The sequence below is a fragment of the Providencia sp. PROV150 genome, from assembly GCF_028481025.1.
GTDB classification, from domain to species: Bacteria; Pseudomonadota; Gammaproteobacteria; order Enterobacterales; family Enterobacteriaceae; genus Providencia; species Providencia hangzhouensis.
The window spans coordinates 1-57,671 of record NZ_JAMPPJ010000003.1; the positions used below are offsets into that span (position 1 = coordinate 1).

A 57,671-nucleotide genomic window follows, 5' to 3' on the forward strand; every position below is an offset into this window, starting at 1 on the left:
CGAATCATAACAAAACAATCATCGAGCAAAAAATAGACCAAACTGCGATAAGCCCAGTAAGTTCTAATGTACATAGAAATAAACTATGTAACCAAATATTTCAGCTTAAGAGGTTATCGTAACCACATGATTTAAAATAAATAAAATAGAGAATTTAAGCTACCCTCTACTAGCAGTGAAATTATCGGTCTAATTCATCAGTGTATTTAACTATTTATCATGCAATTACTAGTTATTAATATTGATAAATATGCTAACCAACTGTAAGTTTTACGTTTTTCCTGTGTGGTACAGGAGCAATATAATGATTTCGTAAAAAAGCAAATACAACAGAAATCACCATGTCGTTCAAAAAACACAAAGATCAACAGCGCTAGCGCATTCAAATTTATGTCTTAGGCTCAATTCTTAACTATTTTTAATATTGAGGTTGCGTATGAGCGCCTATTTAGCGTTAACTAGTGGGCTAGAATCGATTCAACTTTTTATGTTATGTGAATTGCAAAATTAAAGGGGTAGATGTGAAATTAAAGGCAAAAGGGTTTCTATTTGATTTAGACGGTACGTTAGCGGATTCACTCGCAGTCGTTGAACGTTGCTGGTGCAAATTTGGTGAGCGTATTGGTAAAAGTGCGGACGAAGTTATTAGCTATATTCATGGTAAACCCGCAATGACCAGTTTGCGCCATTTTTTACCCGAGGCGAGTGATGAAGAAATTATGGAATACTTCCATTGGCTAGAAAAAATGGAAAGCGAAGATGTGGAGGGCGTTGTTGCTCTACCCGGCGCTATTGCTTTGCTGACGCGTTTAAATGAAATTGGTGCACCGTGGGCAATTGTCACCTCTGGTACTGTACCAATTGCTCATGGGCGTCAACAAGCGGCAGGGTTACCAGAGCCTAAACATTGGGTAACATTTGAAAAAGTGTCCAAAGGTAAGCCTGACCCAGAGCCGTTTTTACTTGGTGCCCAAGCACTTTCTTTTCCTGCAAAATCCTGTATTGCCTTTGAAGATGCACAAGCAGGCATCCATTCAGCATTAACAGCCGGTTGCCAAGTGGTGGCAGTCCATGCACCAGAAGGGATGCCTCGTCGTGATGAAATTCAAGTAATTGTGAGTTCATTGGAACAAATTTCCGTTATGGGACCTGACAATAATGGTGATTATGAACTTTTCGTGTCTAATTTGACTTAATGGTGATTTAATCAAAGAAATTCTCCGTAAAACATGCTTAACTAAATAAAATTCTTAGCAATGTTTTTTTTCGTCGAAAGGGGATATTTTGAACGGAGAATTGCTGTGGGTCTTAACCCTTCTATTGATTGCGATAGTTCTATTTACCACAAATAAAATTCGCATGGATGTGGTCGCGTTACTTGTCATTGTCGCGTTTGTGCTGAGCGATACCTTAACGCTAGAACAAGCTACCGCAGGTTTTGCTGACCCCAACGTCCTGCTAATTGCAGCATTGTTTGTTATTGGTGATGGACTTGTTCGCACAGGGATAGCCTATCAAATGGGAGACTGGCTTGTTCGCGTTGCAGGAAGCAGCGAAAGCAAAATGCTGGTTTTCTTAATGCTCACCGTCGCTGGGTTAGGGGCTTTTATGAGTTCCACAGGAGTGGTGGCTATCTTTATCCCCGTCGTATTAAGCGTTGCATCACGCATGAAAACGTCCCCTAGCCGGTTGATGATGCCATTAGGCTTCGCAGGGCTTATCAGTGGAATGATGACACTGGTGGCCACGCCACCGAATATGGTAGTGAATAGTGAGTTAGTACGAGAGGGGATCAAAGGCTTTCAATTTTTCTCTATTACCCCTATAGGCATTCTCATTTTATTAGCCGGTATTGCCTACATGTGGCTAACAAGGCGTTGGCTAGGCAGTAATGAACCCGACAAACTCCCTGAGCGTTATCGACGTACTTTCCGTGATTTAATTCGTGATTACAAATTGACGGGTAGAGCTCGCCGCCTTGCTATCCGAAAAGGTTCGCCACTCATAGGCCATACGCTTGATGAACTGCATCTTCGCTCCCGTTATGAAGCTAACGTGGTTGGGATAGAGCGTTGGCGTAAATTCCGTCGCGTGATGGTGAGTGCAACGGGGGGAACCGAGCTACGCGAGCGGGATGTTTTATTAGTCGATATATCCGTGAGTGATGACGATTTGCGCCAATTTTGTAGCGAGCAACTTCTTGAACCGATGATTTTACGGGGAGATTATTTTTCAGACCAATCACGTGATGTGGGAATGGCTGAAGTGTCGATGAACCCTGATTCCGAACTATTGGGGAAATCGTTGAGGGACATTAAATTTCGTACTCGTTATGGTTTGAACGTTGTTGGTATTCGTCGAGATGGCAAGGCACTGGATGGAAAGCTAGTTGATGAACCGCTTAGGTTAGGTGATATTTTATTAGTTATTGGTGATTGGAAATTGATCCGAATTTTATCGACTAAGCCGCGTAATTTTATTGTATTGAACCTAGCTGCTGAAGTCGAGGCTGTTGCACCCGCTGCGTCTCAGGCTCCTCATGCCTTGTTTTGTTTGGCGCTAATGGTCGCGATGATGGTGACCAATGAAATTCCTAATTTTATTGCAGCACTTATTGCCTGTTTGCTAATGGGGAAATTTCGTTGTATCGATATGGAAAGTGCCTATAAGTCAATTCACTGGCCTAGTATTATCTTAATTGTTGGGATGATGCCTTTTGCGCTAGCATTACAAGAAACAGGGGGGATTGCGCTTGCTGTCGATGCGTTAATGAAAGTGGCTGGTGGGTTAGGGCCGCACGTGATGTTATTGTGCCTGTTTATTTTGTGCGCCACTATTGGCTTATTTATTTCCAATACCGCAACTGCGGTGTTAATGGCGCCGATTGCCATTGCGGCGGCGCGTCAAATGGAGGTTTCACCACTTCCTTTTGCCATGATTGTTGGGATAGCCGCATCCGCTGCCTTTATGACCCCAGTTTCATCACCAGTGAATACCTTAGTTTTAGGGCCTGGTGGGTATAAATTTGCTGATTTCCTAAAAATTGGTGTGCCGTTTACTATTATCGTAATGCTAATTAGTATTTTGGTTGTACCGGTATTATTTCCCTTTAATTAATCTTTGTTATTTATAATTTCAAAATTACCATCAATGACGAATGAAAAGCAAATCGTTATTGATGGTTTTCTATTAAAAAAACGTAAGCGTTAATATTTATTCGTTTTTTCATTTGATAAATGAAATGCTAGCTTATTTCTGACAAATCAATGTGAGGAATATATAATATGAATAAAGAAACTGCTACACCGGAAAGGTATTATTTGGGCTTGGCAACATTTGAAAACTTTTGGGGGGAAGACTTAAGTTCTGTTGTCATTGAGCACTATGTTAATAACCTTAGTAATAGCAGAACGAAAAAATATCCCAGTTCACAAACTTTGTCTAATATTGCAAATAAAGCAGTTATGAAAGATATTTTTGCATTTAAATATGAGCTCGGTATTAATGATTCATATGATTACTGGGTAGTTGAAATAACAACTAAAAGTGGCAAAAAATATCGTACAAAATCGAGTTTTTATTGTTCTATTACCTTTGAAGATAAAGGAAAAGTGGTTTTGGGGGTTAATGGGGACTTTAAGCGGCTGTATGTGCATTTTCCGTCATCGTCTGACTGTTCTACGGCATTTAACGAAGTATAATTAATAACTGCTTATGCAGAGTAGGAATATTTATTATTCCTACTAAAAAAATTAATTACTGATTTCATCAAGGGAAAGTTTAAAACCTGGGACAAATTTTTCCATAAAATAGTCCATTTCAGGGCTTTTCCTTTCTTCTAATATTTTCTCTAGGCGTTTTTTTGCAAGTTTAAATTCACTATTACCCGCGGAAAGCTCTTCTAAACATTTTAAATAAGCGCACAATGAGTCAGCTTGTTTAACCAATGAATGTTCTTCATCAGTTTGTAAATCTTCAATAATTAGTTCACGGAAGTCATCTTGCAGTTCTTCTGGTAGCATTTCGAGTAATTTTTGTTGGGCGAACTTCTCTATTTTTTTGTATTCATGAGCAATTTGCTGATTATGATATTTAATCGGAGTTGGTAAATCTCCAGTGATAACTTCGCTCGCATCATGGTACATGGCTAACATGGCTATTCGTTCTGCATTAACCTGACCGCCGAATCGACGATTTTTGATGATAGCAAGAGCATGGGCAACCATAGCCACTTGTAAGCTATGTTCCGAAACGTTTTCAGTTCGTACATTGCGCATTAAAGGCCAGCGGTGAATGAGTTTCATTCTAGCAAGGTGGGCGAAAAAGTAGCTCATAAGTCCTCTTCTGTGGTGTCTGCAAACAACTAAAATTATAACGGAAATAATGTGGTAGTGATATATTTTTATTGTTTTTTAATAAGTTACTAGTTCGTAATTATTTATTAATATTTATTTTCATATTAAGATGATCATAATAATATAATCAGGATTTGACTTTAATTTAACTGTTATTTTAATTGTGTTGAATTATAGAATCAAAAAAATATAATGAATGTTCAATTCAAAAATAAAGAGGCAATATGAAATATTTTCCATTTATATTATTGGGCTTTTTCCTGGTGGCAATTTATTTTATTTCTATTATTTGATTATCAGAATAATACAGTCTATTAATGATGACTCGATTTAGAATAAAAAAGCCTCCGGAGTAGGAGGCTTTTACTTTATGTTTGATAAAATTCTTATTGGCGATAACCTTCAAGGAAACGGCCGAATTTATTAATCGCCATTTCAAGGTCATCTGCATAAGGTAATGTGACAATTCTAAAGTGATCGGGTTCAGGCCAGTTAAATGCGGTACCTTGAACTAATAACACTTTCTCTTGTAACAATAGGTCTAAAATCATTTTCTGGTCGTCATAGATATTAAATCGTTTAATATCTATTTTTGGGAACATATACAGAGCACCTTGTGGTTTGACGCATGAAACGCCCGGTATTTGGTTGATCAACTCCCATGCACGATTACGTTGCTCATATAAACGCCCACCTGGTTGAATAAATTCACTGATACTTTGGTAGCCTCCGAGTGCAGTTTGAATAGCATGCTGCATTGGAACGTTAGCACACAGGCGCATCGAGGCCAGCATTTCTAAACCTTCAATATAGCTTTTAGCATGCTTTTTCGGGCCGTTTAATACCATCCAACCTTGGCGAAAACCAGCGACGCGATAAGTTTTAGATAAACCATTAAATGTGATGGTTAATAAATCTGGAGCGAGGGCGGCAATAGAGTGATGTACAGCATCATCATAAAGAATTTTATCGTAGATCTCATCAGCATAAATAATAAGATTGTGCTGGCGAGCCAATTCGACAATTTCCATTAACAGATCTTTACTGTAGACCGCACCGGTTGGGTTATTTGGGTTTATGACCACAATACCACGCGTTCTTGGGGTGATTTTTTTGCGAATGTCTTCAATATCAGGCATCCAACCTTGTTGCTCATCACACATATAATGAACGGCTTTCCCACCTGAAAGGGAAACCGCAGCGGTCCATAATGGGTAATCAGGCGCAGGCACTAACATTTCATCACCATTATTAAGCAGCGCTTGCATGGCTTGTACGATTAATTCAGAAACGCCATTACCAATGTAGACATCTTCCACGGTCATTTCATGAATACCGCGAGCTTGGTAATGCTGCACAATCGCTTTACGGGCAGAATATAAGCCTTTTGAATCACAATAACCCTGAGAACTAGGCAGATTACGCAAGACATCAACTAGGATTTCATCTGGGGCTTCAAAACCAAATGGGGCCGGGTTACCAATATTGAGCTTGAGGACTTTGTTGCCTTCTTCTTCTAGGCGTTTAGCTTCTTTTAAGACGGGCCCACGAATGTCATAGCAAACATTATCGAGCTTACTGGATTTAGTTAGATTATTCATAGTTTTCTCATTACCCTAAGGGTTATATTGGTCGAGCCGGCGTTATTCCTTTACTCTACTCCTCCCTCAGAAGCTTTTGAAGATGCAAGGTTATTTTTGGTGTAAAAGGTTGGTTTACGCTTAAATGTAATGTTTGGTATCTTATTATATGGTTTAAGTTAGCTGTATGTTCCTAAAATATAGCATTGTGTGGATTATAATTTTAACATTTATTGATGTTTTGGAGTATAAAAAGTAAAAAAGCAGAAAAACAGAGGAAAAAGGAAAATTTGTATCAAAATGTAATATTAAGCATTGAATCATTAAAATAGACATGATTTTTTTGCTGTAATAGCCTTTTTTTATAATAATTAGTGTGATTTTGTTAGTAATATTGATTGTTTCGAGTCATTTTTATTAACAAAAAGTGTTACTTAAAATTGTAACTAATTGATATATATAACTATAGGTAAATAGTGAAACGAATTTTATAATGTGCTTACATTAAAATAATTGTGATTACATTAAATATGTTACTATTTAAGCGTGTTCTAGAAAGCGCTTTGTTAGTTTGTTTTTTAGGAAAACATCCCCTTTTTATTAAAATTATTTGATTTTTGGAAGTATGCTATTTGCACACGTGCTCTATCAATTATAAATGATGAGCAGGGTGGAAAAGTAAAATAATTAGAAGTTATTGCAGATCTATGGATTAGAAATGCACTCGCTTAGTAGTCGCTATAAACTCGCTGATTCTCATGGAGGAGAGCAGAAACACCAGGTAACATAAAATTATATAAGAGAATGAACGATGATAAATTCCAATCGTCCCATCATGAACCTAGATCTTGATTTGCTACGTACTTTCGTTGCTGTCGCAGATCTTAATACATTTGCAGCTGCAGCTGCAGCCGTTTGTCGAACACAATCTGCTGTGAGCCAGCAAATGCAACGTTTAGAACAATTAGTCGGTCGTGAGCTTTTTGCTCGTCATGGACGAAATAAACTGCTTACCGCACATGGATTGCAATTACTTGGCTACGCAAGGCAAATATTGCGCGCCAATGACGATGCAACGGCATCATTAACTTATAATGACGCTGATGGTGAATTGCGCATCGGTGCATCTGATGACACCGTCGATATCCTATTACCTTTCTTGCTTAATCGTATCGCGTCTGTCTATCCAAGAATTGCAATTGAAGTACGCATTAAACGAGCTCAGTTTATTGAGTCAATGCTTGATAACCATGAGATAGATCTTGCATTAACAACGGCAAGAATTAGCCACCATCCTAAAACGGCTTTAAGAACCGTGCCTGTTTTGTGGCATAGCGCACCCGATTTTCAATTGCGTCCGAATGAGCCGATCCCATTAGTTGTTATGGATGAAACTAACCCATATCGTAAACTTTGTACTAGTGCCCTTGATGATGCAGGTTTGTCATGGCATGTTGCTTATGAAGCGGCTTCTCTGCCTGCTGTTCGTGCAGCAGTTAATGCGGAAGTAGGGGTAACTGCAAGGCCAATGGAAATGCAAAATGCAGATTTACGTATTTTGAATGAAGCTGATGGGTTACCACGTTTACCTGATATTCAGTATTGGTTATATAAAAACGCAGACGAACAAAAAGATTTTGTTCTGACGGTATTCGGTGCGATTGAAAACAAAAAAATTCCTTATGTGGCAGCCTCAGCAAGTGAGTTGATGGATAGCAACGAGGAAAGTAATTAAGTTAATCGATTCATCTGGTTGCTTTAATCGCAATATCTAATCGATTTATTGTACTGGCGGTAATTCCAATTATCTTGGGATTGCCGTTTTTTTATATCATTTTTGTTAGTTTATTACTGAATCACTTGTTTGTGATCAATGTGTTATTGGCTGTGTACAAATAAAATCAATGTGTTAATCGCAATCTAAAGAAGGCTCGTGTGGCGACTGAGATAGCTATTTTTGGTTAAATGGTTAACGCACGGGTAGGTTAAGTTGTTAGATAACAGTTTAACGGATTCGTTGGTAATAACTGAAACGATTATTTCATGCAGTGGAACTCAATTTTCAATATTGGGAAATGGTATCGAGAAATTTGTTTTTATGCATGTTTAAATAATGTCCAGTGATATCCTTAGTAGGATATCGAGTTCAAATTTATCGATTTTTTATTAATTTCCGCTCATAAAAAAAACAAATAACCACTTAATAAGTATGGTTAAATAAGAAAGACCATGAAATAATTGTGATGTAGCTGGCATAACCTGAATTTCATTGTTTGGTTAACAATTTGTTATGTTATTAACAATGTTTTTTTATTGAATAGATAAAATAGCGCTGTAATGTCAGTTAGTTACTTGAAGTAATGCGTTAAAAAGAGTTACAAAGACTTAAAGTTAAATTGAATGCTATGTAAACAAATTGAGTACTTTTTCAATAAAAGTGTGCGTTAGATCAAATAAAAAGAGCAATTTTTCATCTGTTAAGACAGGTTTTTCCTGAGATAATGGTGTAGTAAAAACGAATAATCAGTTAAACTAGTTTGCGTGTTTACTTGAGTATCATTACACTGACACGTTTTAGCAGATTATGAGTACTTTTTGTTGTTCTGTTGTTTTCTGAGTGTGAAGTTTTTGTAACAAATACGGGTTATTTTACTTAGTTTAAGTGAAATAAATTGTAATGAGAGAGGACAAACCAAACGCAGTCAACAGGCTGATTTAAGTTTGGTGATATTTTAGTTTGTGATCAATTTTGGTCTTTCTTCTCGATTAACTGGGCAATTGTGGTGCAATACTGCCGTGATGTAAAAAAGAGCAGCTAACACACCATAAGTAATGAGTAAGCAACGAGTATGTCTACATCAATCCTAGCGTTAGCCCATAACTGGGCGTTTGCGATATTCCTTATCGGCACTATCGGTCTTTGTGCTTTCATGTTGGTCGCAGGTCACTTTCTAGGTAGCCGCGCCAAAGCCAGAACAAAACATGTTCCTTATGAGTCAGGTATCGACTCGGTCGGTAGTGCACGTCTCCGCATGTCTGCTAAGTTTTACTTAGTTGCCATGTTTTTCGTTATCTTCGATGTTGAAGCCATGTTCTTATTTGCATGGTCAGTCGCCATCCGCGAAGCCGGTTGGGTAGGTTTCATCGAAGCCGCGATCTTTATTTTGGTATTGTTGGCGGGACTGTTTTACCTCGTCCGCGTTGGGGCATTGGATTGGACTCCAGTCCGTTCCCGCGGAAAAGTAAAGCATCCTAGTGAAGTTATTAAAATCAGCAATCGTCATCCGCAGTAAAAAGCGAGGCATTATACAATGGATTATACGCTCACCCGCATAGATCCGAACGGTGAGAACGACCGTTACCCACTGCAAACTCAGGAAATCGTTACCGATCCACTGGAGCAGCAAGTTGAAAACAGTGTTTACATGGGAAAACTTTCTCATGCACTTCACGATGTGGTTAATTGGGGGCGCAAAAACTCTCTATGGCCATATAACTTTGGTCTTTCATGTTGCTATGTAGAAATGGTGACTTCGTTCACGGCTGTTCATGACGTTGCCCGCTTTGGTGCAGAAGTACTGCGTGCTTCACCTCGTCAAGCCGATTTCATGGTAGTAGCAGGTACTTGTTTCACAAAAATGGCACCTGTTATTCAACGTCTGTATGACCAAATGCTTGAACCAAAATGGGTAATTTCCATGGGTTCATGTGCCAACTCTGGTGGTATGTATGACATTTACTCTGTTGTACAAGGCGTCGATAAATTTATTCCTGTGGATGTGTATATCCCAGGTTGCCCACCGCGTCCAGAAGCCTATATGCAGGCTCTGCTTCTGTTGCAAGAATCTATCGGTAAAGAGCGTCGACCGCTGTCTTGGGTTGTTGGAGACCAAGGGGTTTACCGTGCCAATATGCAATCAGAAAGAGAAAGAAAGCACGGTGAACGTATTGCAGTGACAAACCTGCGTACACCAGACGAAATTTAAGGCTTAAAGCCATACAGCGTAACAGAGCAATGTTGTTGCGAAATAATAAACCTGATCAAGCGTTATGGTGAAGAATGATGACAGATCAGATAGCGCAAGCGAGTAGTAACCAGCCAGGATGGCAGACACAGGATCACTTAAACGACCCTGTGCTTCTGGAACTGCGCAATCAATTTGGGCCGGATGCCTTTTCTGTTCAAGCAACTCGCACTGGTATGCCAGTGCTTTGGGTGCGTCGTGAACAGTTACTGGAAGTGGTCGATTTCCTAAAGAAATTACCAAAACCGTATGTCATGTTATTTGACTTACATGGGGTAGATGAACGTCAACGAATTCACCGTCAAGGTCTGCCAGAAGCAGACTTTAGTGTTTTCTACCACCTCATCTCTATCGATCGTAACCGCGATATCATGTTAAAAGTCGCTCTTAATGAGAAAGACTTAAACGTGCCTTCTATTGTTTCCCTGTTCCCGAATGCGAATTGGCATGAGCGTGAAGTGTGGGATATGTTCGGTATAACGTTCCAAGGTCACCCAAATTTACGCCGCCTTTTAATGTCACCAAGTTGGGAAGGTCACCCACTGCGTAAGGATTATCCTGCGCGTGCGACTGAGTTTGACCCTTTTGTTCTGACTAAGCAGAAACAAGATCTGGAAATGGAAGCCTTGACTTTCAAACCAGAAGAGTGGGGCATGGCACGTGGAAATGAAAACGAAGATTTCATGTTCCTAAACTTGGGGCCAAACCACCCATCCTCACACGGTGCGTTTCGTATCGTATTACAACTGGATGGTGAAGAAATTATTGACTGCGTACCTGACATTGGCTACCACCACCGTGGTGCTGAAAAAATGGGTGAACGCCAGTCATGGCACAGCTACATTCCTTACACTGACCGTATCGAGTATCTCGGTGGTTGTGTGAATGAAATGCCATATGTGTTAGCCGTTGAAAAACTGGCTGGCATTGAAGTGCCGGATCGCGTGAAAACGATTCGTGTCATGCTGTCTGAGTTATTTCGGATTAACAGCCACTTACTGTACATCAGTACCTATATCCAAGACGTTGGTGCGATGACCCCGGTCTTCTTTGCGTTTACCGACCGTCAAAAAGTCTACAACGTGATTGAAGCAATTACTGGTTTCCGTATGCACCCCGCATGGTTCCGTATCGGTGGTGTTGCGCACGACTTACCGCGTGGCTGGGAAAAACTGCTGCGTGAGTTATTAGACTGGTTGCCAAAACGTTTAGAGTCTTATGTGACTTCTGCACTGAAAAACTCCATCTTAAAAGGTCGTTCTATTGGGACAGCCATGTACTCAAAAGAAGAGGCGCTGGCATGGGGTGTAACAGGGGCTGGGTTACGTGCAACAGGCGTTGATTTTGACGTGCGTAAATGGCGTCCATATTCAGGCTATGAAAACTTTGAGTTTGATATCCCTATCGCTCACAACGGTGACTGTTATGATCGCGTGATGATCAAAGTAGAAGAGATGCGCCAGAGTATTCGTATTCTTGAGCAATGCTATAAGAATATGCCAGAAGGTCCTTTCAAAGCTGACCATCCATTGACAACTCCGCCACCAAAAGAGCGCACGTTGCAGCATATCGAAACCCTGATCAACCACTTCTTACAAGTGTCTTGGGGGCCGGTGATGCCAGCAAATGAGTCATTCCAGATGGTTGAAGCGACGAAAGGTATCAACAGCTACTACTTAACCAGTGATGGCAGCACAATGAGCTACCGTACGCGTATTCGTACGCCAAGCTACGCTCACTTGCAGCAAATTCCTGCCGTGATCAGAGGTAGTTTAGTTTCAGACTTAATCGTCTATCTGGGTAGTATCGATTTTGTAATGTCGGATGTGGATCGCTAACCATGCATAATGAACATAACGAAAATGAGAAGCACAACGAGCTCAATGTCGTGAATGTGTTTGAACCGCAAGTCAATCATGGCTTTGTCTTAACAGAGAAAGAGCGTGAAGAGATTGAAGGTGAGAAACACCATTACGAAGACGCACGTGCTGCCTCAATTGAAGCACTGAAAATTGTGCAAAAAAACCGCGGTTGGGTTGAAGATGGTGCGATCCATGCTATCGCTGACGTCTTAGGTATCCCAGCCAGTGATGTTGAAGGGGTGGCGACATTCTATAGCCAAATCTTCCGCCAACCAGTGGGTCGCCACATTATTCGCTATTGCGACAGTGTTGTTTGCCATATTACAGGTTATCAGGGCTTAGAAGCTGAAATAATTAAACAGCTTAATATTCGCCCTGGTCAAACAACAGCTGATGGCCGCTTTACATTGCTGCCGACCTGTTGCCTAGGTAACTGTGACAAGGGTCCAACGATGATGATCGATGATGACACTCACAGCTACGTGCAGCCTGAAAATATTCAAAAATTACTGGAGCAGTATCCATGACAAATTCTGTTAATCCAGTGATCCGTACTGCTGAAACTCATCCTCTAACATGGCGTTTGCGTGATGACAATCAGCCTGTTTGGTTAGATGAGTATCGCAGTAAAAACGGATACAAAGGTCTTGAGCGCGCGCTCAAAGGCATGGCACCCGATGAAGTTGTGAACCTCGTAAAAGACGCTGGCCTGAAAGGGCGAGGCGGTGCGGGCTTCTCAACAGGTCTGAAATGGAGCCTGATGCCAAAAGACGAAAACATGAAACTGCGTTACTTTTTATGTAATGCGGATGAAATGGAACCGGGCACCTATAAAGACCGTTTATTGATGGAGCAACTCCCTCACTTGTTAGTTGAAGGGATGATCACGGGCGCTTATGCACTTAAGGCCTACCGTGGTTATATCTTCTTACGGGGTGAGTATGTTGAAGCCGCGCAAAACCTACGCCGTGCCATCGAAGAAGCGAAAGCGGCGGGTTTATTAGGAAAAAATATCCTCGGTTCTGGTTTCGATTTTGAACTGTTTGTCCACACCGGCGCTGGGCGTTATATCTGCGGTGAAGAAACCGCACTGATTAACTCTTTAGAAGGCCGCCGTGCTAACCCACGTTCTAAACCACCATTTCCTGCAACATCAGGTGCTTGGGGTAAGCCAACTTGCGTTAATAACGTCGAAACCATTTGTAACGTGCCTGCTATTTTAGAGCACGGAGACCAATGGTATATCGATTTAAGCGCCGGTAAGAGTAAAGACGCGGGTACTAAATTAATGGGCTTCTCTGGCCGTGTGAAAAACCCGGGTCTGTGGGAATTGCCATTTGGTACAACGGCACGTGAAGTGTTGGAAGATTACGCAGGTGGTATGCGTGATGGACTGAAATTAAAAGCATGGCAGCCGGGTGGGGCAGGGACAGACTTCCTAACCAACGACCACCTCGACTTACCAATGGATTTCGAAAATATTGCCAAAGCAGGAAGCCGTCTTGGTACTGCATTGGCGATGGCGGTTGATCATGAAATCAACATGGTTTCTTTAGTGCGTAACTTAGAAACCTTCTTTGCTCGTGAATCCTGTGGTTGGTGTACGCCGTGCCGTGATGGTCTGCCATGGAGTGTGAAAATTTTACAAGCGCTGGAAAAAGGAGAAGGGCAGCCGGGGGATATTGAAACCCTAGAGCAGCTGTGCCGTTTCTTAGGACCGGGTAAAACTTTCTGCGCTCACGCACCGGGTGCGGTCGAACCGCTACAAAGTGCCATCAAATATTTCCGTGATGAATTCGAAGCGGGTATTTCGCAAAAAGATCTGCGTAACATCGTGCAGATTGCAGGTATCCAACCCAACTTGCTTAAGCAGCGTTGGTAATTATTTAGCGATTGAGCAACCGCTAAAGAGATTTTTCACGAAGAACGTATTTTTGATTAACGCCTGCTTTATGCGGGCCTTTGGGAAGCATGCTGACTATGGCTACAATATATGTAGACGGCAAAGAATATGACGTAAACGGGTCTGAAAACCTGTTACAAGCCTGTCTTTCTCTCGGGCTAGATATTCCTTATTTTTGCTGGCATCCGGCGCTGGGAAGCGTTGGCGCTTGCCGCCAGTGTGCGGTTAAGCAGTATCAGAACGCAGATGACACACGCGGTCGCCTAGTAATGTCTTGTATGACACCCGCAACGGAAGGTACCTACATCTCAATTGATGATGAAGAAGCCAAACAATTCCGTGAAAGTGTCGTGGAATGGCTGATGACCAACCACCCTCATGACTGCCCAGTCTGTGAGGAAGGGGGGAACTGTCACCTACAAGATATGACGGTAATGACCGGTCATAACATGCGTAAATATCGTTTTACGAAACGGACTCACATTAACCAAGACCTCGGTCCATTTATTAGTCATGAAATGAACCGTTGTATTGCGTGTTATCGCTGTGTTCGTTACTACAAAGATTATGCAGATGGCACGGATTTAGGGGTTTATGGGGCACATAACTATGTGTATTTCGGTCGTACTGAAGACGGTACACTGGAAAGTGAGTTCTCCGGTAACTTAGTTGAAGTTTGTCCTACCGGGGTATTCACCGATAAAACCCACTCTGAGCGCTATAACCGTAAATGGGATATGCAGTTTGCCCCCGGTATCTGCCAGCAGTGCAGTATCGGTTGTAATACTAGCCCCGGTGAGCGTTATGGTGAAATCCGCCGCATCGAAAACCGTTATAACGGCTCGGTAAACCACTATTTCCTGTGTGACCGTGGTCGCTTTGGTTATGGTTACGTCAACCGTAAAGACCGTCCTCGCCAAGCTGTACTCAATAAAAATGGCGTTAAGCAGGTCATCTCGGCTATCGAAGCGATGCAAAGTGGTGCGCAAATTATCAATCAAGCGAAAAAAGTGATTGGTATCGGCTCGCCGCGTGCTAGCGTTGAAAGCAACTATGCATTACGCGCATTAGTTGGAGCAGAAAACTTCTATTCCGGTATTTCTGCGGGAGAGCAGCGTCGTTTAGCATTAATGCAAAATATTCTGCAAAACGGCGGTATCTATACGCCAACACTGCGTGAAGTGGAAGGCTATGATGCGGTACTGGTACTGGGTGAAGATTTAACTCAGACAGGTGCACGCATGGCGTTATCTGTACGCCAAGCGGTGAAAGGTAAAGCTCGTGAGATGGCGGCAGCACAAAAAGTGGCTGACTGGCAAATCGCGGCAATCATGAATATTGGTCAACACGCAAAATATCCGCTGTTTATCACCAATGTTGATGACACGCGTTTAGACGATGTGGCTGCCTTCAATTACCGTGCTCCAGTGGTTGACCAAGCGCGCTTCGGTTTTGCTATCGCCAATATGATTAATGGCGAAGCCCCTGCGGTGAATGATTTACCCGCAGACTTAAAAGCCAAAGTTGAAACCATTGCTCAAGCATTAGCCAGTGCGAAAAAACCATTAATTATCAGTGGTAGCCATAGTGCCAGCGAGGCAATGATCCAAGCGGCCGCTAACGTGGCATTCGCACTGAAAGCGAAAGGCGCGAACGTTGGGTTATCTTACTTAGCGTCTCATGCAAATAGTTTCGGTCTGGCAATGATGAATGCACAGCCATTAGACAGCGCTTTAGCTCGCATAGAAGCGAACGAAGCGGATGTGGCTATTGTTATCGAAAACGACCTGTACCGTCACAGCAGCGTGGATGCAGTCAATAGCGCATTAGCGAAATTGAGCCACTTGATTGTAGCGGATCATCAGCAAACCGACATCATGGATAAAGCAACATTAGTTCTGCCAGCAGCAAGTTTTGCTGAAGCAGACGGTACGTTGATTAACCAAGAAGGTCGTGCACAGCGTTTCTTCCAAGTCTTCGACCCAACGTATTACGATAAAGCTATCGTGATGAACGAAAGCTGGCGCTGGATGCATTCACTGCAAACTGAAGCGCAAGAGCGTGATGCGGATTGGTCTCAACTTGATCACGTTACCGCTGATTGTGTTGCCGCAATGCCACAATTCTCAGGTATGGTTGATGCCGCACCAAAAGCGTCTTTCCGTATTCGTGGTCAAAAACTGGCGCGTGAACCACATCGTTACAGTGGCCGTACAGCGATGCTAGCAAATCAATCTGTCCATGAACCTCGTCAACCGCAAGATATTGACTCTCCATTTGCTTTCTCAATGGAAGGGAACAACAGCCCAACCGCACCGCGCCAGCAAATTCCATTTGCATGGGCACCAGGTTGGAACTCACCGCAAGCATGGAATAAATTCCAAGCCGAAGTGGGGGGGCACCTGTTATTTGGTGACCCGGGTATCCGTTTGTTCAATTCAACAGAGAGCAAATTGGCTTACTTCACTGAAATTCCAGCGGCTTATCAAGCTAGCGAAGCGCAGTGGGTCGTCGCACCTTATTACCACCTGTTTGGCAGTGATGAAATGTCACAGCGTTCAGAGGTGATCCAAGAGCGTATGCCTGAGCCTTATATCATGCTGAACACGCAAGATGCTGCGGCACTGGGGCTGTCAGCGGGTGCTAAAGCTGAGTTTAGCCACGCAGGTCAAGCGTTTAACTTGACTGTTCGCCTCAGTAATCACCTGTCTACCGGTCAAATTGGCTTACCGCTAGGAATGCCAGGTATCGCACCGTCAATGGCTGGCGTGTCAGTCAATAATCTGCGGAGGGGAGCATGATGGATTGGATTTCTCCTGAAGTGATGGAAGTATTAATTTCCATCCTTAAATCTGTCGTCATTTTATTGGTTGTTGTGACTTGTGGGGCATACATGAGTCTGGGAGAGCGCCGTATTCTCGGTCTGTTCCAGAACCGTTATGGTCCAAACCGCGTTGGCCCGTTTGGGATGGGCCAGTTAATCGCCGACATGTTCAAAATGCTGTTTAAAGAAGACTGGATCCCACAGTTCGCGGATAAGAAAATCTTTACGCTAGCACCAGTTATCGCATTTTGTTCATTGTTCCTTGCATTTGCAATCGTGCCTGTCAGCCCGACTTGGCACGTAGCAGACTTGAACATTGGGATTCTATTCTTCCTGATGATGGCGGGTCTAGCGGTCTATGCGGTGTTATTCGCAGGTTGGTCAAGTAACAACAAATACTCATTATTAGGTGCGATGCGTGCGTCAGCACAAACCGTGAGTTACGAAGTATTCTTAGGCCTTTCTTTAATGGGTGTGGTTGCACAAGCAGGTTCATTCAACCTGATTGATATTGTGAACTCCCAAGAAGGCATGTGGAATATTATTCCTCAATTCTTTGGTTTTGTGACTTTTGCGATAGCGGGCGTTGCGGTATGTCACCGTCACCCGTTTGACCAACCAGAAGCAGAACAAGAGATTGCGGATGGTTACCACGTTGAATACTCAGGGATGAAGTTCGGTCTGTTCTTCGTTGGTGAGTATATCGGTATCGTAACGGTTTCTGCACTGATTGTGACGCTGTTCTTTGGTGGCTGGCATGGTCCATTCCTGCCGTCATTCTTGTGGTTTGCTATCAAAACTGGCTTCTTCATGATGATGTTTATCTTGATCCGTGCCTCTTTACCGCGTCCACGTTATGACCAAGTGATGTCTTTCGGTTGGAAAATTTGCCTGCCGCTGACACTGCTTAATCTGCTGGGTACTGCAGCAGTGATTTTATACAACGCTCAGTAAGGGGTGATTGAACCATGACATTGAAAGAGTTATTGGTCGGTTTCGCCACCCAAGTACGTAGTATTTGGATGGTCGGCCTACATGCGTTCGATAAACGCGAAACGCAAATGTATCCAGAAGAGCCGGTTTATCTGCCACCCCGTTACCGTGGTCGTATCGTGTTGACGCGCGATCCAGACGGTGAAGAGCGTTGTGTTGCATGTAACTTGTGTGCGGTAGCTTGCCCTGTGGGTTGCATCTCACTGCAAAAAGCTGAACACGAAGATGGCCGCTGGTACCCTGAATTTTTCCGCGTTAACTTTTCGCGCTGTATTTTCTGTGGTCTGTGTGAAGAGGCTTGCCCTACCACGGCAATCCAATTAACACCTGATTTTGAAATGGCCGATTGGAGACGTCAGGATCTGGTTTACGAGAAAAATGACCTGTTGATTTCAGGTCCGGGTAAATATCCTGATTATAACTTTTACCGTAAATCAGGTATGGCGATTGCAGGTAAAGACAAAGGTGAAGCGGATAACGAAGCGAAACCTATCAACGTCAAAGACCTGTTGCCATAAGGAGCGATATTCATGGAATTTACATTTTATATCGCCGGTCTAGTTGCCATTTTAGCAACTTTAAGGGTGATAACGAATACAAATCCGGTGCATGCACTGTTGTATCTGGTTGTTTCTCTGCTGGCTCTGTCAATGGTGTTTTTCTCCCTCGGCGCGTATTTTGCTGGGGCGTTGGAAATCATCGTATATGCAGGTGCCATTATGGTCCTGTTCGTGTTCGTCGTGATGATGCTCAACTTAGGGCGTTCTGTTCAAGAACAAGAGCGCGCTTGGTTGACGCCGAAAAACTGGATTGGCCCTGCGGTGTTATCCGCGGTTTTATTGGCTATCTTAGTTTACGGCATTACCTCATTGTCATATCAAGAAGGCATTGAGGGCACCATCATTGGGGCGAAAGAAGTGGGTATTAGCTTGTTCGGGCCTTACGTTCTGGCTGTCGAATTGGCGTCACTGTTACTACTAGCTGGTTTAGTTGTCGCATTCCACGTTGGACGTGACCGTAAAGAAAACGGTGCTGATCTTGTCAGTATCGCGAAGGCGGAGGAGCAAAAATGATACCTCTAGAACATGGTCTGATTTTAGCGGCGATTTTATTTGTGATGGGGCTTAGCTGCCTTGTTATTCGCCGCAATCTGCTTTTCATGCTGATCGGACTGGAAATCATGATTAACTCAACTGCACTGGCATTTGTGGTTGCAGGGAGTTTTTGGGGGCAGCCAGACGGCCAAATTATGTATATATTGGCAATTACATTGGCTGCAGCGGAGGCGAGTATTGGATTGGCGTTGTTACTGCAACTCCATCGTCATCGTCAGAACCTGAATATTGATAAAGTCAGTGAGATGCGCGGATGAACCTACTCTATTTAACTATTCTGTTGCCTTTACTGGGGTCGGTGTTGTTAGCCTTCTCCCGTGGACGCTGGTCAGAAAACGTTTCGGCCATTATTGGTGCGGGGTCGGTCGGCTTAGCGGCCATCGTCGCATTCTATGCTGGCAATGAATTTTTAGCTCAAGACGCTGGTAGCGTGTTCATCCAACCTCTGTGGACTTGGATGTCTGTCGGTACCTTTAATATCCCATTCACCCTAATGTTAGATGGTCTATCTCTGACCATGTTAGGTGTGGTAACGGGTGTGGGCTTCCTTATTCATGTATACGCTTCTTGGTATATGCGTGGTGAGGAAGGTTACTCACGTTTCTTCGCTTACACTAACCTGTTTATCGCGAGTATGGTGGTCTTAGTCCTCGCTGATAACATGATGCTGATGTATCTCGGTTGGGAAGGGGTAGGGCTGTGCAGTTACCTGTTGATTGGTTTCTATTATACCAATCCAGAAAACGGTAAAGCCGCAATGAAAGCGTTCTTTGTCACGCGTATCGGTGACGTATTCCTCGCAATTGGTATGTTTATCCTGTGGAATGAGCTCGGCACATTGAATTTCAGCGAAATGGCGGTGTTAGCACCTCAGAAATTTGCTGAAGGTTCGAGTGCGATCAATTGGGCAACCTTGATGTTATTAGGTGGCGCAGTCGGTAAATCAGCACAGTTACCATTGCAAACGTGGTTGGCAGATGCGATGGCGGGTCCAACGCCAGTTTCAGCATTGATCCACGCCGCAACCATGGTAACGGCCGGTGTGTACTTAGTGGCTCGTACCCACGTTCTGTTCTTATTAGCGCCAGAAGTTTTACATCTAGTTGGCGTTGTGGGCGCAGTGACATTAGTACTGGCAGGGTTTGCTGCACTGGTTCAAACCGATATCAAGCGTGTGCTTGCTTATTCCACGATGAGCCAAATCGGTTATATGTTTTTGGCTCTCGGTGTGCAAGCTTGGGATGCTGCGATTTTCCACCTGATGACGCACGCTTTCTTTAAAGCACTGTTGTTCCTGTCAGCAGGTTCGGTCATTTTGGCATGCCACCACGAGCAAAATATCTTCAAAATGGGCGGATTGCGTAAGCAAATTCCATTTATCTACGCTGTGATGTTGATTGGCGGAAGCGCACTGGCAGCATTGCCATTGTTTACTGCTGGTTTCTACAGTAAAGATGCCATTTTGTGGGGTGCGCAGCTTGATGGACAGACTGTATTGTTGTGGGCAGGTATCCTCGGTGCATTAATGACCGCAATTTATACCTTCCGTATGATTTTCATCGTGTTCCACGGTGAAGCAAAAATCAAAGCGCATAAGGTTAAAGGCATCACTCACACATTACCACTGGGCATTTTGGCTATCCTTGCAACGTTTGTTGGTGCATTAATCCACCAACCACTCGAAGGGGTATTCCCTGCAGAAGCGGCTGGCAGTGAAGACGGTAAAGTCTTACTCGAAGCGATTTCTGGCGGGTTTGCTATCGCTGGTCTATTAATTGCGGTATTCCTCTACCTGTTTAGACGTTCAATAGTCGATGCTATCGCGAAAACTGCGGTGGGTCGTTTCTTCAGCGCATGGTGGTACCAAGCGTGGGGCTTCGACTGGCTGTATGACGTAGTCTTTGTAAAACCGTTTAAAGGTATTGCATGGCTACTGGAAAGCGATCCGATTAACTCTCTGATGAATATCCCTGCACATCTTTCACGTTGGGCAAATAAAGGGCTTGCAGTGAGTGAAAACGGCCAAATCCGTTGGTATGTTGCCTCGTTGGGGCTGGGTGCAGTGCTGATTCTTGCTCTGCTGCTTTTGGTTTAATTAAGGGACACATTGCGCCATGCTATTACCCTGGCTAATACTCATTCCCTTCATCGGAGGCCTGCTAAGCTGGCAGGCTGACCGGTTCAGTCATCGCGCACCGCGCTGGATTGCACTGGCGACGATGGGAATAACATTAATACTCTCCGTGCAATTGTGGTTAGAAGGGAATTACTCTCTTGTTAATCCACAAGGGATTCCACAATGGCAATCTGTTTTCTTTATGCCGTGGATCCCGTCACTGGGAATTGACTTTCATTTAGCTATTGACGGTTTATCACTGCTGATGGTCGTATTAACGGCTATCATGGGGGCTTTCTCGATTCTGAGCTCTTGGAGTGAAAACCAGAAGAACCAAGGTGCGTATCACTTTAACCTGCTGTGGATTATCACAGGTGTGATGGGGATTTTCACCGCAGTTGACTTGTTCTTATTCTTCTTCTTCTGGGAGATGATGCTGATCCCAATGTACTTCCTGATTGCCAATTGGGGACACAAAGGGTCAGATAACCGAAAACATATCAACGCTGCGACCAAGTTTTTTATCTATACGCAGGCAAGTGGCTTGATCATGTTGGTTTCCATCATTGGATTGGCACTAGCGAATTACAATACTTCAGGCGTATTAACATTCGATTATAACCAACTGTTAGGCGCAGAACTGTCTAGTAACGTTGCGTTTATGTTGATGTTAGGCTTCTTTATCGCCTTTGCCGTTAAAATGCCATTGGTTCCTTTCCATGGTTGGATGGCAGATACCCAAGAACAGTCGCCTACAGCGGGTTCCGTGGATATCTCCGGTATCATGCTAAAAACCGCAGCATACGGCCTGTTACGCTTTACTTTGCCTCTGTTCCCTGAAGCCTCTATCCAGTTCACGCCAGTGGCGATGACGCTGGGTGTGATCAGTATCTTCTACGGTGCATGGTTGGCGTTCAAACAAACGGATATCAAACGTCTTGCAGCGTACAGTAGCTTATCCCATATGGGCTTTGTGACAGTCGCTATTTACGCGGGTTCAACCTTGGCCTACCAAGGTGCTGTAGTTCAAATGATCACCAATGGTTTGTCTGGTGCGGCACTGATTATCATTAGTGGTCAACTGTATGAACGTACGCAAACTCGTGATATGCGCATGATGGGTGGATTATGGAAACGCATTAAATGGTTACCAGGAATGTCCCTGTTCTTTGCTGCGGCAACGCTAGGAATGCCAGGTACAGGTAACTTCATTGGTGAATTTATGATCCTGTTTGGCAGCTTCAGCCAATTCACGTTAGTGACTTGTATTATGGTCTTTGGTGTGGTGTTTGCGTCTATCTATTCACTGTGGATGATGCAACAGACCTACTACGGTACACCTAAGTCTGAAAAAGAAATGAAAGGGTTAACGGCACGTGAATTTGGTGTGCTGCTGGCTCTGGCTGCTTTACTGGTTATTATCGGTTTCTACCCACAACCAATTTTAGATACATCAATTGGTTCGATGGAAACATTGCATAACCTGTATTCTGCTTCACTTACAACATTAGGGCTGTAATTCGCCATGACAATAACTCCTCAAGAACTGATCGCAATACTACCACTGATGATCGTCGGGTTGACGGCGGTGGTTGTGATGCTGTCCATTGCGTGGCGACGCGATCACCTTACCAGTGCCGCGCTGACAGTATCTGGCTTTGTTATTGCGTTGCTTTCACTGATTTGGGTAGCCGACGGCTACCTAATGGATGTGACTTCGCTTATCCGTGTTGATGGCTTTGCGCTGTTCTATAGTGCATTAGTCCTGATTGCAGGTATCGGTACCAGCATCTTTGCCTACCACTGGCTGGAAGGTTTTGGCGACAATAGAGATGAATTCCACTTGTTAGTTGCTATCGCGGTGGCAGGTGGTGTGCTGTTATCTATGTCAAACCATATGGCGTCGATGTTTATCGGTATTGAGCTGATTTCATTGCCACTGTTTGGCTTAGTTGCCTATACCTTTGAGCGCAGTCGCACATTAGAAGCTGGGATCAAGTACATGCTGTTATCTGCAGCAGCGTCTTCATTCCTGTTATTCGGAATTGCGTTACTGTATGCGGAATCGGGTAGCTTAAGCTTCGCAGCTGTTGGTCAAAGTCTTTCTGATAACCAAATTCACGCCCCATTAGTGATGATTGGTTTCGGTATGCTCATTGTTGGTTTTGGCTTTAAACTGTCACTGTTTCCATTCCAACTGTGGACACCAGACGTTTACCAAGGTGCGCCTGCACCTGTGTCAGCTTTCTTAGCAACGGGTAGTAAAATCGCTATCTTTGCCGTATTAGTGCGTATCTTTTTGGAAGCACCAATTGCCAACAGCAATACGTTAGCGATTGTGATTTCAGTGATTGCCATAGCATCTATCTTGTTTGGTAACTTACTGGCTATCACACAAAAAAGCGCAAAACGCTTGCTGGGTTACTCATCTATCTCGCATATGGGTTATTTACTCGTTGCCCTTGTTGCGTTACGTATCGACCCAGTAGCGTCACAAGTGACTATCGCAATCTACTTAGTGGGTTACTTGTTTGCAAGCTTAGGCGCATTTGGTGTTGTGAGTATCGTTTCCAGTCCTTATCGTGGTGATGACCAGGATGATTTCAGTGCATTCCGTGGGCTGTTCTGGCATAAACCCGTTCTAGCAACGGTAATGACTGTGATGATGCTGTCGCTGGCGGGTATTCCAATTACATTAGGATTTATTGGTAAATTCTATGTGATTGCATCTGCGGTGAATGCAGAGTTATGGTGGTTAACAGGAGCTGTAGTGGTTGGTAGTGCAATTGGCTTATATTACTACCTAAGCTTTATGGCTAGCCTATATAGCCGCGATGCAGAACATGCAGAACGTTATACAGGCCCTGAAAAAGCAACGTTAGGGACCGTTGTTGCTGTTATTTGCGCCATTGCGGTTATTGTCTTTGGTGTATGGCCACAACCTCTTATTGATATGACATCAACAGCACTTGCTGTGATTAACTAATAGGCCAAAATTTCCTATAGTTGATAAACCGGCTACTTTTGAGTAGCCGGTTTTTTTTTAATCAGGTAACTGACGCTGATATTGGTATTCCATATCATCTAAAAAAGACATTAGTACTTGGCTTGCGGTATTGATCTTTTGAATATTCACTGTTTTTTCAGACGATTTTTCATTAATAAAATGGCACCATTCCCACCAATAATTCTTAATGAGGCCTATCTGAGTAATAATTGATAATTTATGTGAATCTATAGCGGTGATTTGTTCTGATAAGAGCATGAGTTGAGAAAGCTTAAATATTGTTTTATCAATGTGATTAACTTCTTCCTTTAATTCTAAAATTTGGTTTCCTAAATCTAGCCTGACCTCTACAAGTTGCGCAAATTCTAAACCATCATCAATGACTGATAATAAATTTTTAATAAAAGCAATGGCTGACTTTAATATTTGCTTTTTATTTGTTGGCATATCAATTGAGTCAATTAACTCATCATTTAACAAATGTTTTTTTAAGAAATCAGTGATTTTAGATTTTAAGATGATATCTTCTGCTGCGGTAATAACGGAGTGTTGCTGATTGATTTCGTTTATTTTTAGCATTTTACTATTTTTGGATGTGACTAGGAGTTCTTTTTGTTCTGCGTATTGCTGTAGTTTATGTTGGTTGCTTTCTTCCACATGAATGAGTGATAGAGAGTCGGTGGTGTAACTGAATTTGGTAATTATTCTTTCTAGCTCTAATTTAAAATCAATTAAATCTTCAATAAAGCTTGTGACTAAAATTCCGTCAGGTATATTTGTATTTTCACTATTTAATTCACTTTTTAAAATATAATTTAATTTTATTTTTAGCTTCGGTATCGAGTTTCTGATTGTTTCATTTATATTGAAAGTCTTACTTGCAATTTTTTGTATCTTTCCGTGTATGATAAAGTCATAATGTATTATATTTTTATTAAATGCGGAAATTTCATTTGACATATGCCTTAACTGATAAATATCAATGGAGGGCAATATCGGTAAATCAAGCTTATCTTGCATATGAGTACCTTTTATTGAGGGGGGGTGCTATTTGGTTGAATTTGGTCAAATAACGTTATTAAATGTGTAGAGTATTCTTGAATGGTATACCAAGATGTAACAATTCGTTTGAAATGAGTAATGAATTTAATAAGTTTATCAGCGTTATTGATTTTTTTGAAAACCTCGATTGATTGGGTTATTTCGGTTAGGAGGACAAGCCACATATAATCTAAATGGTCAACGGCTAACCGTGCATCTTTAAAGAAACCATCGATTTTATGGAGGTTAATTTGAATATCAAAGATAACTTTTTTGATGAGTTCTTCTCTGTTAATTTGGTCGTTAATTGATTTTATTTCTGCTAATGTTTCATTCTTTCTTGCTCGAATTTTTTCAGCTTTCGAACCAAAAATACTACCAGTAATAATGAGACCGATGACACCACCTGCTAAGCCGGTGAAGCTGAGTTTTACAAAATGTGAATACTCTTGTTCTAATTGCTGTAGTTCCTGTTTTTTCGTTTTAAGTAATTCTTGTAAGTAGGTATCTGTAATTTCATTATCAGTAGTTTCAAGTTGATTATATAGCCCTTTAATATTAAACAATAATGATTCAACGTGTTGATAATTAGATAGATACCCACCTGTAATATGTACTCTAAAATCTGAAATGATATTTTTAATATTACTTGTCTTAATGGATTGCTCCTTAATATCATCTTTAATTAATTGTAAGATATTAGTTAGTTCAGTCGCTATTTGTTGGTCATCGCTTTGATAAAATATTTCATCTAACTCACTTTCATTAATATCATTCAAACTGTCTGATACTCTTTTCAATATAGGCATATGGTTTATATATTCAATAATCTGCCCTCCTGTATGTATAATGTTTCGGCTAGCTAGAGATAGGTTGACAGATTGCTCTTTAACATGTTGTTCGACATTATCCCAGGTATTGGCATGATCTCGAATATTGATAATAGTATTAATTAATTCGTCTGTATCTATTGGTAAAGTGGTTGATGAGGTAATACCAAACCATTTTAGAATATCATTTTTTTTCCAAGGCAAAGAAAGAGAGAAGTAAACATGGCGATGTATGCTAATTAAATCGTCTAATGTAAAAATACCGACTTCGCGGGTTGAAAGAGCATCTTGATTCGTTAATAAAGCTAAGGTTGTATGGCCTATATGCTCTTTTTCAATAATTCTGTCGTAATTTTCTTTTGTATTCATTTTAAAATCCATGTTGATTAAGTTAAGGATTGAACACTAATTTGTATTAGCACTATTGTATGGTTGAGTTACCTATTTATTGTAAATGAAAATATAAATTTCATATTTGTTAACCTACTAGAAATTGACTGAAAGTTTTATACTAAAAAATGAAAAACAGAGCTAAAAAATAGCACTTTGAGCAAGTCAATACATGTTTAAAATATTATTTTTTATTATATATATTTAGAAATCATCTATAGTGATACTAAATTAAATAACGCATAACAATATGATGATAATTAAAATTTACGGCGGTTTTACTCTTGAAGGTTAAATAGAATTGTAATGGAATATAGGTTTGCAGCTTAAATATAACTATGTTTCAAAATGGAATTCTTTTTGGATAAAAATGAAGCAATTTCGAGAGGGAGGAAAGAAGAAAGGGGATAAAATCACATTTTCCATTAATTAAATGAATGGAATGACGTGTAATATATATAATAAGCTATACTATCAACAACCTGAACCTCTATTCGTGTAACAAGGTTGGTTTTGATGTGATTTCTCTTGGCTATCGTCATTTGGGGCATAAGCGATAATTATAGTGATGTACTAAAAACAATTTGTTTATTGCAGATAATCTGTTTTTAGTGCTGAACCGGTGACATAGCATTTACTGTTAGTCATCAATGTATTAAAAAATGGTTTTGCGCTATATAATAACGCGTAGTGAATTTGTGTGATGTAGCAGTGGGAATCTAAAGTGAACTATAAAAAAATTGATCAACTGATAACTGAAATTTTGGATCATTTGTCTACATTGACACTAAAAAACCAAGAGTTTATTCGTTTTGTTTGGCAATTGGATGCGCAGACCGCTTTCCCTGGTCTTTCATGGCTATCAGTGCAAGAAAGCTACCCTCAATTTTACTGGTATCAACGGACGGGAGCTGAAGAATGTAGTGCTCTTGGCATGGTGAAATCTTTTGATTCGATAGATAAGGCTCAAGCTTTTTTATCGCAATACCCTGATATACCAGAAATGCGCCTATGGGGGCTTAATGGGTGGAATGCCGTCGGGGATGGGATCCCTGACGAGATAAAACGTCAAGCAACATTTTGTTTTTTACCTCGTATTGAAATTCATCGACTACGTTCAATGATTAACGTTAGCATCAATATAGAAGGTGAAGAAGATCGCTTAAATGCCATTCATCTTTTACAGCAATTAAAACCCGTTTCTCAAGTGACATTGGCACTGAATGCGGATATTACTGCGCAAGAACATATTCCTACTCATGATGAATGGTGCCGTTTATTAAATTGCGCTATTGATGATATGAAGTCAGGGAAAATGGAAAAAGTGGTTATGGCAAGGGAAACAAAACTCACCCTGTCTAGACCCATTGCGGTTGCTCAGTTTTTAGCACAAAGCCAGCAAGTGAATCATCATTGCTACCATTTTATGATGGCCTTCAACGCGCATTCTGGTTTTATTTCTTCAACCCCCGAGCGTTTATATTTACGTCAAGATGGCCAATTAAATTCTGAGGCCTTAGCGGGAACCGTCGCTAATGACCCTGATGATGCAGTCGCAGCAGAGTACGCTAAATGGTTGATGGAAGATAAAAAAAACCAACATGAAAACTTAGTGGTTGTTGATGATATTTGTCAACAATTGCAAGGGGCGGTGACTGGGGTAGATGTGTCTTCAGCAAAAGTTATTCGTTTAAGAAAAATTCAACACCTTTATCGTTCAATTGTTGCGACGCTAATCACCCCTTCTGATAGCGATTGTTTACAACGCCTCCAACCTACCGCTGCCGTGTGTGGTTTGCCACGAAAAGTCGCTCGGCAATTTTTAGCCAAAAATGAACCTTTTTCTCGCGGCTGGTATGCAGGGACGGGTGGTTTTATGAGCTTAAATAAAAGTGAATTCGCGGTATCTCTACGTTGTGCGCAAATAGAGGGTGCACAGGTCTCATTATATTCAGGCGCTGGTATTGTCAGTGGCTCAGACCCAGAGCAAGAGTGGATAGAAATTGAAAATAAAGCGGCTGGGCTAAAGTCTTTATTTGAAAATAACGAAAAACCATAAAATAAAAATGGTTATTTTCTTTTTTATTTCAATTAGTTCATCAAAAATTGTCCTGAGATCAAGAAATTTATTTCAGCCAGTCTAAACTAATTGATAACTAATAATTTGCTGAGCATATTATGTCGAATTCTGCTTTTAACCTCCGTTGGGCTGAAGTGATTATCGAAGCACTGTCTCGCCACGGAATGAAACACATCTGTATTGCGCCTGGTTCGCGCTCAACACCCTTGACCCTTGCGGCAATTAACCATGGTAAATTGCATTGCCATACGCATTTTGATGAGCGTGGTTTAGGGCACCTAGCTCTAGGTTTAGCAAAAGCCAGTCATGAGCCTGTAGGGGTTATCGTTACCTCTGGTACAGCTGTTGCAAACCTTTACCCTTCATTAATTGAAGCCGGTTTAACAGGGGAAAAGGTGATTTTTCTTACCGCTGACAGACCGCCAGAATTGATTGATTGCGGTGCTAATCAAGCTATTCGGCAAACACATATTTTTGCATCTCACCCCTCTCAATCATTAATGTTGCCAAGGCCGACGCAAGATATTTCAGCGAAATGGTTGGTCACCGCGATTGATAATGGCATGAACCAGTTACACCATGGTGCCTTTCATATTAATTGTCCATTTGCAGAGCCACTATATGGTGAAATGGATGGGAAATATGAGTGGCAGCAAACACTTGGAGAATGGTGGAATTCTTCTCACCCGTGGTTAACGGAGCCATTAACCCATTCCGTCGCATTGGTTGCGGATTGGTATTTTTGGCGTCAGAAAAAAGGCGTTGTGATTGCAGGGCGAATGACAGCGAGTGAAGGGGAGTTAGTTGCAAAATGGGCACAGGAACTTGGATGGCCAGTACTCGGTGATGTGCTGTCTCAAACCGGACAACCTTTTCCATGTGCCGATTTATGGCTACAACATCCAGAAACTCAGTCTATTTTAAAAGATGCGGAATTAGTCGTTCAGTTTGGTTCAAGCTTAACGGGAAAACGGCTCTTACAATGGCAAGCCAATTGTGAGCCGCAAGAGTATTGGATTATCGACTCAATACCTCAGCGGTTAGACCCAGCCAATCATAAGGGAAGAAAATTAACCTGTTCAATCAAGGGTTGGCTAGATAACCATCCTGCACAGCCGAGAAGCTTGTGGTGTGAGTCGCTGCCCACTTTAGTGCAAAAAACTCAACACCATGTGCGCCAACGCTTACAAGCGCAGTTTTCAGAAGCCGCAGTTGCACACCAATTACCTGAACTGCTGCCTCCACGAGGCCAACTATTTGTTGGCAACAGCTTAATTGTCCGTTTGGTAGATGCACTAGCACAACTTCCATTGGGCTATCCTGTTTATAGTAACCGGGGCGCGAGTGGTATTGATGGTTTGATTTCTACCATGGCAGGTGTTCAGCGGGCAACAGCACGGCCAACATTGGCTATTGTTGGGGATATTTCTGCACTATATGACTTGAATAGTTTGGCTTTGTTGCGTGAGCCTTCAGCGCCCACCGTTCTGATCGTGGTGAATAACAATGGTGGGCAAATTTTTTCTATGTTACCTACACCAGACGAAGCAAGACAAAACTATTACTGTATGCCGCAAAATGTCAGTTTCGAGCCCGCGGCGAAAATGTTTGGCTTACAATACTGTGCGCCGACAGACTGGACAACACTAAAAAATACCGTTCAACAATTTTGGCGCCGTCAACAGGGCACATTGCTGGTGGAATTGCAGGTGGCAAGTGATGAAGGCGCCCGTACGTTAAAACAACTATTGAATGAAGTTGTGGAACTGTAATGTTATCTGCCCATAGACATAATTCAGTCTCATCTTCTCCTTGGGTCATCTGGCTGCATGGCTTGTTAGGTAGTGCCGATGACTGGCAACCTGTGATTGAACAAACACGTGCTTTTCCATCGTTAGCGGTGGATTTACCAGGGCATGGCGGTTCTCACTCAGAGCCATGCCAAGGTTTTTCACATTTTGATCAACAACTCAGCGCTCTTTTACAGTATCATCAAATTAATGAATACTACTTGGTTGGCTATTCACTCGGTGCTCGGTTAGCGATGCATTTTGCCTGTCACTATCAGCCTAACGGATTATTAGGTTTAGTGATTGAGGGGGGCAATGTGGGATTAGTCAATGAACAAGAACGAGTTGCTCGGGCGGCTAATGATAAGGCATGGGCACAACGTTTTCGTTCAGAACCCATCGAAGAAGTGTTAGATGATTGGTATCAACAAGCTGTATTTGCTGATTTGTCGACCACTCAGCGCCAACATTTAATTCAGTTACGTCGGCAAAATAACCCGCACAGTATTGCTGCTATGCTAGAAAATACATCATTAGCAAAGCAACCTTTCTTGGCGGACAAATTGCATCAATTGACCTGTCCTTATCGTTATTTTTGTGGCGAAAAGGATAAAAAGTTTCGAAGCGTTTCGCAACAATATGAATTGCCGTTAACGCTAATTGAAAATGCAGGGCATAATGCGCATTGGGAAAACCCAATGGGCTTTGCAGCTGCACTACACCATTTTTTATCACACTGTGGTTAAAGGAATCTGATAATGATTTATCCAAGCGAAGAAAAATTATACGCACCAATTGAATGGCAAGATTGCTCTACAGGGTTTGAAGATATTCGCTATCATAAATCTCCTGAAGGGATTGCAAAAATTACGATTAATCGCCCAGAAGTGCGTAATGCTTTTCGTCCACAAACCGTGAAAGAAATGATCCAAGCTCTATCTGATGCACGCTATGATGACCAAGTTGGAACTATCATTTTAACGGGTGAAGGTGAAAAAGCATTTTGTGCCGGTGGTGACCAAAAAATTCGTGGCGACTACGGCGGGTATCGTGACGAAAGTGGTACTCATCACTTAAATGTATTAGATTTCCAACGTCAAATTCGTACTTGTCCAAAACCTGTGGTGGCAATGGTCGCCGGTTTCTCTATCGGTGGTGGTCATGTGTTACACATGATGTGTGACCTGACTATTGCTGCAGATAATGCAATCTTTGGCCAAACCGGTCCAAAAGTTGGCTCATTTGATGGTGGCTGGGGTGCGTCTTATATGGCACGTATTGTTGGGCAGAAAAAGGCACGTGAAATCTGGTTCCTGTGCCGCCAGTATAATGCACAAGAAGCGTTGGATATGGGGCTGGTTAATACTGTCGTTCCTTATGCTGACTTAGAAAAAGAGACTGTGCGTTGGTGTCGTGAAATGCTAGAGAACAGCCCAATGGCATTACGTTGCTTGAAAGCCGCCTTGAATGCAGATTGTGATGGTCAGGCTGGCCTGCAAGAGCTCGCAGGTAATGCCACTATGTTGTTCTATATGACAGATGAAGGGCAAGAAGGCCGTAACGCCTTTAATGAAAAACGTGCTCCAGACTTCTCTAAATATAAGCGTAATCCATAATGCGTAAAGCCCGTATTTATTCGTTCAGCCTGCCGATGGAGGCAGGCGTTATCCTTCGCTATCAGCGACTAAAAACGCGTGATGGGCTTTTAGTCTGTTTACAAGATGGGGATAATGAAGGTTGGGGAGAAATTTCGCCTCTACCTGAATTCAGTCGTGAAACATTAGAAGAAGCAACCGCAGAAACTATTAAGCGACTGAATGAATGGGTGAAAGAAGGCAAAATTTCTAATAGTTTATTACCCTCTGTGGCTTTTGGGTGCAGCTGCGCTCTAGCGGAGCTGGCAGGGGAGCTTCCTGAACAAGCGGATTACCGCAAAGCGCCTTTATGTAGTGGTGATCCTGACGATTTAATCTTAAGCCTTGATGCAATGGAAGGTGAGAAAGTCGCTAAGGTTAAAGTCGGTCTATATGAAGCGGTACGTGATGGTATGGTGGTTAACCTGTTACTAGAGGCAGTTCCAGAACTGAAACTGCGTTTGGATGCGAATCGCAGTTGGACCCGAACAAAAGCCGACGGTTTTGCTAAATATGTTAATCCAGACTACCGTAGTCGTATTGCGTTTTTAGAGGAGCCGTGTAAGACCCGTGAAGAGTCACTGCAATTTGCAGCAGATACTGGCATTAGTATTGCTTGGGATGAAAGTGTACGTGAAGAAGGCTTTATGGTAGAAGCGCAGGAAGGGGTTTCTGCGATAGTCATTAAACCGACCCTGACAGGCAGCTTGTCATATTGCCGCTATTTAGTGGAAGAATCACATCGCTTAGGGTTACAAGCTGTGATTAGCTCATCCATTGAAAGTAGCTTTGGTTTAACACAACTTGCTCGTGTAGCGCATTGGCTAACGCCAAATACCATTCCAGGCTTAGACACGGTATCACTTATTCAATCTCAATTGGTACGGCCTTGGCCACAATGTGATATTCCGCTTCAGCAGTTAGATGATTTAACGCTTGTATGGCAGAGTTAGCACAATTTAAAGATTGGCCTTGGCAACACTGGGCCAATCTTCGTCCGAACTCAATCGCTCTAGTCACAGAGTCCCAAAGTATGACTTGGGAAAGTGTAAGCCAACAAATTACTGACCTTAGAACTTACTTTTTAATGCAAGGCGTAGAGCAGGGGCAGTGTATTGTTTTACATGGGAAAAATTCAGTTGAATTATTACTGAGTCAGCTGGCACTTATTGCTTGTGGGGCTCGTGTTTTACCATTAAATCCCCGCCTCCCAGAACGGTTGTTAGCAGAATTATTACCTCATCTTAATGTTAGCTCAGTTATTGATTTTACTGATGAATCAAATCTGTTAGCAAATTATCGTAATTTAGATTATCAACTTTATTACCATTTTATTCGTGATGAAGAGGTTGCTCCGGTTATTTTTCAAGAGGTTATTCAGCAGCCCGCTACGTTGATTTTAACATCGGGATCGACAGGTCTACCTAAAGCCGCTGTTCACAGTGTCGCTGCGCACTTAAATAGTGCAGCAGGTGTTGTTAATCTGATGAATTACCAGCAAGGAGATTGTTGGTTACTATCGCTGCCGTTATTCCATGTATCTGGTCAGGGGATTGTTTGGCGCTGGCTTCTTAAAGGTGGCTCACTTGCGGTCAAAAATCTTCCTTTGGCTCAAGCATTGCATGAGGTCACTCATGCCTCTTTAGTTCCGACCCAGTTATGGCGTTTATTAAATGATAAATCAGTGACTAATATCGCATTGAAAGCCGTTTTATTGGGAGGAGCGAGTATCCCTTCAACCTTGACGGATCTGGCTCAACAGCATGGTATTGCTTGTTGGAGCGGCTATGGGATGACAGAAATGGCATCTACGGTTTGTGCGAAACGGGCAGACGGTAAAAAAGGTGTCGGTTTACCCTTAAAAGGCAAGCAAGTTCGTCTTGTGGATGATGAAATTCAAATTCAATCAGATAGTCAGGCTCTGGGTTATTGGTTTGATGGGCAACTTCACCCATTAAATTGCCTAGATAACTGGTTTAAAACTAACGATAAAGGGACTTTTATCGATGGGGAATATCAGATTATTGGTCGTCTAGACAACTTATTTATCAGTGGTGGGGAGTGCGTTCAACCCGAAGATATCGAATCAGTCATAAATTCACATCCTGATGTCAGCCAAAGTTTTATTATACCTATTGATGATGTGCAATTTGGGCAACGTCCTGTCGCGGTTATTGAAGCAAATGAGTCAGTGGATTTAAATCAGCTGGCGGATTGGTTAAAAGATAAACTCGCTCCATACCAATATCCTATGGCATTTTATTATTTAGACCCTGAATTGAAAGCAGGGGGAATAAAAGTGTCTAGGCAACAAGTGAAGAAGTGGTTGTTAGCGAGAATAAAAGAATAGGGCGAAATAGTGGCGGGGTTATCCCCACCACTTAATGACTTACACTATTTTAGTGCTTTTAACGCTTTTTCGACACCCGCACCGTATTCAGGGTGAACTTGTTTAAATAACTCGATTTGGCGCACTTGTGTGGCTTCAGTCGCGTCAATCAGTTCACCGGCAATACGTTTAAACATACGTTGGTGCTCGGCATCATCTAACAACTCATATAATGCACGTGGCTGGCTGAAATAATCTTGGTCTTCGCGGTGATCCCAATGGTCAGCAGCACCTTCAATAGATAATGGCGGTTCGCTAAAGTCCGGTTGTTCTTGGAATAATCCGGCTTCATTTGGCTCATAGGTCACATGGTTGCCACTATTACCGTCAACGCGCATTGCCCCATCACGGTGGTAATTATGGAATGGGCAACGTGGGGCGTTTACTGGGATTTGGTGATGGTTGACACCAAGACGATAACGATGAGCATCGCCATAAGAGAACAGGCGGCCTTGTAACATTCTATCTGGCGAGAAACCAATACCCGGAACCACGTTAGCAGGGCTAAAAGCCGCTTGTTCTACGTCAGCAAAATAGTTGTCTGGATTACGATTAAGTTCAAAATAACCGACATCAATTAATGGATAATCTTTGTGTGGCCATACTTTGGTTAAGTCAAATGGGTTATAAGGAACTTGAGAAGCTTCTTTTTCTGGCATAATTTGCACTTGCAAATTCCAGCGTGGGAAATCCCCTTTTTCGATGGATTCAAACAGATCTCGCTGTGAACTTTCTCTATCTTTACCCACTAACTGCTCAGCTTGTTCATCAGACAGATTTTGAATACCTTGTTGGCAACGGAAATGGAATTTGACCCAGAAACGTTCATTGTTACTGTTGATGAAACTATATGTATGGCTACCAAAACCATGCATATGACGGTAACTTTGTGGGATACCACGGTCACTAGCATCAATGGTTAACTGGTGTAAAGATTCAGGTAATTGGGAGAAAAAGGCCCATTTATGTTCCATTGTACGCAGGTTAGAGCGAGGGTCACGTTTAACTACGTGGTTTAAATCAGGGAATTTTAATGGGTCACGGAAATAGAATACAGGGGTGTTGTTACCCACCATATCCCAGTTACCTTCCTCAGTATAAAACTTTAATGCGAAGCCACGAATATCACGTTCTGCGTCGGCAGCTCCACGTTCGCCTGCAACGGTAGAGAACCGAGCGAACATTTCTGTTTTTTTCCCTACTTCAGAGAAAATTTTTGCACGAGTATAGCGGCTAATATCATGGGTTACGGTAAAGGTACCGAAAGCACCAGAACCTTTTGCGTGCATACGTCTTTCAGGGATTACTTCACGGTCAAAATGGGCAAGTTTTTCTAAAAACCAAACATCCTGTAATAACATTGGGCCACGTTTACCCGCTGTCATGACATTATTATTATTGGCGACTGGGGCGCCTGAGGCGGTAGTAAGGCCTTTCTTTTTCATCACAATGCTCCTTTGTTTGGATTAAATGACTACACAAACCTAACTAATAAGTTAATATTTTGTAAAAAATAAAAAACACGACTACAATAAACTTGTAATTCAGTATAGTTATTATGGAATTGATTATCTAATTAATATAACCAATTACTGTGATTACAAGTAAAAAAATACGTATTTATCGCACTTTTTTGCACTAAAATTTTTGATGCGTGAAATTTTGTAATGAATAACGAGGGCTTTTATCGAGGCTATAGCGTAAATCTAGGTAAGAATGGCTGAAAATAGGGTGAGATTCGCGTAATATCCATAGGTAATAATATCAAGAGGATAAAATAATGCGCAAATTTTTATTATTGGCAGCAGCGATGTCACCATTATTCGTAGGTACTGCACATGCAGTTTCAGTTAGTGCACAAGCAGGTGAACATTTTACTGAGCTGTCTGCAGGGTTAGGTAACCAGAATGCAGGGTTGGCATTTAACGGCTCTTGGGCTCGTAGTGACCATGATGGGCAAATGGGTAGTATTGGTGCCACATTTGGCTTACCTATTGGGCCTTTTTCTGCATTTGTAGGGGGTAAAGGGCTATATCTATCACCTGATCACAATAGTAATGGTGCTGCATTAGCTGTTGGTGGTGGGTTAAATTGGCAGGCTTTGCCTTCACTCAATATTTACGGTGAAGCTTATGGTGCTCCAGAGCAACTGACTTCAGGCAGCAAATCGTACGTCGAAGCTAAAGCCGGTGCACGTTATACGGTATTTAAGCCTTTATCTATTGATGCGGGATATCGCTTAATTGAAATGAAAGGGACACATGGTCATAGTAGCGATAAAGTTGCTGATGGCTGGTATGTAGGGGCTGGCCTTTCATTCTAACAGGGTTATCTTGTTCATAATGCCCCTAGGCGTACATTATGTGTACGCCTAGGGCGAATTTGATGATGTAAACTTAGTTGAGTATTTTTTAAAATAATTGGTTAAACTTTTAGCTGCTTATCCATAGCTATTTACTTCAGTTTTTATTGCATTACTTTAATGACGTCAGCTCATCACGGCTCAATCCGGTGCTTTTCATAATAATTTCAGGGCTAACACCGTTTATCAATAAGTTGCGAGCTAAGGTGGTTTTAGTTTTTTGAACGCCTTCTTGAAGCCCTTTTTGAAGCCCTTCCTGTTTGCCTTTTTGCAGCCCCTCGAGAAGGCCCTCTTGATGACCCTTATTATGTAAGCGTTGTGCGATATTCATAATCGTCTCCTTGTGCTTTTCTGTTTGCGCTTCTAATGTGTAGATAAATTTTTCAAAATCAGTTGAGTCTAAAGCAGAAAATAGGTAATTGATGATAGTGACCACATCATTGTCGCTATTATAGTGTTGATTGAGTGCTTGCGCCAATAAAGGAAGCACATGGTGAAACTCATCTCGCAAACGTTTATGTTTCATCGCTAATTCCATAACAGCAATTTTGCGATGATTTACTAATTCATTATCGTCTATTACAGTGATATCAACCAACGGGAATGATTGTGTATATAACGTATTTGCCAGCTTGGGCTGAGGAAAACAATCTGTCCATAACTGAGTGTAAGGGTAAGGTGAACGAGTACCGTGGTAGAAAAGAATAGGAACAACTAGAGGTAATACAGTGCTTCCTTGCTGCATATGCTGATTCATTGCTAAAAACGCATAATGCATTAAGCGCCACGCCATCAGTTTATCTGGGGTTGACTGGTGCTCGACTAATAAATAAATATAGCCTGTTCCATGTGAGGTCTGTACTGAATACAGAACATCAGATAGCCGAGAGCGAAGCTGTTTATCAATAAATGATGAGTTAGTCAGCTTTAGCGTAGTGAAATCACATAATGATTTTATGTGTTTTGGTAAGTGAATTTCAAAAAAGTCACGTGCGCTGTCTATGTTTGACATAAACCTCTTAAATGCTGCATCGTGGACAGCAGAAATATTTTTCCTTTTCATTCAACCTAATTCCTTATTTACCTCTCAATAACTGTAAAGCAAGAGGGGTAGGGTTGTCTTTTCGGAATTATTTTCTGCCAAATGACGTAATTAAAGAAATATATATTAAATTATATGCAAATAATATATATGTGGAGATAGAGTAGGAATGCTAGGGGATTATTGATTGATTGCGGATATCAAACGATGGCCACCTTGATTGGGAGTGAGGATAGTTAATTTCAGATAAACAAAAGCCGTAATTTGAAGTTATCCGAATTACGGCTTAATTTATCAATTTGTTAGCCGACGTTCGGTAAGAAGCCGGCAACAATCGAAAATTGGATAGCGATTACTGCCACACCACATGCCAACACTAAGGCTAAAATAGGTGTACCACCTTTAACTTGATACCCACCTTGAGATTCTAATTTACGTACACGTAATGTTAGCAATGCAGGAATAATCAGCGCTAAGACCGAGAGTGCAACAGCTGCATAAGTTAATGCTTGTACGAAACTACTAAAGAATAGGGCAGCCAATAATGGCGGAACAAAGGTGAGTAAGCCTGTTTGCACTCGACCGATAAAATGATTACTCCGTTTGAATAAGTCGGCGAGGTAATCAAATAAGCCTAATGCGACACCTAAGAAAGATGTGGCCAACGCTAAATCCATAAACAAGCTGACGGCGATATTAACACGAGGTGTAGCGACAACATCGCGGATCGCGGTGAGTAACCCATTTAGACCTGATTCCTGCGCTAGTATTCCGAGAAAAGTATGTGATGGAATAGACCCTAACGTCGCAATCTGCCATAGAATATAAGCAACTAAAGGAATTGCGCTTCCGGTAATGAAAATCATACGTAATTTACGTACATCCCCATTCATATAGTTAACTAAACTTGGGACGCTGCCATGGAAACCAAAAGAGGTAAAAATAACGGGTACTGCGGCAAGGATAAGGCCTTTTTCAATTGGCATGGTGCTTAAGTTTACGGCTTCCGCGTGTGGCATCATTACAACTAACATGATGACTAAAAAAATCGTTTTCGCTGTGAATAAAATTCGGTTAATAAAATCGACGGAATGCGTACCAATACAGACAACTGCACCACCAATAATAGTAAATGCAATAATGGCAGTGTCAGTTGAAATTTTAAAGCCCCACCATGAAGACAGGCTATCTGAAATTAATACGCCCGCGCCACCGATATAAGCGGTTGTTAATGCGTACATTAATAGCAGCATACTTAGCCCAGTCACTATCTGGCCAATTGGGCCAAGATATTTTTTAGCAACAGAACCTAAGCCCATATTTGCAGGGTTATGCTGATACACTTCAACTAACAGTAATGAGGTATAACTCATTAACATCCATAATCCAACAAGCAAACAAACGATGCCTGTGAAACCGACTCCTGCAGCGGCAAGTGGCATTGCCAACATCCCTGCACCTATTGTTGTCCCTGCAACGATTAACACACTGCCAAGCGTACGATTCTTCACAAGTTCCTCTAATTGAATTTGAATAATTAATAAGTGATGCAGATTATGCGATTGCAAGTTCGCTGTCAAATGTAAATTACAGCGAGTGTAATATTAAGTTTACACTAATAATCAAGTAGATAGAGAGACTCAAGACAATGAGCAGAGTTAATAAAGTAAAGAAAAAATGATGATTTAAAGTGACTAAAGGTAAATTTAAATGGAGTGAGTTGTTAAAATTGGTTTAGTAGTTGATTGATTTTTATCAAAATGGTAGGTAACGGAATAGTATGTCAGTTACTTAATGAAAATTATGTGATGAGGTCAAAATAAAAGCATAAAAAATAAAACTAAATTGATTTTGAAGTTATCATAAATCAAATTAATGCTTGAAAATCATCCCGATAATATATGTAAACATATATATAAAGGATGGAACTATGGACTTTATGATTCAACTCGCCATTATCCTTGTTTGCTTATTCTATGGAGCAAAAAAAGGGGGAATGGCACTCGGGCTATTAGGTGGTGTTGGTTTAGTTATCTTAGTTTTTGGCTTTGGTTTACCGCCTGGAAAACCGCCTGTTGATGTAATGCTTGTTATCATTGCTGTTGTTGCCGCATCAGCAACGTTACAAGCATCAGGCGGTTTGGATGTCATGCTGCAAATTGCAGAACGACTACTGCGGAAAAACCCTAAGTACATTTCTATTGTGGCACCTTTTGTGACATGTATCTTAACCATTTTGTGTGGTACAGGGCATGTGGTGTATACAATTTTACCTATCATTTACGATGCGGCGATTAAAAATAATATTCGCCCTGAAAGGCCAATGGCTGCGAGTAGTATTGGCGCGCAAATGGGGATTATCGCTAGCCCAGTTTCAGTTGCCGTTGTTTCATTAGTCGCAATGCTAAATGGTGTGACAATCAATGGTAAGTCACTCGAATTTTTGGATTTATTAGCAATTACTATTCCATCAACATTAATTGGTATTTTAGCTATTGGTATTTTCAGTTGGTTTAGAGGTAAAGATCTCGATAAAGACCCTGTATTCCAAGAGTTTATCTCAGTCCCTGAAAACCATGATTATGTCTATGGTGACAGTGTGACACTGCTAAATACCAAATTACCGAAAATTAATTGGGTCGCGATGTGGATTTTTTTAGCTTCCATCGCAGTTGTGGCATTACTTGGCGCATTTTCTGAACTTAGACCGCTAGTTAACGGTAAGCCACTATCCATGGTTTTAGTCATCCAGATGTTTATGTTATTAGCAGGTGCGCTAATTATCATTATTTGTAAGACTAATCCAGGACAAATTTCAAAGAATGAAGTATTCCGTTCAGGGATGATTGCGATTGTTGCAGTATATGGTATCGCATGGATGGCAGAAACCATGTTCGGTGCTCATATGGATGAAATTAAAGGAACTTTAGGTTCTTTAGTGAAAGATTTCCCTTGGGCTTATGCAGTTATCTTATTATTAGTCTCTAAGTTTGTTAACTCACAAGCAGCTGCTCTGGCCGCTGTAGTACCAATTGCACTAGGGATTGGTGTTGACCCGGCTTATATTATCGCTTCTGCGCCTGCGTGTTATGGGTATTACATTTTACCGACTTACCCTAGTGACCTTGCGGCAATTCAATTTGACCGTTCTGGAACAACGCGTATTGGTAAATTTGTTATCAACCACAGCTTCATTCTACCGGGGTTAATTGGGGTGGGTGTTTCTTGTGTGTTTGGCTGGGTATTTGCAGGTTTATATGGTTATTTATAATCAATAAAGTAAGTCAATAAAAAGTGATTGCACAGGTAACGGATAAACCGCTGTGCAATCACCTATTTTAGATTAACCGATTTCAATATCCGATAGCGGATGACAGCAACAAGGCAGAATTTCTCCATCTTGCACAAATGCAATAGGTTTTTGCTTATAGCCCACTTTCCCATGTAATAACGTCACTCGGCATGAACCGCAGTAGCCTTCACGGCATTGGTATTCTACAGGAATACGGCTGTCTTCTAAGGCTTCCAACAAACACGAATGGACTTCAGTATGGAAGGGGACTTGAACACCCTGCGTTAACCGCAGGGTGATTTTATGGCTTGCCATGCTTATAGTTCGAAGTCGCTCAAATCGTCGGTATCGACTTGAGAGTCAATTTGGCCGACTAAATAAGAACTGACTTCAACCTCTTGAGGCGCAACTTGTACGTTGTCAGACACCAGCCATGCGTTGATCCATGGAATTGGGTTTGAACGCGTTTCAAATGGCAATTTCAGACCGACAGCTTGCATGCGAATATTAGTAATATATTCAACATATTGGCATAAAATATCTTTATTTAAACCAATCATAGAGCCTTCGCTGAATAGGTAGTCAGCCCACTCTTTCTCTTGCTCTGCCGCTTGAACGAATAAGTCATAACATTCTTGCTCGCACTCTGCCGCGATTTCTGCCATTTCTGGGTCATCTTGCCCCGAACGTAACAGGTTCAACATGTGTTGTGTACCAGTTAAGTGCAGTGCTTCATCACGTGCGATCAGTTTGATGATTTTAGCATTTCCTTCCATTAGCTCGCGTTCAGCAAACGCAAATGAACAGGCGAAGCTAACATAGAAACGAATTGCTTCGAGCGCATTAACGCTCATTAGGCACAGGTACAGCTGCTTCTTCAACTGACGCAGAGAAACAGTAACTTGCTTACCGTTGCAAGTATGCGTGCCTTCACCAAACATATGATAGTAATTGGTCATTTCGATCAGGTCATCGTAAAAACCAGAAATATCTTTAGCACGTTTTAAAATTTCTTCATTTTCAACGATATCGTCAAAAATAATGGCAGGGTCATTCACAATATTACGAATAATATGTGTATACGAACGTGAGTGGATAGTTTCAGAAAACGCCCACGTTTCAACCCAAGTTTCCAGTTCAGGAATCGAAATCAGTGGCAATAATGCCACATTAGGGCTGCGGCCCTGAATAGAGTCCAGCAGCGTTTGGTATTTCAGATTACTGATAAAGATATGCTTTTCGTGATCTGGCAGCGCATTATAGTCAATACGGTCGCGAGAGACATCAACCTCTTCAGGGCGCCAGAAAAACGACAGTTGTTTTTCAATCAGCTTTTCAAAAATAGGGTACTTTTGCTGATCATAACGCGCCACGTTAACAGGCTGGCCGAAAAACATCGGCTCCAGCATTTGGTCATTTTTTTTCTGTGAAAACGTTGTATATGTGTGTGACATAACAATTCCTATTAAATTTTACACGCGCCGCCTTCGCAATCGGAATCCGCTGACTCAACAACTTCTTCCAGATCGCCCTGAACATCTTCCGCCCCATCGCGAGTGTTATGGTAGTAAAGTGTTTTCACACCAAACTTATAGGCGAGCAATAAATCTTTTAGCAATTGGTTCATTGGTACTTTACCGCTCTCAAAACGAGTTGGGTCATAGTTTGTGTTAGCAGAAATCGACTGGTCGATAAATTTCTGCATGATACCAACGAGTTGTAAGTAGCCACTATTTGAAGGCATTTGCCACAGTAGCTCATAAGCACCTTTCAGATTTTCGTAATCAGGCACCACTTGGCGCAAGATACCATCTTTAGAGGCTTTAATACTGATATAACCACGCGGTGGTTCAATACCATTGGTTGCGTTAGAAATCTGTGATGATGTCTCTGAAGGCATCAATGCAGACAGTGTCGAGTTACGCAGACCATGTTGTTTAATTTCTTGGCGTAACGCTTCCCAATCGTAATGTAAAGGTTCATTAGTTAACTTATCGAGCTCTTTTTTATAGGTATCGATAGGCAAAACGCCTTGTGCATAGGTTGTTTCGTTGAACCATGGGCAAGCACCTTGCTCTTTTGCTAACTCATTCGAGGCTTTTAATAGATAATACTGAATGGCTTCGAATGTTTTATGCGTTAAGTTGTTTGCACTGCCATCAGAATAACGAACACCGTGCTTCGCGAGATAATAAGCGTAGTTAATCACGCCAATACCTAATGTACGACGGCCCATTGAGCCTTGTTTAGCCGCAATGATTGGGTAATCTTGGTAATCAAGTAGCGCATCGAGTGCACGAACAGCTAATATTGCTAGCTCTTCTAATTCATCTAGACTATCAATCGCCCCTAAGTTAAATGCTGATAATGTACACAGCGCAATTTCACCATTTTCGTCATTTATATTATTTAATGGCTTAGTTGGCAGCGCAATTTCTAAACATAAGTTCGATTGACGAACAGGCGCAATCTGCGGGTCAAATGGGCTATGTGTATTACAGTGGTCAACGTTTTGAATATAAATACGGCCAGTAGACGCACGCTCTTGCATCATTAATGAAAATAGCTCAACCGCTTTAACGCTCGATTTACGAATATTTTCATCTTGCTCATATTTCACATATAGACGTTCAAATTCGTCTTGATCTGCGAAAAAGGCGTCATAAAGACCCGGAACGTCCGATGGGCTGAATAATGTAATGTCTTGGTTTTTAATCAGACGCTCATACATTAACTTGTTTAATTGCACACCGTAATCCATATGGCGAACACGGTTACCTTCAACCCCACGGTTATTCTTCAGAACCAGTAAGCTTTCTACTTCAAGGTGCCAAATAGGGTAGAATAAGGTTGCAGCGCCACCACGAACACCACCTTGCGAACAAGATTTAACCGCAGTTTGGAAGTGTTTATAGAATGGAATACAACCCGTATGGAAAGCTTCTCCACCACGAATTGGGCTGCCTAATGCACGGATACGGCCTGCATTCACCCCAATCCCTGCACGTTGTGAGACATATTTCACAATTGCGCTTGAGGTTGCATTGATAGAATCTAAGCTGTCACCACACTCAATCAGTACGCAAGAGCTGAATTGACGTGTAGGCGTACGTACCCCCGCCATAATCGGCGTAGGTAATGAAATTTTGAATGTTGAAACGGCATCATAGAAACGACGGATATAATCGAGGCGTGTTTCTTTTGGATAATGTGAAAATAGGCAAGCTGCAACTAAAATATATAAAAACTGTGCGCTTTCATAGATTTCACCCGTTACACGGTTTTGAACTAAATATTTCCCTTCAAGCTGTTTTACAGCCGCATAGGAGAAGTTCATATCACGCCAATGATCAATAAAGCTATCCATTTGCTCGAACTCTGCTTCAGAGTAGTCTTCCAGCAAATGCTTGTCATATTTCCCCATTTCAACGAGGTGTTTAACATGCTTATATAATGCAGGCGGTTCAAACTGGCCATAGGCTTTCTTGCGTAAGTTAAAAATAGCAAGACGCGCAGCTAGGTATTGGTAATCAGGTGTATCACCCGTAATTAAATCTGCTGCTGCTTTGATCATCGTTTCGTGAATATCAGAAGTTCTGATCCCATCATAAAACTGAATCTGTGAACGTAACTCCACTTGAGAAACGGATACGTTACTTAGGCCTTCAGCAGCCCAGGTGATTACCTTGTGGATTTTATCAAGATCAATGCGTTCTTTATGTCCATCACGCTTTGTGACTAACAGACTCTGGTTCATGAGCAAGTACACCTTGGTTGAACTACAAATAGTTTAAAATAAACATAAAAAAGCTCATGGTGTAATGCCATGAGACTAGTTGTATTATGTTTTGTTGTACCACTATATGTAGTAGTTTGTTTAGAATACCATAACAAGATAATGTTAATATGTGATTTTATCAAGTGAACAAATTAGAGGGATCTTGTGGATAACTGGTTGGATAAGAAAAGTGATCATGTCGGTAAGCTGCATGGTAAAAGGCATTAATAAAAAAAATGCTTCCGACATGAGGACTAAAATAAATTTTGTAAAATGCGATCGTTTGCTGCTTTCTTAAACGTAGTGCTTGTGATTTATTCTTTTCACGACTAAATGACTATTCGTTTACCGTATGCAGCATATAGTTTACATCAACATTTGGCCCAAGCCAGAACTTGTCTGTTAATGGATTATAATGCAACCCTATGATATGTTTGTCTTTTAATTGTGTGCCGTCAATCCAATTAATTAACTCAGAAGGGCGAATAAACTTGTTTGCGTCATGAGTGCCTTTTGGGACGATTTTCATTATATATTCAGCAGCAACAACAGCCATTAGCCATGCTTTTTTATTACGGTTGATGGTTGAAAAAATTACGTGTCCACCCGGTTTGACTAATTTTGCGCAAGCCCTAACGACAGACTGAGGGTCCGGAACATGTTCAAGCATCTCCATACACGTGACAACATCATAGGCTTGTGGATGTTTGTCTGCATGTTGTTCAACGGTTTCTTGTACATATTCAACTGGAATGCCGGACTCAAGAGAATGTAAGCGAGCAACCATTAAAGGCTCTGCACCCATATCAAGACCGGTGACTTCTGCACCTTCACGCGCCATACTTTCCGATAAAATGCCACCGCCGCAGCCAACATCAAGAATTTTTTTACCGAAAATACCGTCTACACGCTGCATAATATAACTTAAGCGTAATGGATTGATGCGGTGTAGTGGGGCGAATTCCCCTTCTAAGTCCCACCAACGTGAGGCAATGGACTCGAATTTTTCGATTTCTTGCTTATCGACGTTAAGGTAGGTTTGGGTGTCATTCATACAAAGAAGCTCCTATTTTTAACCTATTACCCAAAAGCCTATTAAAGATAGTTATATTTAAACTGTATTTAAACTGTATTTAAACTGTATTTAAACTATGTTTAATAGGGGGAATAGTAGCCCGACAAGCATTGATGGCTAAAATATAAACAACAATGTAATTATTGCAGTTATTAATTGATAAACCTTCAAGTTTCGGACACATAAACTTAATTTTCCGCTATTATACATAGCTTGGAAGACAAATACCCGTCTCTTATTTTTATTAAATTGGCGAATTGTGGTATAGTTCTACTCTTTGAATCCGAAGTTATGAGGGACAGTGGTTCCATGAGCGAGATTGCCAGAGAAATCACACCAGTTAATATCGAAGAAGAGCTTAAAAGTTCGTATTTGGATTATGCAATGTCCGTTATTGTCGGCCGTGCGCTTCCAGATGTTCGAGATGGACTGAAGCCAGTACACCGCAGAGTACTGTATGCGATGAATGTATTGGGAAATGATTGGAATAAACCCTATAAAAAATCTGCCCGTATTGTTGGGGACGTCATCGGTAAATACCATCCACATGGTGATAGCGCTGTTTACGAGACAATTGTTCGTCTTGCACAGCCTTTCTCAATGCGTTACATGCTGGTTGATGGTCAGGGAAACTTCGGTTCAGTTGACGGAGACTCCGCTGCGGCAATGCGTTATACGGAAATCCGTATGGCGAAAATTGCCCATGAGCTACTTGCTGACCTTGAAAAAGAAACCGTTGATTTCGTTCCAAACTATGACGGAACAGAGCAAATTCCTGAAGTTATGCCAACGAAAATTCCAAACCTTTTGGTTAATGGGTCGTCTGGTATTGCGGTTGGGATGGCAACCAATATTCCTCCTCACAATTTAGGGGAAGTGATTAATGGTTGTCTTGCTTATATAGAAGATGAAGACATCAGTATTGAAGGTTTAATGGAACACATTCCAGGGCCTGATTTCCCAACAGCGGCTATTATCAACGGCCGTCGTGGGATTATTGATGCATATCGTACAGGGCGTGGCAAGGTCTATATCCGCGCAAGCGCTGAAGTGGAAGTCGATGAGAAAAATGGTCGCGAAACCATTATTGTCAGCGAAATCCCTTATCAAGTGAATAAAGCTCGCTTGATTGAAAAAATTGCTGAGTTAGTTAAAGACAAACGTGTTGAAGGAATCAGTGCACTGCGTGACGAGTCGGATAAAGACGGTATGCGCATTGTTATTGAAGTTAAGCGCGATGCAGTGGGTGAAGTTGTCCTGAACAACTTATATTCCTTGACTCAATTGCAAGTTTCTTTTGGTATCAATATGGTGGCTCTACATCAAGGGCAACCGAAAATACTGAATTTAAAAGATATCATTGCTGCTTTTGTGCGTCACCGTCGTGAAGTTGTCACTCGTCGTACGATTTTCGAATTGCGTAAAGCGCGTGACCGTGCTCATATCCTTGAAGCACTGGCAATCGCACTTGCTAATATTGACCCAATTATTGAATTGATCCGTAAAGCACCAACGCCAGCTGAAGCTAAAGCAGGGTTGATTGCACGTTCTTGGGATCTGGGTAATGTAGCGGCAATGCTAGAGCGTGCAGGTGATGACGCAGCTCGTCCTGAGTGGTTAGAACCACAGTTCGGTGTTCATGAAGGGCAATATTTCCTGACTGAGCAACAAGCTCAAGCTATTTTGGATTTACGTCTCCAAAAATTAACCGGTCTTGAGCACGAAAAACTACTGGAAGAGTACCGTGATCTTCTAGTACAAATTGAAGCTTTACTGTTTATTTTACGTAGTCCTGAACGTTTGATGGAAGTGATTCGCGAAGAGTTAGAAATTATTCGTGATACTTATAATGACCCTCGTCGTACAGAAATTACAGAAAATACCGCAGACATCAATATTGAAGATTTGATCAATCAAGAAGATGTGGTAGTGACATTATCCCACCAAGGTTATGTGAAATATCAGCCTCTGTCTGATTACGAAGCACAGCGCCGTGGTGGTAAAGGTAAATCTGCTGCACGAACAAAAGACGAAGACTTCATTGAACGCTTATTGGTCGCCAATACGCACGACACCATCTTGTGTTTCTCAAGTCGTGGGCGTTTGTATTGGATGAAAGTTTATCAGTTGCCAGAAGCGAGTCGTGGTGCTCGTGGTCGTCCAATTGTTAACTTATTGCCACTTGAGCAAGATGAACGCATTACCGCTATCTTACCTGTACGTGAATATGAAGAGGGTTATAACGTCTTCATGGCAACGGCGAGTGGTACTGTGAAGAAAACACCTTTACAAGAGTTTAGCCGCCCAAGAAGTGCCGGTATTATTGCAGTGAACTTGAATGAAGGTGATGAACTGATTGGGGTTGATTTAACCGATGGTTCAAATGAAGTCATGCTGTTCTCTGCACAAGGTAAAGTTGTGCGCTTCGCTGAAGATGCTGTTCGCCCAATGGGACGTACTGCAACGGGTGTTCGTGGAATTAAATTAATGGATAACGATAAAGTCGTATCCTTGATCATTCCACGTGGTGAAGGCCATATCTTAACTGTCACAGAAAATGGTTATGGTAAACGTACTGAAGAAGCAGAATACCCAACTAAATCGCGTGCAACTCAAGGGGTTATTTCTATCAAAGTGAGTGAGCGAAACGGTAATGTTGTTGGTGCTATTCAAGTTGATGAAACTGACCAAATCATGATGATTACGGATGCCGGCACATTAGTGCGTACTCGTGTATCTGAAGTGAGCGTCGTTGGCCGTAATACGCAAGGAGTGACCTTGATTAGAACAGCTGAAGATGAAAAAGTGGTTGGTTTACAACGTGTTGCTGAAACAGATGATGATGAGAATGCGATTGAAAACACTGAAGAAAACGGTGTTGATGATGCAAATATCGACGACCAAGAGTAATTATCGCGTTTAATTTAATGAACGGGTAGCATATTAGCTGCCCGTTTTAGTTTCTAGTCTAAATTTCTTAGTTTTATTACTTTTCATGTCTGTCGCTTTTTTATTATGTAATCGAGTATAATTAGCGATCATCGTATCGAATATACAGGAAAACGCTTGAGATACTTACCCTCGTTTAAAACATCACTTAGACTTTCTCGGGATTTATTTCGTATCCTCGGCTTGATGTTGTGGGGCATGGGTGCTTTTATCACTTTATTTTTCCTTTATTCGCAATTTAATGAATACAAATCTGATCTTCGCCAGCAGTTCTATTCTGGGTATGAAAACCTACAAGTCTATATACAGCAAACGGCGGCGACACTGAATTCTATTCAGTCGATGACTGATCTGTACCAAATAAAGCTGCAAGAATCGACAGAGGAAAATACTTTTACGAGTAAATTTATGGAATTGCCAAATGCCTCTAATTACTCGTTCTATAAATTAACTCCGAATACGGATTGTGATCATTTTAGGGATAAAGCTGAAAACTATTTGCAGGCTTTTGAACAACTGAATTATTTTTGGAAAGAGAGTATTGCAGCGCCTCAAGCTTTAAACCATGTCTTTTTAGTGGGTTCGAAAAGTTATTGTCTGGTGGATTATCCTATTCGTTCTACAATATCGGATATAGAAATACTAAAAAAAGTTAGCTACGAAAGTGTGCGAACTTATCAAGGTTTAAGGCTACAAGGTAAAGAGCGTAAGCTATTTACCATTACGCATGGTGCTCAGCCGGATTATGGGCAGGTTTACTTAATTCAAGCAATCAAGCACGATAATCTGCTCCCCGCATTTATTGGGCTAGAACGTTCAATTAATTTAAATCAATTTAATATACGGCGAAATAAGGCTATCGAAATATTGATAATTAACGACTATAACCAGCCTGTTTTATATTCACCTACAGATATCAATCCTAAGAGCTCTGCATTGCTCAATATTTCTGAGCCTTCATTTTTCGGTTTTAACTCAGATTACTCAAAATTAATCTTCAAAAAAAGGTTAGCACCTTCTCAAATTACGGTCATTTTCTCAATTGCGACGTCGGAAATATTAGCGAGTTTAGAAAACACCATTTTTTACGGTATCCTCCTAAATATTTTTACGGGTGGGCTGATTTTCTTTTTAATTTGGTTACTTGAAAGGAAAATGCTAGAACCCGCAGAGAACACTGCGATACGGCTTGAGGAACATGAACAATTCAACCACAAAATTGTAGCATCAGCACCGGTCGGTATCATCATTTTAAGATTAACAGATGGTGGTAATATTCTCAGTAATGAATTAGCCCATGACTATTTTCGGCTGTTAAATGATGATGATAAACAGCGAATATTGACAATTATTCGCCAAAAATCGAGCAATTATATAGATGTGGTGACAACCAACGGCACACACTTACAAATTAGCTTTGTAAACTCTCGATACCAAAATGAAGATGTCGCTATTTGTGTATTAGTCGACATTAGCATTCGTGTTCAAATGGAAAAATCGCTACAAGATGTAGCCGATGCGGCGGAACAAGCAAACCATGCTAAGTCAATGTTTTTAGCGACAGTTAGTCATGAATTAAGAACGCCGTTATATGGAATTATTGGTAATATAGAATTACTACAACGTTATGAATTACCTGAGAAAGCAACACGCTTAGTCTCAACTATGGATAATTCATCTTCACTTTTATTGCAGATTATTAGTGATATTTTAGACTTTTCGAAAATTGAATCTAAGCAATTGAAAATAGAAAGCAAATTATTTAATTGTCGAGAGGTTTTTGCGTTTGTATTAGCAAACTACCTGCCATTAGTCACGAAGAAAAAAATATCTTTATATTCTTTTATTGAGCCTAATATACCTGATCTCATTTTGAATGACCCTGTTCGTTTACAACAAGTGATTTCTAACATTGTTAATAATAGTATTAAGTTTACAGAATCAGGTTTTGTATTGCTTTATGTATGGAAAGATGAGAATTATTTAAAGATTGAAATACGTGATTCAGGGATTGGAATGACACATGCGGTGGTCATGAAGTTGTTTGATCCATTCTTTCAAGTTTATGACCAAAATAATATGGGCCATAAAGGAACTGGTTTAGGTCTAGCTATTTGCGAAAAACTGGTTAACCTCATGGATGGTGACATTGAGGTCAGTTCCCAAATTGGACTTGGTAGTTCATTTACTATTCGAATTCCTTTATATGGTCAAGAATATCTTAAGAAAAATATTCCAGAATACCGGGCTCATTATCGGATTGCAGTTTCGTGTCGAAATGAATTTTTAATGAACTTTCTTTTGCGTTTATTAAGCCAAGAACAATTTTCTGTTGTCCGCCATAATGCAACGGATAAGACACAACATTATGATCTCTTAATAACTGATTATGAGCAGGCTGAAAGGGGCATTTGTGAACATCATATCCAATTATCAAGTATTTATGCGGGTGAACTCCACCAAATAAAACAAAACCAGTGGATTTATAATACATATCAATTAGATAAATTACCTATCTTAATTGATAAAGCCATCATGAAAACGGCCGAACAATCGCTGAAAAATAGTACAGTAAATCCATCATTGGTTGCTGACCATTCGTTAAGTGAACACCATGTATTAATTGTCGATGACCATCCAATTAATAGAGCATTATTGAGTGAACAATTAGCGACTATCGGTTTTACTACAGGCACAGCGATAGATGGGCTAGATGCATTAAAATATTTAGATAATCATCATGTTGATATTGTTTTAACAGATGTAAATATGCCAAATATGGATGGCTACCAGTTGGCAAAGGAACTGCGCCGTTTAGAGTTCAATTTACCCGTTATTGCATTAACTGCTAATGCAATGGCAGAAGAAAAGCAACGCTGTATTAACGCAGGAATGAATGATTGTTTATCAAAACCGACAACAATTGCAATTTTACGTGAGACTTTGACGCGCTATTGTTGAATGTGACTAAAAAATGACGCAAAAATAAAAACCCATAACTGGGTTTTTATTGGCGTAGTCTTATAGTTAAAATGAAATTTACTCTGAAGGCGAGTTATCAATGCTGACAGAAGAAAGGTAATTCAGTAGCGCTATATCATTTTCAACACCTAATTTCAGCATAGCTGATTTTTTCTGGCTACTGATTGTTTTTATACTGCGGTTAAGTTTCTTTGCAATTTCAGTGACCAAAAAACCTTCAGCAAACAAACGTAGCACTTCACTTTCTTTTGGTGATAAACGTTTATCGCCATAGCCGCTTGCATTGACTTTTTCTAACAGTTTGCTCACGCTTTCTGGTGTGAATTTTTTGCCTTTCTGTAAAGCCGCTAAAGCTTTAGGTAAATCAGCTGGCGCACCTTGTTTTAACACAATTCCTTCAATATCCAGCTCTAAAATAGCGCTAAGAATGGCAGGGTTATTGTTCATAGTGAGAACAATAATTGACAGGTCAGGATAATGCCGCTTGATGTATTTGATTAAAGTAATACCATCGCCATATTTGTCACCTGGCATAGATAAATCAGTAACTAGCACGTCTGCATTTAAGCGCGCTAAGTTATTAATTAAAGAGGTTGAGTCCTCAAATTCCCCTACGATATTCACCCATTCAATTTGTTCAAGTGATTTTCTGATGCCGAAAAGAACGATAGGGTGATCATCGGCAACAATGACATTTAGGTTATTCATATTATTGGTTACCTTCTGGCATTAGTTTTTTGACTGAATTATCCAGCATGCTAATGCAATTTTTTATTTCCAATCCGTTTTCATCTGCTATGTAACGCTCCAAATCTTCACAAAGTTCATGAAGATAAGTAAATTCGAGCATAGCAAAAACTCCTTTTAAACGATGTGCAGTGTTTTTCAATTCGGTCAAATCCTCAACACTTTCACTATTATACAGTTTATTAATATCTATCGGTACTGTTGTGATAAACAAATCTCGATATCCGCTATTTGCCAGTGCTAATTGATAACTTGTAATTGCATTTTCAATTGATTCATTCGAGTTCTGTGAAAGCGCTTGAGTACTAACATGGTCTGGAGGCAAAATATCAGCATGCTCATGCTCTGCGTTTTCGATCAATAATGAGATAGCATCAATTAATTCATCAGCAAAATTGTAGTTAGTTTCGATGTAATGAGGTTGTAATTGATTAATCCCTAAAAGAGTACCATTTACTTTAACAATATTTTCAAAACATTCCTCATTATTATCAGTTATCAAAAGATCCCAGTCGGTGTGAGGGGAACTTTCACTTAAGTCCAAATATTCTGCTCCATAATTTGTTAATATGTTCCTAACAATCCGTGAGATATCTGCATTATGTATATTTAAACGTATACAAACATCTTCCAATAAAGCTGGGAAGTCTTTGACGAGCATTTCTTTAGCTGCAGGAAGCGTAATTTCATAATGAGTGCCTATTGCATCACTAGAACGAATAGAAAAAGTACCATTCATTTTTTTAACCAGTAACTTACATAAATAAAATGTTATGCCTGAACGCGTAAAGTTAGAAGCATTCAAAATTTGCCCAGTAAAAGGACTGTGTAAATTACTAAGCTCAAGATTACTGACCCCAGTTCCACTGTCTTTAATACTCAATAAAATTACATTTTTATTGGCATCATAAGATAACGCGAATGAAATTTTTCCAAAAGAGGTTGTTGCAATAGAATAATCCCAAATTAGTTGTATTAACTGTTTTAAATAATCAGGGTTTGCCATGATCAGTGAATCTGGATTGAGATTATTATGAAAATAAAGTGCTAACCCCTTGTTATTGCATTGGGATAAATTTTGTTTCAAAAACTCGCTAACAAGATTACTGATAGAAACGTTTTCAGTTTTTACTGAGCTAGCTTGAGACTCAAGCTGATTTAATAAGTTAATGTTTTTAAACCAGCGATTGATATAAAAAAGCTGACTTTCAATTTCTAAAATAAATGCACGGTTATTTGCGCTGACTATTTCGGATAATTTAGTTAATTGTTCATCCACCTTAATTAGTGAGGGTAATATCTCAGTACACATATTCTCAAATACAATCTTACGCATGTGAATATTTTTTTTGTACTCACGATTTGCTAATTCTTGACGTTTTTGGGTCAATGCTTCTTTGTCTTTGTCGATAATAATAAAGAGAACGGTATTGGGTTTTGTCATGCTATTGACAAGAATAACTTCATAGATAATATTCTCGATAGAAACTTGGATAACATCATGGTTTTCTATCGCCATTTCTTTAATGTGAATAAGATCCATAGAAGGTAATAACTGGTTAGCAATATCATTGCTCAGAATCTTTTTGTTAGTATTAAAATCATAAACCAAAATACCGTATGAAATATGGCTGATAATATCGCTTGTCAATGATTCATTAAAACTCAGCTCTTGCAACATATTTGTATTGGGCGAAATAAGGCGCTTACGAATGAATAGCATGATCAGTAAAGCGAAGAAGATCATAATAAGCATGCCAGTCATTAGCCATAAGTTATAGCCAATAACATTAAAGATAATGCTTTTTAATGAGACATGGTAATAAAGTTGATAGCTGGTGCCATCAATAGGGTGGGAGAAAATGAGGTTAGTTCCGACCCAAGTTGTATGAGGTTCATTGCTACCTGTGCTTGCAGGGCGTGTATTAATCGTAAAAAAATCCCCATTTAAATTTGGAGGGATCAGTGAATTGATAGAAATATCAAAGGATATAACACTCGTTAGCTGCCCTGGAGAATTAAACATTAGCCGATATGTATAGTAAAAAAGGTTATCGGGAGAGTACTTTTGAATATTTGAAATTATTTCCCGTCGGTCTAATAATGTTGATTGAGTCAACATATCAGCACGTTTTTCTTCAGCAGTTAATGTGAGATAACTTTCTTTAAAACGTAGCTCAGGTTTAAGAATTGAATGAGTGGTCACTAAGACTAGGGTATTGTCTAAGCCATTGAGATAATACATTGAGTTATATTCATTACGGGCTCCCCAGACAATCTCCATATAATTTGCAAGTTTAGATGCTAAAACATTACTACTTTGCTTATTATTGCCAAATACAATAGCATCGATGGATTGGTTGGCACTACTTAGCCAAAAAATATCATGGCGTATTCCTGTCACGGCAAGCTGATCAGCGGATGGGGTAGAGGATTTATTATTGGCAATTTTGTAGATATGGCTTGCTTGATAACGATAATCTTCGATTTGATACGCTAACCGACTAGCCATACTGTTCAAACTAGCCTGACGGCTTTGAACCAATGCTTGATAGTAGTTAAATAGTGATAAACAAAGCATCACTATCAGCAGTAAAATAAATGCTGCGAAAATACGAAAAAGAGTGTTTGGCTTTAATAATGATTGTTTGTACATACTGTAGCAAGTCGTCCCATCGGCAAAAGTATTATTAGGTTAAAAATCATACGCCTAGAGAAAGGATAGACACCGATTTTGCACAGATATTACCATTTTTCTTGGAAAAGAGAGAGCAATTGAGTGAAGATTAGCCAAACGAAGTAAAAAAATCAATTTTTTTACTTTCAGGGGTAGACAAGTTGCTGGGATTCCTCCATAATCGCGCCCCATGGAGAGATGGCCGAGCGGTCGAAGGCAGCGGTCTTGAAAACCGCCGATGGGAAACCATCCTAGAGTTCGAATCTCTATCTCTCCGCCATATTCGCCGGCTTAGCTCAGTTGGTAGAGCAACTGACTTGTAATCAGTAGGTCACCAGTTCGACTCCGGTAGCCGGCACCAAATAAGAACCCGTTACATTTAATAGATGTAACGGGTTTTTTCTTGCTTGTAATCCATATTATTTAACTACCTTTAGTCGCTGATGTGACAAACTTCTGGCTCCATCACCAAAAGAACATCAATTTTTCTTTCCATCGCTGATTGTGGTGGCTTCTTGAAAGCACCAATAAAAAGTAACGATTAAATTGACAAAAATCAGCAAAAAAATTCGCAAAATGACAAAAGTGCATATTAATAGTGAGATTAATTAAGCCATATATGTGATAATTTTATCTGTTCCTTGCAGTTTAAGTGATTATGTTGTTGGCCTAACCGATGCATAGTTTTGATGAATAGAAAACGAACTTCACAGAGCTATTTATTAATTAGCCATATTAAAAATCAAATATTGCTTAATGGCTTGGAAAGATTATTCGGCTGTTATCTACTCGAAAGGGAGATGAACTGCAAGGTATTCAGATAGTTATGGGTGAAAACCCATCTTGTTGTAGTAATCATGTTGAATTTAAAAGACTAAATATTGTCTAAAATAGCGTGCATTCTGCAAAGGCGAAGTATTGGGAGATATAATGTACGCCAAAAACCCATTTTCACTGAAATTGGTCCACCCGAAGTATGTAGTAACTTGGGTGGGAGTTTTTATCTTATTTTTATTAGTTCAATTGCCGTATAAATGGCAAATGTGGCTTGGTGCTTTTTTAGGCAGTAATTCACGGTATTTTATTAAAAGAAGAGTATCAATCATTAAGCGAAATTTAGAATTGTGTTTCCCAAATAAAAACAAAAATGAAATAGATACTTTGGTGAATGATAACTTAAAATCTTTAGGTATCGCATTATTTGAAACTGGGATAGCCTGGTTTTGGAGTGATAAAAAAGTTAAAAAATTATTTCAAGTAAAAGGAATGTCCAATTACTTAGATGCTATTGCTAAAAATAAAGGTGTGATTATTGTTGGGGTCCATTTTATGTCACTTGAACTCGGTGGCCGGATTATGGGGCTTTGTTTTCCTGTTAATGCAATGTATCGTCCTCATAACAATAAAGCGATGGAATATATTCAGACAAAAGGACGGTGTCGTTCTGGTAAAGGAATGATTGATCGTAAAAATTTAAAATTTATGGTTCAAGAGTTAAAAAGTGGTAAATCCATATGGTTTGCACCGGACCAAGATTTTGGAAGAAAAGGCACGATATTTGCGCCGTTTTTTTCTGTCAAAAATAGTTCCACGTCAAAAGGAACCTCAATACTTGCTCAATTATCTAAATCTCCAACACTCACGGTAACATTATTGAGAAATAAGAGCGGTGCTAATTATGATTTGGTACTGGGAAAAGAAATACTAGAATACCCAAGCTCTGATGCATTACAGGATGCAACAATAATTAACTCTATCTTAGAGGTTGAAATAATGAAAGCGCCCGAGCAGTACCTTTGGGCTCATCGACGGTTTAAAACCCGGCCTGAAGGGGAAGTGTCGCTTTATAGCTAGTTTTATATTTATCTTATGGCACTTTAAAGTTCATAATAAAAAACGAGATAAACACATGTTTTATCTCGTCTATTAATAATTTATAGCCTTGTTTAGCACAAGGTTATCGTTATAACCAGCTGTGTAGCATAAAGTATGATAATGAAAATATAAAAATTACCATTAGGTGTTGGAGCACCTTTAAAAACAAAAGAAATCTTCTTACTTGATTCATTGTTTCCTGCTTTGGCGAATATAATAAACGGCTAATTAAAACTCTTTTTTAGTGTAGTTCCACTAATAATAAAATACCAATTTCCATTTAAAAAATTAAAAAAATGTGAAATAAATTACACTTAATAAGTAAAAATAACTAAGTTAATGAGTAATTAATAAATAATAAAATATCTGGTCATTTATCACGTAAAATATGTAAAAATCGAATAGCCTTCAATAACGATGTTAATCGAAGACTATTCTAATATAGAGTTACTTTAGAATAAACTAAAAACTTTCTTCATATTCACGAGCTTTTTTATCGTCATAGTTATGTTCCCATTTGGCAATAACAAGTGCGGCTAGGGCGTTGCCTACAACGTTAAGTGCAGTACGTGCCATATCAAGAATTCTGTCAACACCCGCAATGAATGCCAATCCTTCTAGTGGGATACCGACACTTCCTAATGTGGCAAGCAGAACAACAAATGAAACTCCAGGGACACCCGCAATGCCTTTAGATGTGATCATAAGGGTAAATACTAAGATTAGTTCTTGCCCAATGGAGAGTTCGATACCATAGAGTTGGGCAATAAAAATAGCAGCAATACTTTGGTATAATGTAGAGCCATCTAAGTTAAATGAATAGCCAATTGGAATAACAAAGCTTGTTACGGATTTAGGAGCGCCATATTTTTCCATTTTATCCATAATACGAGGAAGTACGGTTTCAGAACTGGCTGTTGAGTAAGCGAGCAATAACTCATCTTTTAATATTTTCATT

General features: G+C 40.7%; 42 protein-coding genes and 2 tRNA genes (1 of these 44 running past the window's edge). 30 read left to right on the forward strand and 14 right to left on the reverse strand.

Annotated features, from left to right (window positions below; genetic code table 11):
- Window positions 1-521: 521 nt before the first annotated feature.
- The 3 genes from PSE83_RS03310 to PSE83_RS03320 all read left to right on the forward strand — a co-directional run bounded on the left by PSE83_RS03310 (window position 522) and on the right by PSE83_RS03320 (window position 3,701).
- A complete protein-coding gene (locus PSE83_RS03310) occupies window positions 522-1,196 on the forward strand; it encodes a sugar phosphatase (RefSeq protein WP_036958082.1) in 675 nt (224 codons plus the stop codon).
- 88 nt (window positions 1,197-1,284) lie between these two features.
- Window positions 1,285-3,117 carry an SLC13 family permease gene (locus PSE83_RS03315; protein ID WP_004259790.1) on the forward strand — a complete coding sequence of 611 codons (1,833 nt, stop codon included), beginning with the start codon at window positions 1,285-1,287 and terminating at the stop codon, window positions 3,115-3,117.
- 167 nt (window positions 3,118-3,284) lie between these two features.
- Window positions 3,285-3,701 (forward strand): hypothetical protein, encoded by a 417-nt coding sequence (locus tag PSE83_RS03320; protein ID WP_232062784.1) that lies wholly within the window; start codon window positions 3,285-3,287, stop codon window positions 3,699-3,701.
- A gap of 51 nt (window positions 3,702-3,752) precedes the next feature.
- Here PSE83_RS03320 and yfbR read toward each other — a convergent pair whose 3' ends face one another.
- The gene (gene yfbR, locus PSE83_RS03325) at window positions 3,753-4,334 is read right to left on the reverse strand and encodes a 5'-deoxynucleotidase (protein WP_004259798.1); all 582 of its coding nucleotides are present in this window, start codon (window positions 4,332-4,334) and stop codon (window positions 3,753-3,755) included.
- A gap of 407 nt (window positions 4,335-4,741) precedes the next feature.
- A complete protein-coding gene (locus PSE83_RS03330) occupies window positions 4,742-5,956 on the reverse strand; it encodes a pyridoxal phosphate-dependent aminotransferase (protein ID WP_004259802.1) in 1,215 nt (404 codons plus the stop codon).
- A 790-nt stretch (window positions 5,957-6,746) separates the two neighbouring features.
- On the opposite strand from PSE83_RS03330, the gene PSE83_RS03335 reads away from it, so the two are divergent.
- The 14 genes from PSE83_RS03335 (at window position 6,747) to nuoN (ending at window position 23,759) form a co-directional block, all read left to right on the forward strand.
- Window positions 6,747-7,670 (forward strand): LysR family transcriptional regulator, encoded by a 924-nt coding sequence (locus PSE83_RS03335; protein WP_036958083.1) that lies wholly within the window; start codon window positions 6,747-6,749, stop codon window positions 7,668-7,670.
- 1,114 nt (window positions 7,671-8,784) lie between these two features.
- Window positions 8,785-9,228 carry an NADH-quinone oxidoreductase subunit A gene (locus PSE83_RS03340; protein WP_004259806.1) on the forward strand — a complete coding sequence of 148 codons (444 nt, stop codon included), beginning with the start codon at window positions 8,785-8,787 and terminating at the stop codon, window positions 9,226-9,228.
- Between the two features lie 18 nt (window positions 9,229-9,246).
- On the forward strand, window positions 9,247-9,921 hold the full coding sequence (locus PSE83_RS03345) for a NuoB/complex I 20 kDa subunit family protein (protein WP_004912254.1): 675 nt from the start codon (window positions 9,247-9,249) through the stop codon (window positions 9,919-9,921).
- Window positions 9,922-9,995: 74 nt separating this feature from the next.
- Window positions 9,996-11,798, forward strand: a complete 1,803-nt coding sequence (nuoC, locus tag PSE83_RS03350) for an NADH-quinone oxidoreductase subunit C/D (protein ID WP_004259810.1) — start codon at window positions 9,996-9,998, stop codon at window positions 11,796-11,798.
- 2 nt (window positions 11,799-11,800) lie between these two features.
- On the forward strand, window positions 11,801-12,349 hold the full coding sequence (gene nuoE / locus PSE83_RS03355) for an NADH-quinone oxidoreductase subunit NuoE (RefSeq protein ID WP_036958085.1): 549 nt from the start codon (window positions 11,801-11,803) through the stop codon (window positions 12,347-12,349).
- A complete protein-coding gene (nuoF, locus tag PSE83_RS03360) occupies window positions 12,346-13,704 on the forward strand; it encodes an NADH-quinone oxidoreductase subunit NuoF (RefSeq protein ID WP_004259820.1) in 1,359 nt (452 codons plus the stop codon). The genes nuoE and nuoF overlap by 4 nt, the downstream gene beginning before the upstream one ends.
- Window positions 13,705-13,793: 89 nt before the next feature.
- Complete coding sequence (gene nuoG / locus PSE83_RS03365) at window positions 13,794-16,526, forward strand: NADH-quinone oxidoreductase subunit NuoG (protein ID WP_272660661.1); 2,733 nt, start codon at window positions 13,794-13,796, stop codon at window positions 16,524-16,526.
- Window positions 16,526-17,503: an NADH-quinone oxidoreductase subunit NuoH gene (gene nuoH, locus PSE83_RS03370; protein WP_004912244.1), complete on the forward strand. Its 978-nt coding sequence runs from the start codon at window positions 16,526-16,528 to the stop codon at window positions 17,501-17,503. The genes nuoG and nuoH overlap by 1 nt, the downstream gene beginning before the upstream one ends.
- A 14-nt stretch (window positions 17,504-17,517) precedes the next feature.
- Window positions 17,518-18,060, forward strand: a complete 543-nt coding sequence (gene nuoI, locus PSE83_RS03375; RefSeq protein WP_004259834.1) for an NADH-quinone oxidoreductase subunit NuoI — start codon at window positions 17,518-17,520, stop codon at window positions 18,058-18,060.
- Window positions 18,061-18,072: 12 nt separating this feature from the next.
- Entirely contained in the window at window positions 18,073-18,615 is a 543-nt protein-coding gene (nuoJ, locus tag PSE83_RS03380; RefSeq protein ID WP_004259837.1) for an NADH-quinone oxidoreductase subunit J, read from the forward strand.
- Window positions 18,612-18,914: an NADH-quinone oxidoreductase subunit NuoK gene (gene nuoK, locus PSE83_RS03385; RefSeq protein ID WP_004259841.1), complete on the forward strand. Its 303-nt coding sequence runs from the start codon at window positions 18,612-18,614 to the stop codon at window positions 18,912-18,914. The genes nuoJ and nuoK overlap by 4 nt, the downstream gene beginning before the upstream one ends.
- On the forward strand, window positions 18,911-20,752 hold the full coding sequence (gene nuoL, locus PSE83_RS03390) for an NADH-quinone oxidoreductase subunit L (RefSeq protein ID WP_004259845.1): 1,842 nt from the start codon (window positions 18,911-18,913) through the stop codon (window positions 20,750-20,752). Before nuoK ends, nuoL begins: the two co-directional genes overlap by 4 nt.
- Window positions 20,753-20,771: 19 nt before the next feature.
- Window positions 20,772-22,292, forward strand: a complete 1,521-nt coding sequence (nuoM, locus tag PSE83_RS03395; RefSeq protein ID WP_004259848.1) for an NADH-quinone oxidoreductase subunit M — start codon at window positions 20,772-20,774, stop codon at window positions 22,290-22,292.
- 6 nt (window positions 22,293-22,298) lie between these two features.
- Entirely contained in the window at window positions 22,299-23,759 is a 1,461-nt protein-coding gene (gene nuoN, locus PSE83_RS03400) for an NADH-quinone oxidoreductase subunit NuoN (protein ID WP_004259851.1), read from the forward strand.
- Window positions 23,760-23,816: 57 nt separating this feature from the next.
- Here the strand turns inward: nuoN and PSE83_RS03405 are convergent, their stop codons facing one another.
- Together PSE83_RS03405 and PSE83_RS03410 are read right to left on the reverse strand one after the other, a co-directional pair.
- On the reverse strand, window positions 23,817-24,800 hold the full coding sequence (locus tag PSE83_RS03405) for an alpha-xenorhabdolysin family binary toxin subunit B (RefSeq protein WP_004259854.1): 984 nt from the start codon (window positions 24,798-24,800) through the stop codon (window positions 23,817-23,819).
- An 11-nt stretch (window positions 24,801-24,811) separates the two neighbouring features.
- Window positions 24,812-26,020 carry an alpha-xenorhabdolysin family binary toxin subunit A gene (locus PSE83_RS03410; protein ID WP_036958086.1) on the reverse strand — a complete coding sequence of 403 codons (1,209 nt, stop codon included), beginning with the start codon at window positions 26,018-26,020 and terminating at the stop codon, window positions 24,812-24,814.
- A gap of 745 nt (window positions 26,021-26,765) precedes the next feature.
- On the opposite strand from PSE83_RS03410, the gene PSE83_RS03415 reads away from it, so the two are divergent.
- The 6 genes from PSE83_RS03415 (at window position 26,766) to menE (ending at window position 33,895) form a co-directional block, all read left to right on the forward strand.
- A complete protein-coding gene (locus PSE83_RS03415; protein ID WP_004259860.1) occupies window positions 26,766-28,100 on the forward strand; it encodes an isochorismate synthase in 1,335 nt (444 codons plus the stop codon).
- A gap of 119 nt (window positions 28,101-28,219) precedes the next feature.
- Entirely contained in the window at window positions 28,220-29,893 is a 1,674-nt protein-coding gene (gene menD / locus PSE83_RS03420; protein ID WP_272660662.1) for a 2-succinyl-5-enolpyruvyl-6-hydroxy-3-cyclohexene-1-carboxylic-acid synthase, read from the forward strand.
- Window positions 29,893-30,657, forward strand: coding sequence for a 2-succinyl-6-hydroxy-2,4-cyclohexadiene-1-carboxylate synthase (gene menH, locus PSE83_RS03425; protein ID WP_004259865.1), 765 nt, complete (start codon window positions 29,893-29,895; stop codon window positions 30,655-30,657). Before menD ends, menH begins: the two co-directional genes overlap by 1 nt.
- A gap of 12 nt (window positions 30,658-30,669) precedes the next feature.
- Complete coding sequence (menB, locus tag PSE83_RS03430; RefSeq protein ID WP_004259866.1) at window positions 30,670-31,527, forward strand: 1,4-dihydroxy-2-naphthoyl-CoA synthase; 858 nt, start codon at window positions 30,670-30,672, stop codon at window positions 31,525-31,527.
- A complete protein-coding gene (menC, locus tag PSE83_RS03435) occupies window positions 31,527-32,498 on the forward strand; it encodes an o-succinylbenzoate synthase (RefSeq protein WP_004259867.1) in 972 nt (323 codons plus the stop codon). The genes menB and menC overlap by 1 nt, the downstream gene beginning before the upstream one ends.
- A complete protein-coding gene (menE, locus tag PSE83_RS03440) occupies window positions 32,486-33,895 on the forward strand; it encodes an o-succinylbenzoate--CoA ligase (protein ID WP_004259868.1) in 1,410 nt (469 codons plus the stop codon). Before menC ends, menE begins: the two co-directional genes overlap by 13 nt.
- Before the next feature lie 44 nt (window positions 33,896-33,939).
- On the opposite strand, the gene PSE83_RS03445 is transcribed toward menE, so the two are convergent.
- Window positions 33,940-35,379: a catalase gene (locus PSE83_RS03445; protein WP_004259872.1), complete on the reverse strand. Its 1,440-nt coding sequence runs from the start codon at window positions 35,377-35,379 to the stop codon at window positions 33,940-33,942.
- Between the two features lie 335 nt (window positions 35,380-35,714).
- Here PSE83_RS03445 and PSE83_RS03450 point away from each other — a divergent pair, with 335 nt between their 5' ends.
- A complete protein-coding gene (locus PSE83_RS03450) occupies window positions 35,715-36,257 on the forward strand; it encodes a YfaZ family outer membrane protein (RefSeq protein ID WP_004259878.1) in 543 nt (180 codons plus the stop codon).
- A gap of 151 nt (window positions 36,258-36,408) precedes the next feature.
- Here PSE83_RS03450 and PSE83_RS03455 read toward each other — a convergent pair whose 3' ends face one another.
- Both PSE83_RS03455 and tyrP read right to left on the reverse strand, forming a co-directional pair.
- Window positions 36,409-37,359 carry an Rpn family recombination-promoting nuclease/putative transposase gene (locus PSE83_RS03455; RefSeq protein WP_004259881.1) on the reverse strand — a complete coding sequence of 317 codons (951 nt, stop codon included), beginning with the start codon at window positions 37,357-37,359 and terminating at the stop codon, window positions 36,409-36,411.
- 281 nt (window positions 37,360-37,640) lie between these two features.
- Entirely contained in the window at window positions 37,641-38,789 is a 1,149-nt protein-coding gene (gene tyrP, locus PSE83_RS03460) for a tyrosine transporter TyrP (RefSeq protein ID WP_231135994.1), read from the reverse strand.
- Between the two features lie 479 nt (window positions 38,790-39,268).
- Here tyrP and PSE83_RS03465 point away from each other — a divergent pair, with 479 nt between their 5' ends.
- Window positions 39,269-40,609, forward strand: a complete 1,341-nt coding sequence (locus PSE83_RS03465; protein WP_109911562.1) for an anaerobic C4-dicarboxylate transporter — start codon at window positions 39,269-39,271, stop codon at window positions 40,607-40,609.
- Between the two features lie 72 nt (window positions 40,610-40,681).
- On the opposite strand, the gene yfaE is transcribed toward PSE83_RS03465, so the two are convergent.
- The 4 genes from yfaE to ubiG form a co-directional block, all read right to left on the reverse strand.
- Entirely contained in the window at window positions 40,682-40,945 is a 264-nt protein-coding gene (gene yfaE / locus PSE83_RS03470) for a class I ribonucleotide reductase maintenance protein YfaE (RefSeq protein WP_004259896.1), read from the reverse strand.
- A gap of 2 nt (window positions 40,946-40,947) precedes the next feature.
- Entirely contained in the window at window positions 40,948-42,084 is a 1,137-nt protein-coding gene (gene nrdB, locus PSE83_RS03475; RefSeq protein WP_004259897.1) for a class Ia ribonucleoside-diphosphate reductase subunit beta, read from the reverse strand.
- Window positions 42,085-42,095: 11 nt separating this feature from the next.
- Entirely contained in the window at window positions 42,096-44,387 is a 2,292-nt protein-coding gene (nrdA, locus tag PSE83_RS03480; RefSeq protein ID WP_004259904.1) for a class 1a ribonucleoside-diphosphate reductase subunit alpha, read from the reverse strand.
- Window positions 44,388-44,745: 358 nt separating this feature from the next.
- Entirely contained in the window at window positions 44,746-45,462 is a 717-nt protein-coding gene (ubiG, locus tag PSE83_RS03485) for a bifunctional 2-polyprenyl-6-hydroxyphenol methylase/3-demethylubiquinol 3-O-methyltransferase UbiG (protein ID WP_272660663.1), read from the reverse strand.
- 330 nt (window positions 45,463-45,792) lie between these two features.
- On the opposite strand from ubiG, the gene gyrA reads away from it, so the two are divergent.
- Together gyrA and rcsC are read left to right on the forward strand one after the other, a co-directional pair.
- Window positions 45,793-48,393 (forward strand): DNA topoisomerase (ATP-hydrolyzing) subunit A, encoded by a 2,601-nt coding sequence (gene gyrA / locus PSE83_RS03490; protein WP_036958090.1) that lies wholly within the window; start codon window positions 45,793-45,795, stop codon window positions 48,391-48,393.
- Between the two features lie 213 nt (window positions 48,394-48,606).
- The gene (gene rcsC, locus PSE83_RS03495; RefSeq protein WP_232062974.1) at window positions 48,607-51,393 is read left to right on the forward strand and encodes a two-component system sensor histidine kinase RcsC; all 2,787 of its coding nucleotides are present in this window, start codon (window positions 48,607-48,609) and stop codon (window positions 51,391-51,393) included.
- Between the two features lie 78 nt (window positions 51,394-51,471).
- Here the strand turns inward: rcsC and rcsB are convergent, their stop codons facing one another.
- Both rcsB and rcsD read right to left on the reverse strand, forming a co-directional pair.
- Window positions 51,472-52,122: a response regulator transcription factor RcsB gene (gene rcsB, locus PSE83_RS03500; RefSeq protein ID WP_004259923.1), complete on the reverse strand. Its 651-nt coding sequence runs from the start codon at window positions 52,120-52,122 to the stop codon at window positions 51,472-51,474.
- A gap of 1 nt (window position 52,123) precedes the next feature.
- Window positions 52,124-54,817, reverse strand: coding sequence for a phosphotransferase RcsD (gene rcsD / locus PSE83_RS03505; RefSeq protein WP_164565197.1), 2,694 nt, complete (start codon window positions 54,815-54,817; stop codon window positions 52,124-52,126).
- Window positions 54,818-55,030: 213 nt separating this feature from the next.
- On the opposite strand from rcsD, the gene PSE83_RS03510 reads away from it, so the two are divergent.
- The 3 genes from PSE83_RS03510 (at window position 55,031) to lpxL (ending at window position 56,692) form a co-directional block, all read left to right on the forward strand.
- Window positions 55,031-55,118 (forward strand) — tRNA-Ser (locus tag PSE83_RS03510).
- Between the two features lie 5 nt (window positions 55,119-55,123).
- A tRNA-Thr gene (locus PSE83_RS03515) sits at window positions 55,124-55,199 on the forward strand.
- A 569-nt stretch (window positions 55,200-55,768) separates the two neighbouring features.
- A complete protein-coding gene (gene lpxL / locus PSE83_RS03520) occupies window positions 55,769-56,692 on the forward strand; it encodes an LpxL/LpxP family Kdo(2)-lipid IV(A) lauroyl/palmitoleoyl acyltransferase (protein WP_004259939.1) in 924 nt (307 codons plus the stop codon).
- 483 nt (window positions 56,693-57,175) lie between these two features.
- On the opposite strand, the gene gltP is transcribed toward lpxL, so the two are convergent.
- Window positions 57,176-57,671, reverse strand: partial view of a glutamate/aspartate:proton symporter GltP gene (gene gltP / locus PSE83_RS03525; protein ID WP_004259943.1) — the 3' end only. 812 nt of this gene lie beyond the right edge of the window; 496 of the gene's 1,308 nt are visible here — the last part of the coding sequence; its start codon lies off the right edge, out of view; the stop codon is at window positions 57,176-57,178.

Bases quoted from the DNA above. Each gene is read 5' to 3' on its own strand.
- nuoE (WP_036958085.1), top strand. From the start codon at position 11,801: ATGCATAATGAACATAACGAAAATGAGAAGCACAACGAGCTCAATGTC.
- nuoF (WP_004259820.1), top strand. From the start codon at position 12,346: ATGACAAATTCTGTTAATCCAGTGATCCGTACTGCTGAAACTCATCCT.
- menD (WP_272660662.1), top strand. From the start codon at position 28,220: ATGTCGAATTCTGCTTTTAACCTCCGTTGGGCTGAAGTGATTATCGAA.
- nuoH (WP_004912244.1), top strand. From the start codon at position 16,526: ATGGATTGGATTTCTCCTGAAGTGATGGAAGTATTAATTTCCATCCTT.
- PSE83_RS03345 (WP_004912254.1), top strand. From the start codon at position 9,247: ATGGATTATACGCTCACCCGCATAGATCCGAACGGTGAGAACGACCGT.
- tyrP (WP_231135994.1), bottom strand. From the start codon at position 38,789: ATGTTGGCAATGCCACTTGCCGCTGCAGGAGTCGGTTTCACAGGCATC.
- lpxL (WP_004259939.1), top strand. From the start codon at position 55,769: ATGTACGCCAAAAACCCATTTTCACTGAAATTGGTCCACCCGAAGTAT.
- nuoI (WP_004259834.1), top strand. From the start codon at position 17,518: ATGACATTGAAAGAGTTATTGGTCGGTTTCGCCACCCAAGTACGTAGT.
- menB (WP_004259866.1), top strand. From the start codon at position 30,670: ATGATTTATCCAAGCGAAGAAAAATTATACGCACCAATTGAATGGCAA.
- menH (WP_004259865.1), top strand. From the start codon at position 29,893: ATGTTATCTGCCCATAGACATAATTCAGTCTCATCTTCTCCTTGGGTC.
- PSE83_RS03340 (WP_004259806.1), top strand. From the start codon at position 8,785: ATGTCTACATCAATCCTAGCGTTAGCCCATAACTGGGCGTTTGCGATA.
- PSE83_RS03405 (WP_004259854.1), bottom strand. From the start codon at position 24,800: ATGCAAGATAAGCTTGATTTACCGATATTGCCCTCCATTGATATTTAT.
- PSE83_RS03455 (WP_004259881.1), bottom strand. From the start codon at position 37,359: ATGAAAAGGAAAAATATTTCTGCTGTCCACGATGCAGCATTTAAGAGG.
- yfbR (WP_004259798.1), bottom strand. From the start codon at position 4,334: ATGAGCTACTTTTTCGCCCACCTTGCTAGAATGAAACTCATTCACCGC.
- PSE83_RS03445 (WP_004259872.1), bottom strand. From the start codon at position 35,379: ATGAAAAAGAAAGGCCTTACTACCGCCTCAGGCGCCCCAGTCGCCAAT.
- yfaE (WP_004259896.1), bottom strand. From the start codon at position 40,945: ATGGCAAGCCATAAAATCACCCTGCGGTTAACGCAGGGTGTTCAAGTC.
- ubiG (WP_272660663.1), bottom strand. From the start codon at position 45,462: ATGAATGACACCCAAACCTACCTTAACGTCGATAAGCAAGAAATCGAA.
- PSE83_RS03330 (WP_004259802.1), bottom strand. From the start codon at position 5,956: ATGAATAATCTAACTAAATCCAGTAAGCTCGATAATGTTTGCTATGAC.
- menC (WP_004259867.1), top strand. From the start codon at position 31,527: ATGCGTAAAGCCCGTATTTATTCGTTCAGCCTGCCGATGGAGGCAGGC.
- nuoM (WP_004259848.1), top strand. From the start codon at position 20,772: ATGCTATTACCCTGGCTAATACTCATTCCCTTCATCGGAGGCCTGCTA.
- PSE83_RS03465 (WP_109911562.1), top strand. From the start codon at position 39,269: ATGGACTTTATGATTCAACTCGCCATTATCCTTGTTTGCTTATTCTAT.
- menE (WP_004259868.1), top strand. From the start codon at position 32,486: ATGGCAGAGTTAGCACAATTTAAAGATTGGCCTTGGCAACACTGGGCC.
- nrdB (WP_004259897.1), bottom strand. From the start codon at position 42,084: ATGTCACACACATATACAACGTTTTCACAGAAAAAAAATGACCAAATG.
- nuoJ (WP_004259837.1), top strand. From the start codon at position 18,073: ATGGAATTTACATTTTATATCGCCGGTCTAGTTGCCATTTTAGCAACT.
- nuoG (WP_272660661.1), top strand. From the start codon at position 13,794: ATGCTGACTATGGCTACAATATATGTAGACGGCAAAGAATATGACGTA.
- nuoN (WP_004259851.1), top strand. From the start codon at position 22,299: ATGACAATAACTCCTCAAGAACTGATCGCAATACTACCACTGATGATC.
- PSE83_RS03410 (WP_036958086.1), bottom strand. From the start codon at position 26,020: ATGAATACAAAAGAAAATTACGACAGAATTATTGAAAAAGAGCATATA.
- rcsD (WP_164565197.1), bottom strand. From the start codon at position 54,817: ATGTACAAACAATCATTATTAAAGCCAAACACTCTTTTTCGTATTTTC.
- nuoK (WP_004259841.1), top strand. From the start codon at position 18,612: ATGATACCTCTAGAACATGGTCTGATTTTAGCGGCGATTTTATTTGTG.
- nuoL (WP_004259845.1), top strand. From the start codon at position 18,911: ATGAACCTACTCTATTTAACTATTCTGTTGCCTTTACTGGGGTCGGTG.
- PSE83_RS03450 (WP_004259878.1), top strand. From the start codon at position 35,715: ATGCGCAAATTTTTATTATTGGCAGCAGCGATGTCACCATTATTCGTA.
- nuoC (WP_004259810.1), top strand. From the start codon at position 9,996: ATGATGACAGATCAGATAGCGCAAGCGAGTAGTAACCAGCCAGGATGG.
- PSE83_RS03320 (WP_232062784.1), top strand. From the start codon at position 3,285: ATGAATAAAGAAACTGCTACACCGGAAAGGTATTATTTGGGCTTGGCA.
- PSE83_RS03335 (WP_036958083.1), top strand. From the start codon at position 6,747: ATGATAAATTCCAATCGTCCCATCATGAACCTAGATCTTGATTTGCTA.
- nrdA (WP_004259904.1), bottom strand. From the start codon at position 44,387: ATGAACCAGAGTCTGTTAGTCACAAAGCGTGATGGACATAAAGAACGC.
- gyrA (WP_036958090.1), top strand. From the start codon at position 45,793: ATGAGCGAGATTGCCAGAGAAATCACACCAGTTAATATCGAAGAAGAG.
- rcsB (WP_004259923.1), bottom strand. From the start codon at position 52,122: ATGAATAACCTAAATGTCATTGTTGCCGATGATCACCCTATCGTTCTT.